Below are 52,191 nucleotides of genomic sequence, written 5' to 3'. Positions count from 1 at the left end.
ACCCCTTCTGACCAGGTATCTGCCGGCGCGTCCGACCGGACAAAGCCCTGGTCGACCTGGGCGACGCCGCGCAACGCCTGGAACACTCCCTCTGTGCACCAATGGCATCCCCCTCCAAAGCCGGCCTTCGCCATCATCACCTCCCACGCCGAGGCGTGAATCCTGACGTAGGTTTGCCCGGCAAAGCGCTAGCGGCTGATTTCGAAGAGGAACCACGCACGGCGCTCAGCCTCGTCCGTCCAGGCATCGATCAGGCCGGACGTCGCATTATCCTTCGCCTTGTCCGCGACGTCCTTTGCGCGGCGAAACGACTCGACCATGTGGAGATTGTCGGCGCGGAGCTCGCCCAGCATGTCCTGCGGTGTCACGAACTCAGCATCATTGTCCTTGATCGTCTGGTGGCGCGCGATATCGCCGATCGATCGAATGGTGGTGTTGCCCGTCTTTCGGGCGCGCTCGGCGATCGCATCGGTGACGGCGAGGATCTCTGCGGCCTGCTCATCAAGAAGCAGGTGATAGTCCCTGAAGTAGGGTCCGGAGACGTGCCAGTGGAAATTTTTTGTCTTCAGGTAAATCGCGTAGCTGTTCGCCAGAATGATCTTCAGAGCGTCGGCGACAGTCATCGCCGCGCATTCGTCAAGATCAGAAGGTGTCGGAAGGGCGGAGGCATTGTTGTTCGTCATCGCTTAGACTTTCTCAATCTGGCTACACGGGATCCAGCACCGATTCCCCCACGGATGGCGATGTATAGAAGATGAATTCATTGCCAGACGAAGTCCAATGGCCGGTGGCTATAGTTTCGATACCTTTGAGCGACATGCGCAGTCTTGGGGGGCCGGGCGTCGCAGGCGGACCGGTCGGCCGGGACCTCCACCTGCCCGTCAGGGGGCCGGTCGGAAATCCAGCACGAACGCGACGACCTTTTCGGCGGACATCTCGCACGGCTTCAGCAATGTTCTATCTGATGTAACGCGATAGAGGTTGAAGCTGACAATGTCGGTCCCGGCCAACTCCCTGGCGAACAGGCTGTTGCGACGTCCGTCACCGGATCGCCGGACAGTCACGCCGAAACGCCGGCCTTCGTAGGCGCCTTCGCTGTATCCCTCGGGAAGCTCCGCGAAGGCGGCATCGAACTCGGCATGCTCCATCTCAATCCAGTCGTCTTGATTCGACAGAAGCCCAAGGGTCCGAGGCCCTCGGCGCCAGTCCGCGGAGAAGGTCCGGGGCGGAGCCCTGTAGCCGACGCGGCCTGGGATGGGCGGAAAAGCCGTCCCGCGGGCGCTTGCACATGGCGCTGAGGCCGCCACCTGTCCGCCTGCTACGCAACCTCCACGCCTTTCCAGAAGGCGATATGATCCCGGATGCCCTCGGCGCCTGGCGTCGGATCTGGATAGGTCCAGGCTGCGTTCACGTTGAGCGCGTCTCCCACACGCACATGGAAGTAGCGCGCGGTGCCCTTGATCGGGCAGACGGACGTGTGCGGGCTCATCTCAAGCAGGCCAAAATCGACTGCCGACGGTGGGAAGTAGTGGTTTCCCTCGACGACGACCGTCTCGTTGCTTGTGGCGATGGTGGCGTCATTCCAGATAGCTGAGACCAACGGACTCTCCTTTCGTATTCATCAACCGGCACGGGGCTTGCGGGCTGTCTGCCCCAAGGCCGCACCCCCTCAGATGGCGGGCGGCGTGCGCCCCAGGAGTTTGTCGAGTTCGCCTCTGACATCGAGCTCGAAAAGCTCGTCGGAGCCACCGACATGCGTGCCGTTGATGAAGATCTGCGGCACGGTGTTTCGACCCGACGCTTCCGTCATGGCCTGCCGGTGAACCGGATCCGCCTCGATATCGAGTTCCTTCCATTGCACGCCCTTCTCCTCGAGGAGCATCTTCGCCCGGCGGCAGAACGGGCATCAGTTCGTGATGTACAGCAGCACATCAGTTGTCATATCGCGTCTCCGACAGTTGGAAGCGGATCGCTGTCATGGCGTTGATCTACCGTCAGCCGCGTTCGAGGAGGGCGACTGTGCCTTGACCGCCGTCGGCGCAGATGCTGACGATTGCGCGCGATCCGGGCGGCATGGCCCAAAGTTCCTTCACCGCCTGGCTGAGGTCGCGCGCGCCTGTAGCGCCGAACGGATGACCCAGGGCGACCGAGCCTCCATTGGGATTGACGCGGTCCCAGTCAAAATCGCCCATAGCCGCCTGGACACCGGCTGTCGCGCGCACCCACTCCCGATCGGTGATGGCCGCGACGTTCGCCAGGACCTGGGCTGCAAAGGCTTCGTGGATTTCCCAGAGTGCGATGTCGGAGAAGCTGAGTTGATGCCGCGCGAGCAGGCGCGGAATGCCATAGGAGGGCGCCATCAGCAGGCCCTCGGTGTGGAGATCGACGGCAGAGATCTCGTAGTCGACGAGCCGCGCGTAGGGGGTGCCCGCCGGGAGTCTCGCCACACCGGCTTCGGTAGCGACCCAACACCCGGCGGCTCCATCCGTAATCGGTGAGCTGTTGCCGGCGGTCAGGGTTCCCCTCCCGCTGTCGCGATCGAAGGCGGGCTTGAGTGCGGCCAGCCGTTCGGGCGACGTATCGGCGCGCGGGTTCGCATCGCGCGCCAGCTCAGGCAGCGAAATCACGAGATCGTCGAAGAAGCCACGTTCCCAACCAGCGACTGCCCGCTGGTGGCTCTTGAGCGCCCAATCATCCTGCGCGACGCGCGAGACCCGCCAAGCCTTGGCGGTCTCCTCCATATGATCACCCATCGTCCTTCCGGTGATCCGGTTTGCCCAGCCCTTTGTGGGGAGCACGTAGTCTCGTGGAGTCAGAGACTGGAGGGCGGCAAGCGCGGCGGTCGCATCCTGCGCAAAGAGGTCGGTGAGCCGCTTCGATGCATCGGCCGTCAGGGCGATTGACGGCCGGCTCATGACTTCGGACCCGCCGACCATGGTGAGGTCGGTTCCTCCGCCCAGCATCCCTGCCGCAGCGAAGGTCGCCGTCATGCTGGTCGAGCATGCCAGGACGACGGAGAACGCCGGAACAGTCGGATTGAGCTTGGCATCAAGCCAGGTTTCGCGAGCAATATTGCTCCAGCCCAAATTCGGGATCACGGTTCCCCAGACGAGGAGATCAGGCTCCGCCTGCGCCGCCATCGCCTGCACGACAGGCACGGACAGAGAGATGGCATCGTAGGCAGCCAACGCGCCTCCGCCGCGGCCGAAAGGCGTCCGAAGGCCAGCGGCAATGAAGACGGGTTCGGCAAAGCGGCTCATGATGATCTCCAAAATTAATCCGTGGGCTGCACGTCCACGATCGGCGGGACGCGAAGTAGCTTGCGCCGCTAGCCGCCGTAGCGCTCGGTTTTGACAATGGAGGGGTCCAGGCCGGCCAGCAGCGCGCCCTCGGTCGCGATGTTGACGAAACCGTTGGACCCGCAAACGAATACTTGTGTGGGCTTTCGGTGAAGCCGGGCCAGAACTTCTTGGACCATCACGCCGTCGATCCGTCGCGCAAAGTCCGATGCGCGGATCGGGTTCTCGCGCGTAATTGCCAGCGCCAAGGCGAATGCCGGATCGCTGCATTCGATGGAATGAAGCTCTTTTGAGAAGAGAACGTCTTCAGCGGTTCGTGCGGACAGGAGCAGCGCTGTCGGCACGACCTGGGCTAGTGCGCGGCGCTGCCGGATCATCGCCATCAACGGCACGAGGCCGGAGCCTGCCCCGATCAACAGCACTGGGTCTATGGCAGGTTCAGGCCATAGGAAATGGCCGCCGAGCGGACCACGAAGCTCGATTTCGTCGCCGATCGCCGCGACATCGTGGAAGAACGGCGAAACTTCGCCATCCGGCAGGCGCTCGATAGCGAGCTCGACCGTCGGGAACGAGATTGCCGAAGACGCAATCGAGTAACTCCGCATCGCACTGTAGCCACCGGGCGCGGTCAGCCGGACATCGACGTGCTGCCCTGCGATGTGCGCGAACGGTTTGCTCAACCGAAGGAAGAAGCTCTTGATACTCGGGGTTTGCTGGACGATTTCGTCGATCACGCATGACTGCCACGCGATTTGCGCGCCGTTTTCAGTCATTGGTGTATCGCTGCTCGCGCCACGGATCGCCATAGATGTGATAGCCGCGCAGCTCCCAGAAGCCCGCCTCGTCACGCGTTGTGAATTGCAGCGCGTTCACCCATTTGGCGGACTTCCAGAAGTAAAGGTGCGGAACCAGAAGACGCGCCGGCCCTCCATGATCGCGGGGAAGCGGCTTGCCCGCATAGTTGAGGGCGACCATCGCTTTCCCGGAGAGCAGATCCGCCAGCGGGACGTTTGTCGAGTAATTATCGTAGCAGTGCGCCAAGACGAAATCGGTGGGCCGATCGAGCCCTGCATCTGCAAGGATGTCTTCGATGAGTACGCCCTCCCAGGCGGTATCCAGCTTGGACCAGGACGTGACGCAGTGAATGTCTCGGGTCATCTTGGTCTTCGGTAGGGCGTTGAACTCGCTCCAGTTCCACACTTTGACGGGCTTCGGACCGATCTTGACGGTGAATTTCCAATCGGAGGGCTCCACGCTCGGCGTTGGCCCGGCCGTCAGAACAGGGAAATTCTCCACGAGATGCTGACCCGGCGGAATCCGATCGGACTGGTCGCCGCCTGGACCGCGGCCTGTGAAACCTCTGGTGACCATAGCGAAACCCCCTTGCTTGTCACGACAGACCAGAACCTGATTCAGTTCAGAATTCTGTAAAAGATCTTTGCGCGCACAACCGCCGAACGAGCCAATTCACTGAAAATCAGAATACCGGATTCTCTATTAGCGTAGAGAAAAGTGTTGGACCATTTTGAGTCGTGGTTGTGCGTGAAGACTATAGCGTCAGTCCAGTATGATTTCCCAATACCCTGTAGCTATAGTTTCGATAGCTTCGAATCGGCATTGCAGGCGTATCCCCGTCAGCGGATTTCGAGCGGACGCCGTCGCTTGCCAACGTTGGTGTGAGACCGGCGGGCGAGATCGCCCCTGCCAACGCGACCGCTGAGAGGTCGACTCCTCAACCGCTTGGGCGCTTATCGCCTCCATCCGGATGCTCACCCGCCGAACAGCAATAAACCGCTATTTTCGATAAACTTCTGAATCCGGCTCCGAGGTATGGAAACTATGTCGTACCGCTATTGGATATGTTGCGCGCATACCTTCATAGTCTGACACGCGAAATCTTTAAATCCTGAGTATATTTCGGAAGAAATTTCGATCTGATCGATAAGACTTCAGGATACAGCAAGCTGGAGACACCGATGAAAGCCGTTGGTTACAAGGTTCCGGGACCCATCGCCGAGGACGCCTCTCTGGTCGACATTGATCTGCCTCGGCCTGTCGCTGAAGGAGGCGATATCCTGGTTGAGGTGAAGGCTGTCTCGGTCAACCCGGTCGACTACAAAATCCGCAGCAGCACGCCGCCCGCTGATGGCGATTGGAAAGTGCTGGGATGGGATGCGGCCGGGATCGTGCAAGAGGTCGGCCCCGACGTGACGCAGTTCGCGGTAGGCGACGAGGTCTATTATGCCGGATCGCTCATAAGGCCTGGCACCAATGCGGAGTTCCATCTCGTCGACGCCCGGATCGTCGGTCGTAAACCCGCGTCGCTCGACTGGGCGGAAGCGGCGGCGCTGCCACTCACGACGTTGACGGCCTGGGAAGCCATGTTCGATCGCCTGGACGTGACGAAGCCCGTTCCCGGGGCGGCGGCGGCGATCCTCATCATCGGTGGTGCGGGTGGGGTCGGGTCGATCGCCATCCAGATCGCTCGACAGCGCACGGATCTCATCGTCATCTCCACCGCCTCTCGGCCGGAAACCCAGGAGTGGGTTAAAGGGCTTGGGGCTCATCATGTCATCGACCACTCTCGGCCGCTCGCGCCACAGATTGCCGAGCTCAACATCGGCGCTCCCGCTTTCGTGTTCTCGACCACGCATACCGAGCAGCATGCATCCGACATCGCCGAACTGATCGCCCCGCAAGGACGGTTCGGATTCATCGACGATCCCAAGGCGCTCGACGTCATGCTGTTCAAGCGCAAGGCAGTGTCGATCCACCACGAGCTGATGTTCACACGGTCGCTCTACGGCACGCCCGACATGGATGAGCAGGGCAAGATCCTCAATTCGCTGGCGGTGCTGGTGGACGACGGCAAAATTCGCACGACGCTAACCGAAAAATTGTCGCCAATTAATGCCGCCAATCTGAAGACGGTGCACGCACTGATCGAAAGTGGCGCGGCAAGAGGCAAGATTGTCCTCGAAGGCTTCTGATGACTGCCACCGCCGAACGTCTTTTCTAACCTCAAGAACGCCGGACGGATTACGCCACGGTGAAGGAAATTTCATGACGAAATCCATTGCCACCGCCTCGATCAACCGCGAAACCGCCGTCGCCCTCATCGACGCGGCGATCGCCGCGGCACGTACAATCGGCATCCCGGCTGCGGTCGCCGTCGTCGACGCCACCGGTAACCTGCGCGCGTTCGAGCGCACTGATGACGCGCCGTTTCTCACCGTCGATGTTGCCATCGACAAGGCTTGGAGTTCCGCCTCGTTTGGGTACCCGACCCATGTCTGGAACGACTATGTTTCGAACGATCCAAAAGTGGCGCCGCTGGCCTATCGCCCCCGGATGGTCGCTGTCGGCGGAGGCTATCCGATCCTGGAAGACGGGAAGTTGATCGGCGGGATCGGCATCTCCGGAGGCAACTATCAGCAGGATCAGGATGCGTGCGTCGAGGCACTCACGAAAATCGGGTTCGAGCTGCCAGCCTGACGACTTTAAGGCCATCGCCAGCGGCGGTGGCCTGCAGATGCGACCTTATGAAAGACTTTAAGATGGAAGCGTTCGTCGTCTTCACCCGCGAAGAAACCACCGATCCGGAAGAACTCGCAACCTATTCTGCAGGCGTCGGCCCATCGTTCGATGGCCACGACGTAACCTTTCTCGCCGCTTATGGCGCGATGGAGCATTTGGAGGGGCCGCCCGTCGAAGGGGCCGTAATTTTGCGGTTCCCGACGATGCAGGCCGCCCGTGATTGGTATCATAGCCCCGCCTACCAAACCATCGCTGCGCACCGTTTTGCCGGTTCCCGCTATCGCGCCTTTGTCATTGAGGGGCGGCGGTGACACACCGACGGAAGAACGGCGGGGCTGGCCACGAGGTATCGGTCGGCGAACTCGCATCCTACAACCTGTAGGGGATCAAGGCGGTGAGGTTCGCGTGCCATCGCCACACGCGACCACTCATCGGACTTCTGCATCGGAATTGGAGGATCAGATGAGCGTCGACGAACGACAAGCCCCCGAGCTGCGGGTGCAGAGATGGATTGGCGCGGATGGAGAAAGCATCGCGCCGCTCAAGCTGTCGGATCTCGGCACCGGCCCGAAAGTCCTCTTCGCCTTCCAGCACTGGTGCCGTGGCTGCCATTTGCATGGATTTCCGACGCTACAAAGGTTGCATGGTGCATTGAGCGCCAAGGGCGTGGGCTTCGCGGTGATCCAGACCGTCTTCGAAGGAGCGGATGAGAACACCTTCGAGAAGCTGCGCGTGAACCAGCTCAAGTATGCGCTTCCTGTCGCGTTCGGTCAGGACGAGCCACCTGCCGGCGCGACGCTTCCCACCTTCATGGAGGACTACCGCACGCGGGGAACGCCCTGGTTCTCCGTGATGGACGCTGGCGGCCGCATCGTATTCTCGGACTTCCATCTCGACGCCGATCAGCTCGTGAAGGGACTGGAGCTGGTGTAACCGATGCGGCGCTGGGTCATCCTGATTGCCACCCATCTCGCGATGCTCGCCATGGGCTTCGCGGGCGGTGTCTACACGCTGCCGATCCTGACCGCCCCCCAGGCCCCGGACGCGGCGGCCTTGCGGACCATCTCAGCCGAGACGCTCTACGCAGGGCGTCTGGCCCGCGATCTCAAAGGCAGCGACCTGCTTCACTGGGGGGAAGGCGAGATCCGGGTCTCGCGCGACCGTATCGCCCATATCGGGCGCCTCGCCCCTGGTCCCGACTACAAGCTCTACCTCGCACCACGTTTCGTCGACACGAAGGAGGCCTTTCTCCTAATCAAGGACAGATCAGTCCGCGTGGGCGATGTGAAGACGTTCAACGGCTTCATCGTCGAGGTGCCTGCCGGCATCGATGTCCGTGACTACAACACGGTCGTCATCTGGTGCGAAGCATTCGACCAGTTCATCAGTGCGGCAGAGTATCAACCCTCAAGTCAGGCCCGAGAACGAGCCCGGCGATGGATACCATGAGGTCGGCGGGCAAGCGCGGCCTCGTTCTCGCGCCGGTGGCGGCGCTGCTGCTGAGCGTCGCCGCTCTGCTGCTGGGCAATGGCCTGCTGAGCACGCTCCTGATCGTGAGAGCCGGCCATGAGGGGTTCTCGACCGGCGCGATCAGCGCGATGATGTCCTTCTATTTCGCGGGTTTCACGATCGGCGCGCTCGTGTTGCCACCGATCATCGTCTCCGTGGGACATGTCAGAACCTTCGCCGGCTTCGCGGCCATTGCCTCGATGACCGCCCTTCTCCATGTGGCGTTCGTGGAGCCGATCGCCTGGATGCCGCTTCGCCTGATTACCGGCTTCGCCTACGCGGGCATGATCCTCGCAACGGAGAGTTGGCTCAACGCCCACGCATTGCCATCCACACGCGGGCAGCTCCTGTCGATATTCGGAGTTGTCTCTATGGGCTCATGGGCAATCGGGCAGGCGTTACTCAACATCGCACCGCCCGCCGACGTGACATTGTTCCTCATCGTGTCGCTGCTGATATCAGCGGCGGTGGTTCCGATCACCTTGCTGCCCAGTCATCCGCCGGCCCAGGTGGAACAGGAATGGGTCGCGTTCAGGGACCTCGTCCTCGTATCACCTCTCGCTGCGGCTGGCGCTTTCCTGGCCGGCCTGGCTATCGGTGGTTTCTGGGGCATGGGCGCGAACTTTGCCCAGAGCATCGGCCTCGATGTGGGCGGTATCTCCGCCTTCATGGCTGCGGTTCTTGGTGGAACGCTCGCCTTCCATTGGCCACTCGGTTGGCTTTCGGATCGAGTGCCCCGGAATCTTGTCATCGCCGGTGCGGCGCTGGCGTCCGCAGCGTCTGCCATCGGCGTAGCGTTGGCGGTGGAAGCGCCTCTGCCGCTGCTCCTTGCGGCAGGTGCGCTGTTCGGCGGCTTTGGCATCCCGATTTATTCGTTGTGTCTCGCCGTCGCAAACGACGATCTTCCGGCCGGTCGGCTACTCGGCACCGCGCGCGGGCTTCTGTTGCTCAACGGGATCGGGACAGCCGCTGGCCCCCTAATAGGAGCAGCTGCAATGAATATCGTCGGCCCTGGCGGCCTGTTCCTTTATGCGGCGGCGTTGCTCACGCTCCTGGCAGTGCTGGCCATCGCCCGCAGGCAGCCGAGGCGCGCCAACCAGGCCAAGGCGGCCCCCCGTTCTCCGAGCACGCCGATGATAACCGGATCTCTCGATACGATGATATGCATGGAGAAGCGGGCGCAGGGCGTGCGGGATTAGCGCGGCACGGCGCCTGCACGAACCGCGGGGTCAGGCGATGATAGCTGTTACGCGAATTTCGATACGCATGGTTGGAAGCCCCAGCGCTTCGATTCCCAACTGCGTCCAGATTGGAGCGCGGTCGGGCATGTAGTGGCGATACAGCTTGGCCATTGTTTCGTTGATCACGGGAGGGAATCCACCGACGTGATAGGAATTGACGTGGACCACATGCGGCCAGCGTGCTCCGGCGGTCGCGAGCGTCCGTTCCACGTTCTTGAACGCCTGCTCGATCTCTTCCTCAATCGACTCCGGAATGACGAGATCGTCGTTCCATCCGCCCTGTCCGGAGATCTCCACGCGGTCACCAATGCGCATTGCCTGAGAATAATGAAGCGCGTCATGCAGGCGCGTCCCGTATCCGGGGGTGATGAAGAATGAAGGTGTTGTCATGAGTTTGCCTTTGATGAGCCAGGTCAATGCGGCTGCAAGTGACCGTATGCATGCAGAAAGAGATGCAGGGCGTTCGGCACTAGCGCGCCGGCTGCGGTGGAGGGCTTTATTCCACGTCTTCTACGGTGAGGTCCCGGCCGTTGAACTGCACGGTCTCCCCGGCTCGGGCACCCTCGATCGCTTCGAAGATCGGCGCCATCGTGGAAATGCCCATGAGCTCACGCCCCTGACAGGTAAACTTGCTCGTTGACACCGCGATCACAAAGTGGCGGCCGGACAGCTTGACGACAGCGCCTTCGTTGACGGCCAACTTGGGGCCGAAATCGATCGTCCTGAGCTTTTCGAGTTTATTGGCGTAGTCATGGAGCGTGTCATCGAGCGCTTCAGCGAAGTCGCTCGCGACCTCGGCCTGAGCTAGTTCGTCGTTTTCGATCGGTTCGCTCCGATCGAGCCGAGCGGTAGAGACATAGTCCAGGTAGTTTTCGCGAGCGCTGTGCAACGCTGCTGTCTCCAGCAAGAGCATAGTTTCTCGTATGTGGTCCTTGTTCCAGTCCATAATCACCTCCTAATTTTCGATGTTCTTAAAGTTCAGCCTGCAGATGTGTGGGCCAGGATGGCCAGCCTTTCCGGCTAAGCGACACCGCTATTCGTCGCTGATGACGTCTTCGCCCTGGTATGGAACCCTGATCAGCCGAGGATCTCGAATGATGCTCGTGACGAGCCAGACATATTCCTGCTCGGCGGTATCGAAGCCGAGGATGCTGAAGGATTGGCCGAAAGGGCATGGCGGGAAGTCTGGAAAGCCCTCGCGCAGAACGTAACGCTCGGGATCGCTGTGAAACTCGCTCTTGTAGACTTTCCGTAGTCCGTGCTTGCTCGGCGCGTCCTGGTCACCTGCCGGTGCTGTTTCCCGATGCTCCACAAGGCGCTCGGACAAGTCGCGGGGGCAGATTTCGTGGAACACGTCGAAGGCGTCGATCAACAGGCCTTTATGCTCTGTCGCCGGATCGGTGATCGCGTAGATGTTGGAGGCATCTTCGCCGTCGTCCCCGCTCTCGAGGCGCAACGCCGCATCGACGCGAATGCTGCATGCATCGAGGGTTGACCCTAGTTCGAGATCGACGAGATTGCCGTCCTTGACGCGGTATTCGCGGTCATAGCCGTTGGCGATGAATGACTGGACTGCTTCTAGAACGTCGGTCACCTGGGAGGTCATGGAAGCACCTTCATCTTGAACTGGATTGGACACGCTCGCGCACAAAGCGCGCTGTGACTCGGCGGACGGAGAAGCTCGCGAAGTGCGTTACTCATAGCCACTTGGCCTTCTTGAAGCGCATGAACAGGAGAAGGCAGAACACCGCTATCACTCCGAGCACGACGAAGTAGCCATATGGCGTGTCCAGTTCCGGCATGTGCTTGAAGTTCATGCCATATATTCCGGCGATCGCCGTCGGGACCGTCAAGATCGCCGCCCAGGCCGCGAGCTGGCGAGTGACCACACCGATCCTTTGCGCTTCCAGAAGGCTGCTGGCCTCGAAGACCGTGGACAGGACAAGCAGGAGGCCGTCGACCATGGACTGCACGCGGTGGACATGGTCCGCGACGTCGTGGAAATATGGTGTCATTTCGGCGCTGATGCAGGGAAAGTGGCCGCGAACGAGCTTTCGCACCAGCTCGGCCATAGCCCCGAGCGTGCGCTGGAACCGCGTGAGTTCGGACCTTAGTTCGAAGATTCGCGCCACCTCTTCTGGCCCGAGGAAATCGTGCAGCGACCGTCGCTCCATCGCCAGGACGTCGTCCTCGATCATTTCGAAGATGGGCAGATACTGGTCGACCACTCGGTGCAAGATCGCGTGCAGCACATAGTCGACACCCTTGCCGAACTGCGTCGGCGATGCCTCGAGTTGCTCCCGAAGTTTGCCCAGCGCTCCGGCATTGCCGTGCCGCACGGTGATAAGGTGATTGTGACCGGTGAAGATCGCCATCTTGCCGTAGCTGATCCGGTCGCCGACCAGCTCGGCGGTCTGGGCGACGACGTACAACTCATCGTTGTAGACCTCGAGCTTGGGCGGGCACAGCGGGTGCATGGCGTTGTCGATCGCCAAAGGATGGAGGTTATACGTCGTCTGGATCGCGCTGAGTTCGTCTGCGGTGGGCTCGCTAAGCGCGATCCAGCAGAAGCCCGAGCGATTCTCGTTTAGTTCGACGTGCTCATCGAGCCTGATTTCACGGACTCGCTTACCTTCGTTGTAATAATATGCGGCGATAATGGTCATGCAGGCCTCGCAGGAATTCGCAGGCCACGCTGTACAGCCGGTCGCGCCAGCCCGCGTTCGAGCCATGCCTGCACGTTCGAATAGCTGCTTAGGCCGAGGATGTCGCCCGCTGCGTAGAATTCGACCAGCGCATTCACCCAGCCAAACGTCGCAATGTCCGCGATCGAGTAATCATCGACAATCCATTCGCGGCCCTCCAGCCGGTGATCCAGGACCCCGAGAAGACGCCTGGATTCATCAACAAAGCGCTGCCGAGGTCGCTTGTCCTCATAGTCCTTGCCGGCAAATCGCAGGAAAAAGCCTAGCTGTCCGAAGGTCGGCCCAACGCCCGACACCTGAAAGAACACCCAGGCCAGAGTCTCGTACCGCTGGGCGGGTGTTGTTGAGATGAGCTGCCCCGTCTTGTCGGCCAGATAGATGAGGATCGCACCGGTTTCCCATATGCCAATGGGCTGGCCGTCAGGGCCAGCCGGATCGATGATCGCGGGTATGCGGCCGTTGGGATTCAACGACACGAACGCTGGATCCTTCGACTCGTTGTTCGAGATGTCGACGAAGTGGGGCTCATACGGCAGGCCAGTCTCCTCCAGCATCATCGAGACCTTGACGCCGTTGGGCGTGGGGGCCGCGTATAGTTGCAAGCGATCCGGATAAGATGCTGGCCAGCGCTGCGTGATGGGAAAGGAGGAGAGGTCTGTCATATCTGGATCCTGGCACTGCGACGGCGGCTGAATGGAATGATCTGCTTCAAGGCCGGGTTCGACGACCGCGTCGATTGACGCGGTCGTCGGAGGTTGCGAACCGGATCGGCGCGGCACTAACGGCAGCGAAGCCTATTCCGCTGCAGCCCCGGCCGCAGGGCTCACATCGCCGGCCTCATGCCGCTTTGGAAGAACCCAGTCGGGACGGACGAAGTGGCAGGTGTAGCCGCCCGGCCGCTTCTCCAGATAATCCTGGTGATCGGGCTCGGCCTCCCAGAACTCGCCGACCGGCTGGACCTCGGTCACCACTTTGCCATCCCACAGCCCCGAGGCATCCACATCGGCGATCGTATCCTCGGCGACGCGCTTCTGCTCCTCGTCGACATAATAGATGCCCGACCGGTAGGAGAGCCCACGATCATTGCCCTGGCGGTTCAGCGTCGTCGGATCGTGGATCTGGAAGAAGAATTCCAGGATGTGCCGGTAGCTCGTCACTGTCGGGTCGAAGACAATCTCGATCCCCTCGGCATGCGTGCCGTGATTACGATACGTGGCGTTCGGAATATCGCCGCCCGTGTAACCCACACGGGTCGAGATGATGCCGGGCCGCTTGCGGATCAGATCCTGCATGCCCCAGAAACATCCTCCTGCGAGAACAGCGCGCTGATGCATGTTAAGCCTCCTCTACTTGATCGAGATATTCACCGTATCCCTCGGACTCCATCTCGTCGCGCGGGATGAAGCGAAGGGACGCAGAGTTGATGCAGTAGCGCAGACCGCCGCGGTCGGAAGGACCGTCCGGGAAAACGTGGCCCAGATGGCTGTCGGCGTGTACCGACCTGACCTCCGTCCGGACCATGCCGTGTGCACTGTCCCGCACCTCGTTCACGTTTGCCGGAACGATCGGCTTGGTGAAGCTGGGCCAGCCAGTACCCGAATCGAACTTGTCCGTTGAAGCGAACAGCGGCTCTCCCGACACTATGTCGACGTAGATGCCAGGCTCCTTGTTGTCGTTGTGCTCACCCGTGAAGGGCCTTTCGGTCCCCGAATCCTGGGTAATCCGGCGTTGCTCGGGGGTCAGGCGGTCAACTGCTGCCTGTGACTTCTCAAACTTCATGATAGTCTCCAATAATTAATCTAGAGAGCTCGACACACTGTCATTTATCTTTGCAGTCATTGCGCCGACTATCGCAGTGCGCCCCAGATTTATCCAATACGCTGCGCGTATAGTTTCCATAGCGCCGAAGCTCTTCACGTCGTGATTCAGTTCCACTCATACCGGGCTGCCAGCTGCGCGATGTTCCGTATCTCGACCGTTGCCGTGGAGCCGGATACTGTCGCGATCACGACTTCGCGCTCCAAGACAAATCCGTCGATCGGCCGAGTGACGAGGCCTTGCACGGTCGGCGATCGTTCCGGAAGAATGCATATGGCGTGGCCGTCAGCGACGACCCGTTGCACCCAGTCCTCGCGATCTGATCGAAAGCGAGGTCGCATGAGCAAGTCCCGTCGCGCGAAGTGATCGAGGATCCGATCGCGAAACTCGCATTTCAGGCGATCGACGAAAGGAAACTCGAGCAGGTCTTCGCCGCGCACGATCTCGTTGGCAGCCAAGGGATGGTTTGCAGAACAGCCGAGCACGAAGCGCTCCCGAAATAGAGGATGCACATCCAGCTTGCGTTCCGGTCTTGTTTCACGCGGCATGATGCACGCGTGGTATTTTCCTGAAAGCACCTCCGATGTGTCCTCGTTCGACTGGAGCGAGTGCAGCTTGATTTCGATGGATGGCATCTCCGCCAATGCGCTCTCGAAGAATGCCGTAAATTCCTTTGGTCCGACGGTGGGCGCGACGGCGACATCCAGCACGCGGTGCCCCCCCATCGCCCAGTGCTCCGAGTGATTGCGAACGCTCTTCATCGCGACCACCATGCGCCGGAATTCTGCCTCGACGTCATGGCCAAGGCCAGTCAGGCGGCTGTTCTTCCCGTCGCGATAGATCAGCGGCCCGCCAAGCTCATCTTCCAAGCGGCGGATCGCGCGGGTCAGACTTGGCTGTGACACACCGCTCAAGCGAGCGGCCGCTGTGAAATTCAGCGTCTCGGCCAAGTTGATGAAATAGCTGACTTGATTGAGTTCCATAGTCCTTTGGCCCACGCGCCTGACTGATACCTCTTCCGTGAGACCGCCTTTGGAACGCAGGTCGCAGAAGTATGCTTGGCGCATATAATCATGATATAGGGGCTTGTCTATATGCGCCAGACATATAAATGATAGCCTGAGATGACGATTACCGGTTGGCGGTGCGCTCCGCTCAGCTCCGTCGAAGGTTCTGAGAGCGCAACCGCCAAGCCGCGTGCTGGAGGTTTGATGGACATGGCAGGAAGATCATTTACGTTTGTCAGTGGGGCTGGCTCTCCGCTGTCCGGGCACCTCGAACCGCCGGAAGGGACGCCGCGGGGCTGGGCGATCTTCGCCCACTGCTTCACGTGCGGGAAAGACAGTCGCGCCGCTGTTCACATCTCGCGCGCGCTGTCGCGTGCGGGCATCGGGGTCTTGAGGTTCGATTTCGCCGGGACCGGGATCGGCGGTGGGACGGGAGAACCTGTGAACTTCGCGTCGGACGTCGAGGACCTTCGGGCCGCCGCAAATGCGATGGCGGCGGCGGGCATGTCACCGTCCCTCCTCGTCGGGCACAGCCTGGGTGGCACCGCTGCGATCGTAGCCGCCGCCGACATGCCTGATATTGCGGCGGTAGCGACGATTGGTGCGCCGGCCGACCTTCAGCATATCTTGCGCCTCTTCGGACCGAATGATCTGGACACCATCGCGAGCGAGGGCGAGGCCTCGGTGGAGATTGCCGGTAGGCCCTTCCTCATTCGCCGAGGGTTCCTTGAGGCGGTTGAGGGGATCGACGTCGAGAAGGCCATTGCCTCCCTGCGACGGCCGGTGCTGGTCATGCACTCTCCGCTGGATCAGGTGGTCGGCATCGACCACGCGTCGCGCATCTTCGTCGCGTCCAGGCACCCTAAAAGCTTCATCTCGCTCGACAACGCGGATCACCTTCTCACCGACGTCGCGGACGCGAACTACGCCGCGGCCATGGTGGCGGTTTGGGCGAGCCGCTTTCTCCCACCACTCAGCGCGGATCTTCCGCAGATCGAGGTTGCGGAGGGCGTCGTCGCCACCGAAACTCTTGCAGGGACGTTCCAGCTCAAGGTCCGCAGCGGCGAGCACACTCTGTTCGCCGACGAGCCAGCATCGGTCGGTGGCCTCGGGACCGGACTATCTCCCTACGAACTCGTATCTGCCGGCCTCGCAGCCTGCACGGTGATGACGATGCGTCTCTATGCGAACCGCAAGGGCTTTCCGCTCGAACGGGCGAGCACGACCGTGCAGCACGAGAAGGTGCCGGACATGATGCCACCCGACCGGTTCACCCGCACCATTGTCCTCGATGGGCCGCTGAGTGATGATCAGCGCGCTCGGATCCTCGCGATCGCTGATCGGTGTCCCGTCGATCTGAGTCTCATCCGGGGTTCGGACGTGCAGACCGAGCTCTTGAGCGCCAGTCAGGCTGCGGATCCCGCGAGGCTGGCTTGACCGTGGCGCACACGGAGGAGGGCGAACGGACTGTGAGCCAATCGCCTACCGGCAATAGGGCGGCCGCGACAGAGCGAGCAATTCTCGCAGGCGGCTGCTTCTGGGGCATGGAGGATTTGCTGCGCCGAGCCAGGGGAGTCATTTCGACGCGTGTCGGTTACACAGGCGGAGAAATGCCTGATCCGACCTACGCGAGACATTACGGCCATGCGGAAGCAGTGGAAGTGACCTTCGACCCTTCCGTTCTCGCCTATCGCTCGCTCTTGGAACTCTTCTTCCAGATACATGACCCCACGACCTACGAGCAACAAGGCAGCGATGTCGGTCCGAGCTATCGATCGGCGATTTTCTACACCACCGAAGTGCAGAAGGAAGTCGCCCTCACAACCATCGCGGAAATCGAGGCATCAGGAAGCTGGCCTGGCCCGGTCGTGTCGGAGATCAACCCAGAAGAACCCTTTTGGGAGGCGGAGCCAGAGCACCAAGAATACCTGGTGCGCTATCCTGGGGGCTATAGCTGCCACTTCGTGCGCCCGACCTGGCGGTTGGACCGCTCAGACGAACGCCCAGCTGTAATACTTGACAGAAAGAGTTGATGATGACCGAAACCGTGACTAATCAGGCCGCCTGGCAGAAAGCGCCGGGGCAGCCACTGAGGATCGGTGTCACCGCTCTGCCGCATCTGGCGGCGAACGAGATATTGATCCGCAACGCGGCCATCGCGATCAACCCACTCGACTGGATTCTGCAGGACGTCGCGCTTTTGCCATGGCTCGACTATCCCGCGATTCTCGGCAGCGACGTCTCCGGTGAGGTCGCGGCGGTCGGTGGCGCGGTCGAGCGGTTCAAGGTCGGCGATCGAGTCATCGGACAGGCGGTCGGGACAACCGTAAATCAACCTGCGCAGGGTGCGTTCCAGCACCACACGATCGTGCTGGACCACATGGCGGCGCCGATCCCCAACAACATTGCCTTCGCTGATGCGGCAGTCCTCCCGCTTGGCCTTGGCACCGCCGCAAGCGGGCTCTACGGACGGACACAGTTGGCTCTCGCGCCACCGTTACACTCGCCGACCGCGCGTCCAGAGGTCGTTCTGGTCTGGGGTGGATCGTCGAGCGTTGGCTGCAACGCCATCCAGCTCGCGGTGGCGTCGGGCTACAGGTGCGTCGCCACCGCTTCGGCGCGCAACGTCGGCCTGTTGAAGGAGCTGGGTGCAAGCGAGGTTCTTGACCACTCGAGTCCAGCCATCGTGGAAGACGTGATTGAGGCAATGCGCGGGCGCAGTCTCGCTGGAACGCTTCACGCGACCGGTCACATGAAAGACTGTTTTGCCGTAGTTGCGAGATGCGAGGGCTCGCGCCGGGTGGCAGCGACGCTGGCCCCGCCCGACGAGCGTTCATTTGGAGTCGAGGCGACGCACATCTCCGGGACGAGCCTCAAGGATGACGAGGTTGGTCCAATGATCTACCGCGAATTCCTGCCGCAGGCTCTCGCGGCGCGCACGTTCGTCCCCGCCCCTCCGGCGAAGATCGTGGGCCAGGGCCTTGAAATGCTCCAGGCTGCCTTGGAAGCCCTGAAGGCGGGTGTATCCGCAGCGAAAATCGTCGTTACCCTGCCTTGAGTGACCAGCCAGGCGGTTTTTCGCGTTCGCAGTCTGAGGTGGCCCGCACTTTGCCGATTGGGAAGCTCTACCGGGAAAACGCGTGTGGGACGCGCGCTGCGCTCCTGCCGGAGCATGCGTTCCCGAAACCTGTTCCCGACTGCTTTTCCCCGAAACTACCTATCGGACATAGAGAAATGGGAATGCAGCGAGTGGTTTGAACGGCCGCTTCCGAAACCGCGTTCCGATCAATTGAGCGGCTAAAAGTGGGGCGATCACCGACATATTAGAATGAGACCGCCATGCCCGATCGGCCGGCTTGACGCGTAGCCAAAAGAATGCGGCTGATGGTAGGCTCGCTGACATTATGAAGCCCCGCCATCTGAGCAGCGTTGAGCTGCCGCAATTGCGAGTCTCCTACGCGTCGTCGTTCTTCTCGCGGTCCACACCTCGCTCATGCAATTCGGCATCGACGGGGCAGTTCGTGCAGCCCTCGTAGCAGCACAAGCGGCAGATGCGGTATGACTGCTCGAGGTTTTCCAAGCGATTTCGGAGAACGCGTTCAGCGATGTCCGATAAGGTTTTCAGTTCGTCTGGATTAAGGATCGATAGCCCTTCGGCAATCACTTGATCGCGCGAGGCCAGGACCTCGTCGCTCGCGACCTTGCCAGTTGGAGTAAGATAGAGGGATCGCGCGCGCCCGTCTGTCGAATGCTCCCTACGCTCGATCAATCCCTCGCTTACCAATCTATCCACCAGGCGAACAGTTCCAGCATGTGAAAGGCCCACCCCGATCGCAAGCATACGGATCGAGAGCCCGGGCTTGTGCGCGAGCAACGCCAGCGCTGAGGCGGCGGGTCCAGCTTCCGGCGCCCGCGATGAACTAGCGCGAACGATGTCGTCGCTGATCATGAGTGCGAACGCCCCGAAAATGTTTCGATCTCGAGGTCCATCCATTGCCACATCTATATGTGCGCGGAGCATAGACAGCAAGCCATACCGTGGTCCTCTTCCTCCGCGCGGCTTGTGGAAAATGTCCTGTTTTAAAAGGGTTTCGGAGGATTTCGACTGATCGAGCGCGCCGAAAAAAACGGGTCCGGCTCGTTAAGGCAGCGGAACCGTTGATACCTGGCGGCTATAGGGCAAGCCTTTTCGCTCGGAATCGCCGTAGGTCGCGCCCGAGAATCACTCCGCGTCAGCGCTGTCATCCAGGCCGCGCAGGTGCAGATCAGCGAGACCTAGCTTGCCCCCGGCGTCGCACTTCCATCGTGTCACCGCGCGCGATCACGATTGTATCAATCCCATTGAGGAACAGTCCGTGCTCCACGACGTCGGGGATTGCGGCGATCGCTGCTACGATTTCGGTGGGCATGGTTATCTCGTCCAGGGCCGCGTCCATCCGTACAGGCTGGACGTTTGCCAACGGGCTATAGGCCCACCCGGAGCGCCAGCCCCATCAAGTCAAAATCCCGCAAAGGTCGCGCGTTTGCTGGGTAAAGGCATCGCCGATGAGGATGGCTTCGTGAGGCAGCGAAGCGCGAACCAGCCGCTCGACATATCTCGCTTATTAGTATATGCGTCGCGCATATACTGCAACGCCTGCCCGAAGCACGTAGACGACGTTCGTGACGTTCCCACGGGACCACTGTTGAGGAATTTTAGATGAGCATTTTCGACCGTTATGAATTTCTTGTCCCCGAGCACGGTCGGAGGGATCTTGGCCTGCTTAGATGGGCTCTCGTGATCGTATTTCTGTGGTTCGGCGCGATGAAGTTCACAGCGTACGAGGCCTATGGTATCGCCCCGTTTATCGAACACAGCCCGATCATGAATTGGCTCGGCATGTTCGGGACGCAGGGGCAAAGCTATTTCATCGGCGTTATCGAGTTATCGACCGGTCTCGTTCTGATCCTTGGTGCATTTCGTCCACTCTTCTCTGCGCTAGGCGCACTAATGTCAGCAGCGACCTATCTGATCACGCTGACCTTTTTCATCACCACTCCAGGTGTCGCGGAGCAGACTGCCGGCGGCTTTCCTGCGATTTCGGCTGCACCAGGGCAGTTTCTACTGAAGGACGCAGTTCTGCTAGCGGCGTCCCTCGTGCTGCTGCGTGCTTCGGTCCGCCACAGAGGGGCGCTTGTGCCCTCGTGACTGTGGTCCTCTCGTGACGGCGGCGTGCAAATCCTGCAGAACCTCCGCGGGGCATGGATGCTCCGTCGCGATATCGAGCCCGGAGGCGCTCAGCTGCATGGCGACGCGGTCTTCGCCCGTTTCGGCGAAGGCGCGCTCGCTTATCGAGAGAGCGGCATTCTCACACTGGCAGATGGCAGAGTATTCTCCGCGTGCCGGCAGTATCGCTATCGCTTGAGCGAGGACAGTGTTGTCGTCGAGTTCGCAGACGGACCTCATATCGGGACGCAGTTCCTCAGCTTGAGTTTCTCGCGGACGGATACCGGGTTGGAAGCGAGTGGCGTCTATGCCTGCGGAGACGACACCTACCATGCAACCTACAGGATTCTGGGGCCGGCGGCCTTTGAAGTGGTCATCATGGTCCAAGGGCCTGCAAAGGCATACGAGCTAGTCAGCCGATATTCCCGGTCGGGATAAATGCTCATGTCAGGAGGGCAAGTCCTCTGTTGCCCTTATCATGGCCGTGAAAGGCAGCGCCGGAATAACTTACCACGCGCTGCAAATCCGAAGACGATTGTCGTCGTCATCAGAAGGTAGGCGACTATCCCACCAGGTGAAAGAGTCGGAACCGCTGCGAGGATCAACCCATCATTCCCGCCGGGTATGAGCGCGATGCCGATACCCATCAATGTGCCGCCGACGATAGATCGCAGAATGCCATTGGCTGTCGGCAGTTGGAGACGCAGATTGCCTTGGCGAAAGGAGGCGGTTAGGGCGCCTGCGATCGAAGAGATCACCGCAGTGAGCGCGACCTCGCCGGCCGGCGACATTCTGAGAGGAAGGGCGCGTTGAATCACGTCTGCGAAGGTCCAGGCCGGCGAGAGTGCATATAGAAGTCCGCCAGTGATACCGAGTCCAATCATCGAAGCGCCGAACGACCAACCCGGCTTTGTTCGCAGAACGCTCTTCGTGGAAACGAAAACGAGTGCCAGCACGAGCACAACTAGGAAGGCTAGGAGAGTAACGAGGCCTGTTGCGCTCGGTTTGGAGATTAAGCTTGGCCATGTTGAATCGTAGCCGAACCTGCCATGGTCGGCAACCAAGATACCAATCGTTAATCCCAAGGGTAGAGCTAGAAGTCGCATCTCCCCATCCCCAAGCCGCGCCAGCGATCCGAGCAGGCATGTGTCATTAATGAGTGCGCCGAGGCCGAAGGCGATGGCGCCGATGAGCAGGAGGAAATTGATGCTGGTCGAGGGTGCGAGTGTTGCGCCCAGTGTTCCCGTCCAGACTATCGGGACCGCAACCAGGCCTGCCGCTGCCGACGCTGCGAGAAATCCGACGAACATTTTCGGCGGCTGTCTTCTGTGTAACTCATGAGCGGCCACCACTAAACAGGTTCCGCCTTGGTTCGCCGCATATCCGAACCCGAAGGCAAGTACGCATAGAAGAAGTTCGAGCGCAAACGATCCCATTATTTCAAGCCTGCCTGATCATATCGTCAGCCTTCTGATGCGACGTTCCAGCGTGGCGAGCGCCCCGGCTTAGCTTTACCACGGGAAGGCGCGATCCTGCTGTAGCCGCACAGATGGCAAAGGCTGACCGAGCCATCTTTGTCGAAGCCGTTTGCCACAAGGAGCCGCTCCGACAGCATGCCTAGAATGTCGAGGTCATTGGGCGACAGGGGCGAAATACATTCGGAGATCACCTGCTCCCGTGCCTTGAGCAAGGCGTCCGTTATCTTCTTCCCCGAATTGGTGAGGTGAATGAAGCGCGCCCGCCTGTCGGTGATTTGTCTTCGTCGTTCCACCAACTGTTCGCGCTCGAGCCTATCGATCAATCGCACCGTCCCGGCATGAGAAAGCCCGATCGAGGTAGCCAAAACGCTGATCGGCAGTCCGGGCTCCATGCTGAGTAACACCATCACGGCGGTCCCCGGGCCGCTTGGTGAAAACGAGGCCGAGACACTGGCGATGCTGTCTGCAACCGCCAACGCGAGTGCACCTAAATGGTACTTGGCGACCTCAGGCTCCATACCGCAAGAATATATGCTTCGCGCATAGACTTCAAGCGTGTGAAAATGTATGACCGCCGCATGCATCTATGACAGATTCGGACATGGTCATGCTCATTGAGGGGCTCAGCTCGGATTCCACATCTGAGATCAACGGACGTGCTCGTTCCCCAGGCGCTAGCGGGGGTGGGCTCGATGAAAGTGGACGTGCATGGGTGCCGCTCACCGGGCGCAGGCGGTTCGCCGATGAGACCGCCGGTATGATCGGACGGGTCTCATGCCCGACCTGACTCTTGATCTCCGATACCTGAAGTACGCCGTTCAGGTCGCCGAGGCCGGCAGCTTCCGCCGAGCGGCGGAGCGCCTATCGATATCGCAATCCACCGTCAGCCGACGTTTGCAGCTGTTTGAGCGCCAACTTGGCTTTTCTCTCTTCAAGCGTACGCGAGCGGGGGCAGGGCTGACTCCAGAAGGTGAGCGCTTCCTTCAACAAGCGGTGGTGGGAGCGCGCTACCTTCGTAACGCCGCAACGGAGATCCGCTCCGCGCGGAAACTCAAGACCGGGCTCGTGAGGTTTGGAATGCTTGAAGCGTTCCCGGCGTGCCCGATCATCAACATTCTCTCGGCATTCAGAAATAGACATCCGACGATCGAGGTAAAGCTTGAGGAAGGCACTTCAGAAGAAAACACTTTGGGGGTGAAGCGCGGATTACTGGACGCAGCAATCAGCCTGAGTGCGAGCAAGAGCCCTCAGTTCCAAGTTCGACGTCTCTGCGAACCAGATCTGTTCGTGGCATTGTCCCCGCTTCACGAGTTGGCAGCACGGCCACAGCTGTCGTGGGAGGACATTTGTGACGAAGTCTTCCTCGTTCGCTCGGATGGCGCTGGGCGTGAGCTCGCTGGCATACTCCGGCGCATGGTGGGCGCCGGAGACGGAGCGGTTCAACTCTCGATCCAACAAGTCAGCCGAGAAACCCTGCTGACGATGGTCGAACAGGGCTTCGGCTTGACCATCACCAGCGTGATCTACCGGCCGGATATCGCGTTGATCCCGCTCCCATCGGCGCGGGCGCCGACGGCCGCTATAATTTCTTCCAGTGACAACGACAACCCGACTCTGCCGCTGCTGCTGAAGTGTTTCGACACCCCCTCTAGAGCGGGGACCACGGATTAATCGGCGCTCCCCGGCGTCAACGTTCGCCTGGCTTTGGCGAAGCCACGGTCTGTCGCGATGAACCGTTGTAACATCGGGACGATTAACCGAGCTGGGTCAACAGCGGACTGACCTTGCTCTCGGCCCAATAGGTGGGCGTAGTCAACAAGGTCCTGGTGGAGAGCTGCAGGTAGCTCGACCTGTACCTTAAGCGGCTTGTCGTCCGCGATGGGGCCTAGCTTAAGCTTCGACATCATCAACCTCCATATGGCTCCAGTACCAAGTCTCGCGTCACGATAACGCGCACGGGAAATCCGGGCCGAATAGTGATCGTGGGCGCGACGTTGAGCTGACGCCTCACAATCTGCTGCCCTGCGTCGTTGATGGTGTCCTGCCCACCGTTCCGGATCGCCTGAACGAGCTGATCGTCGTTGTCGACCGCGAGTTCGGCGCCGACGCTCAGCAGTGTCGACAATCCCGCAGCCTTGGCCAGATCCCACCAATGGTAATCGACGCCATCCTGCAGCCCGGCGAACCCTTCAGCGTCAGCACCAGGCTGGCGCTCGAGAACGATCGAGCGCCCGTTCGGGAAGACGAGCCGAGTCCAGACGAGCAGGACTCGGCTCTGGCCGAACTGCACGTTGTTGTCGTACTGCCCGACCACACGAGTGCCTTGCGGCACAAGCAAGATACGGCCGGTTGGGCTGTCGTAGATGTTTTCGGTGACCTGCGCGGTGATCTGGCCGGGTAGATCGGATCGGATGCCGGTGATCAGCGCCGCGGATATCACTGCTCCCGCCTGAAGGACGTTCGGCGATACTGGCGCAGCGACGCGATCGGGCGCAACCGTCCTGCGATCGGCCGCGGCGTTCAGAAACGCGTTCTGCCGGTCCTGCGCCGAGGGCGTGGCGGGCGGCGGAGCGAGGCCAATGCTCGCCAAATCCGGCACCGGCGCGAGCGCTGGGGCAGCTCCCGCAGCAGCGGGTGTGCCCCGGCTTTCCGATCCGGAGAAGAGACGGCTGGTGCGCGCGGTCTCGATTTCCTGAAGGCGGCGCTGCTCTTCCGGGCTGATGCCGGGATTGGGCGTGGCCGTCCCGGGTGTGGGCACCGGCTGTCCGCGATCCTGGGTACTAAGGATCGGCCGGCCGAGGTCACCGGGAAGAGGGGGACCGAGCTGTGGCACGCCACTGTAATCTCGCGGCAGGCCGGCCAGTCCGTCAGCGGTCGAGCGGTTCTCGGTCGAATAGAGTTCGTCGTTCGGCCGACCGGCGTCGCGGGTCTGAAGCGCGTAGATCAGCGCACCTCCGAGCCCGACGCTGGCGACAAGACCGAGGCCGGCGAGAACCTTCCGCGACAACCGGGTGACGCGGGGCGGTTCGGCCCGCAGCCGCATCGGCGCAGGCCCGACCGGCTCGCCGGTCAGGGGCTGCGCATCGTCGTCCGGCACTTCCTCAATCCGGGGCGGGTTCTCGCTCACGAGGTCGGCCTCCCGTCTGTGCGGACGATCCTGACGCGCTTCTGCTCGCGGCCGGAGCCGAAGCGAAGTTCGGCAGCCGCGAACAGACGATCAACGATCATGTGGTGGCCGCGAACGCGATAGTTCACGAGCTCAGAGGTGTTGCCCTCGGGGCCGACGACGAAGAGTGGCGGCATCTCGCCCTGACCGATGCCGCGCGGAAACTCGATAAAGACCTGGCGTCCGTCGTCGAAGGCGCGCAGCGGCCGCCACGGCGCACGGTCGCCCTCGATCGCATAGCGGAAGTTGACGTTCGCGAGATCGACGCCGCTCGCCACCGGCTGGGCCGCCTGCGCCTCGGCGTTCTGACGGCGCAGCGCAATGAGCTGGTCTTGCGGATACTGCCATGAGACCGACGCCATATAGGTGCGCTCTGTCGAGCGCAGCTCCATGTGATAGGTGCGCATGTTGGTGTTGATGACGAGGTTTGTCATCAGGTCGGCGCGGGTGGGCTTTACTAGGATGTGGATCTGGCGCGTTGCCCCCGATCCGCTCTCGGTGTCGCCGATGATCCAGCGCACTGTGTCGCCGGCGGCCACCGGGCCTGCGCCGACAAGCTGCTCCCCGGGTTGGAGCGCGATGTCGGTGATCTGCCCGACGGCGGTATAGACTTGATAAAGCGCCCCTTGAGTCCACGGGTAGACCTGCATCGAGTTAATGAAGCCGTCGCGCACCGGCTGGACTCGTGCCGCCTCGTTTGCCTGGTTGACGCGAGCGGTCGGATTAGAAGGCTCCGGGGCACGCCGCGTCTCCTCCACACGCTGCAATTGGCCAGGCAGCGGCAGCGGCCGGGGCAGCTCGACCACGGTGACCGGCGCGGGTGGATCGACGGTCTGCACCGCCGGAGCCGCATTGTCGTAGGAAATCTCCGGCGGCGGATTGGTGGTCGCGCAGCCCGCGAGCGCGGTCGCCGCTAGCAGAACGACCGGGAATGCGGCTCTACGGAGAGCCGGGAGTACGTGTGTGTGTGAAGCCGGGTTTCCGGCTTTACGGAAATACGGCTTCATTGCCCAAGCTCCCGTGACCAGTTGATGGCGTTGACGTAGATGCCGAGCGGGTTCGCCCTGAGCCGGTCGGCGTTTCGGGGGATCTGCACGACGATCGTCAGGATCGCGGTCCAGCGCGTGGTCTCGGCGAGCTGGCCATTTTCGTATCGGCGCTCGACCCAGGCGACGCGGAAGCTGTCCGGGGACGCGCGGATGACGCTGGAGACGTCGACAGCGACCTGCTGCCGGCCGACCCGTGTAAAGGGGTCGTTGGAGCGGGCGTAGTCATTGAGCGCCATGGCGCCGCGGTCAGTCGTGAAGTCGTAGGCGCGCAGCCAGTTCTGCCGGACGATGATCGCATCGGCCGGAATGCTCCGGACCTGCTCGATGAAGCGCGCTAGGTGGAAGGCAATCTGCGGATCGGTCGGACGATAGTCGGCCTCGGCGGGCGCGACGGCCTGCGCCTGACCGATGCGATCGACTTGGACCACCCAGGGTACGATCGTCCCGCGTGCTGACTGCACGACGAGCGCGATGGCGAACCCGGCCGATAGGATCAGCGAGCCGAACGCCATGAGCCGCCAGTTCTTGGCCTGCACGCGCGAGGCGCCGATGCGCTCATCCCAGACCTGGGTGGCGCGTTGATAGGGCGTCGCCGGCTCGGGGGCCTTGCCATAATGGGTAGAGGGTCGTTTGAACATCAGCGATCGCCTTCGGAAAGATTGATGGAAGAGCCGCCGCCGTGGGCGTCGCCGGAGCGGACGGCATGGGCCGTGGCCTGGACGGCATGGGTCACGTGCTGGGATCGGCGCATCCGCTGCGCCCAGGCCGGCGGACCGCCGGCGTTCGCGGAACCGGCGGCAGCGGCGCCATCACCGGCCGCGTCACCGCCGATCGAGCCCATGGTGGAAGTGCCGCCTGTCGCCTCAAAGGCGGCCTTGCCGCCAGCGTTGAAGCTTGAGCGCATGCTTTCGGCGGCACGCGATGCGGCGCGACGCAGAGGTGAGACGGCGGCGCTGCCGCCGGCACGCACGACCCCGCCGAGACCGGAAGCGACACCGACCGCGCCGGCCTGCCCGGCTGAGCCAAGGCTGTAAGCGGTGGACGCGCCGCCGGCGATCGCAGCACCGCCACGAGCGGCGGCGGCGGCACCACCGGCCAGCGCAGCACCACCCGACGCAGCGGCGCCGACGGCGCCAGCGCCGAGCGCGACCATGCCGCCTGCGGCCAGGCCAGTGCCGACTGCTGCTCCGGCGCTGAGCTGGGGACCACCGGAGACGATGCCGCTTGCAATACCGGGACCGAAGATACCGAGGCCGAGCAGCGACAGCGCGGCGAGCACGATCGCCATCGCTTCGTCGATTGTCGGGTTCTGGCCGCCGAAACCGGATGTGAATTCTGAGAAGAGCGTCGAGCCGATGCCGATGATGACGGCCAGCACCAGCACCTTGATGCCGGAGGAGATGACGTTGCCGAGCACGCGTTCGGCCATGAAGGCCGACTTGCCGAACAGGCCGAACGGGATCAGCACGAAGCCGGCGAGCGTCGTCAGCTTGAACTCGATGAGCGTGACGAAGAGCTGGATGGCGAGGATGAAAAAAGCGAGCAGCACCAGCGCCCAGGCCAGGAACATGCAGGCGATCTGGATGAAGTTCTCGAAGAACGACCAGTAGCCCATGAGGCTGGAGATGGAATCGAGCAGCGGCCGTCCGGCGTCGAGCCCGGTCTGAGCGACCTTGCCAGGGCGCAAGAGGTCGGCCGTGGTGAACCCGGTGCCGCTAGCCTTCAGGCCGAGGCCGGCGAAGCTCTCGAAAATGATCCGGGCGAGGTTGTTCCAATTACCGATGATGTAGGCGAACACGCCGACGAACAGCGTCTTCTTCACCAGGCGGGCCATGATGTCGTCGTCGGCGCCCCAGCTCCAGAACAGCGCCGCCAGCGTCACGTCGATGACGATCAGGGTGGTGGCGATGAAGGCGACTTCGCCGCTGAGTAGCCCGAATCCGCTGTCGATGTAGCGGGTGAAGACCTCAAGAAAATGGTCAATGACGCCGGTGCCGCCCATGATCTTATCTCGCCTCGTCGAGCTGCGGCGGCGCGATCGGTGCGGCGGGCTCGAAGGCCGGCTGATCGGTGCGGTCCGATTGGGGTATGAGAGTGTTTCGCGGCGCTGGCGGGATGTCCGGCAAGCGCTCGGTAGGTCGCGCGCCGGGCGCGAGGAAGCGGTTGCGGTTTTCGGCCCAGGCCCGCAGGCACGCCGGATCGCGCGGCCCCGCTTCGCCGAGCACCTGGCAGCGGATCATTTCGTCGCGCAACGGATCGCCCTGCGCTTGGGTGGTCCGGTCGGACGGCCACGCCTCCCGCACTTCCTCTTTCCGGTTCATCTCGATCGCGGTCGCAGTGATCGCGACGGCCACGAACACCACAGCGCCGAGCCGTGCGAGCATCTTGCCGTCCATGGCCGCGCCCTCAGTTGCCGTTCGGGAACATGCGGGCGTTGCCGGGCTGATAGCCGGTGCCCGGCGTCAGGAACCGTCGGCGCTGTTCGCGACCCTGTTCGGCCGCGGCAGATCGCTCGGCCTCGGACAGGCTTTGCGCCCGGCCGTTGGCGGCAACGACGGCGGTGAGATCGGCAAGCTGCTGCGCTTGCAGCGCGAGAAGCTGGTTGCCGGCCTGCGTCGCCTGCAGCGCTCCCGTCGCGCCCTGGCTCTGGCCGACCAGTGACGACATCTCGGCGCGGTTGGTGTCGATGTTGCCGACCACGCCGGCCTGGACGCGCATGGCGTCCTGCAGGCCGCCGACCGTGTTCTGCCAGCGCTCCCGCGCCTGCGCCACGAGCGCCTGGTCGGAGGCGGACATGGAGGCGTTGCCGTAGGTCGACGTGAACGCCTGGTCGATGCGCTGGACGTCGTAGGCGATTCCCTGCGCCTGTTGCAGGAGCTGCTGGGTGCGCTGAACCGACTGCTGAAGCTGCTGGAGCGAGGAGTATGGCAGGCTGGCGAGGTTGCGGGCCTGGTTGATCAGCATCGTCGCTTCGTTCTGAAGCTGGGTGATCTGCTGATTGACCTGCTGGAGGGTGCGCGCCGCCGTCAGGACGTTCTGCGCATAGTTGGTCGGATCGTAGACGATCCATTGCGCAGCGGCGGGAGTGCTGAGGATCGGCGAAAGCGCGATCGGCGCGGCAAGCAGCGCTGCGGTGATACGCAGTGCAAGCGAGCGGGATTGAGTAGAACGGGTCATGGGCGTGTCTCCGGATCGGTTTGGGGGATGACATTGGTGAGGTCGGCGATGAGGTCCGCGGCCCAGGCAAGCCGGTTCTCGGCGAGCCACTCAGCGAGGAAGCCATCCGTGCCGCTGCGGGCGTGAACGTCCGCGATCAGCGCCTGGTGCTGCTTGGACGACGCGGCGCAGAGCGCGAGCGCCACGTCCGACAGCCCCAGCTCGAACAGCCGGTTGCCGCGCCGCGACTGGCAGTAATAGTCGCGCTTAGGCATCGCCCGCGCGAGGATCTCGATCTGGCGATCGTTGAGCCCAAAGCGGCGATAGATGGCGGTGATCTGCGGCTCGATCGCGCGTTCGTTCGGCAGCAGGATGCGAGTCTGACAGCTCTCGATGATGGCTGGCGCGATCGCTGAGCCGTCGATGTCGGAGAGCGACTGCGTCGCGAAGATGACGCTGGCGTTCTTCTTGCGCAGCGTCTTCAGCCACTCGCGGAGCTGACCGGCGAAACCCTCGTCGTCTAGCGCCAGCCAGCCTTCATCGACGATCAGCAGCGTGGGGCGACCGTCGAGGCGGTCCTCGATGCGGTGGAAGAGATAGGCGAGCACGGCGGCGGCGGCGCCCGTGCCGATCAACCCTTCTGTTTCGAAGACCTGGACATTCGCTTCGCCCAGATGCTCGGCCTCGGCGTCGAGCAACCGGCCATAGGGACCGCCGACGCAATAGGGCCGAAGCGCCTGCTTCAGGTCGTTGGACTGCAGCAGGACGGACAGGCCGGTGAGCGTCCGCTCGTTGATCGGCGCGGACGCCAGCGAGGAGAGCGCCGACCAGAGATGCTCCTTCACCTCGGGCGTGACCGGCATGCTCTCTCGCCCCAGGATCGCGACCAGCCAGTCGGCGGCCCAGGCACGTTCGGCGACATCGTCGATCCGGGCCAGCGGCTGAAGCGACACGCTGTCGTCGGCGCCTTCGGTCAGGCCGCCGCCGAGATCGTGCCAGTCGCCCCGCATGGCGAGCGCGGCTGCTCGGATCGATCCCCCGAAGTCGAAGGCGAAGACCTGGGATTGTGGATAGCGCCGGAACTGAAGCGCCATCAGCGCGAGCAAAACGGATTTTCCGGCGCCGGTCGGACCGACGATCAGCGTATGGCCGACATCGCCGACATGGATGGAAAGCCGGAACGGGGTCGAGCCTTCGGTTCTGCCGTAAAGCAGTGGGGGTGCATCGAAGTGCTCGTCCCGTTCCGGTCCCGCCCACACCGCCGACAGCGGGATCATGTGGGCGAGATTCAATGTGGAGATCGGAGGTTGCCTGACATTGGCGTAGACATGGCCGGGCAGCGAGCCGAGCCAGGCGTCCACGGCGTTGATCGTCTCGGGCATGGCGGTGAAGTCGCGGCCCTGGATGACCTTCTCGACCATCCGCAGCTTCTCGGCTGCAATGCGCGGATCATCGTCCCAGACGGTGATCGTCGCGGTGACATAGGCCTGGCCGGCGTAGTCGGCGCCCAGCTCCTGCAACGCCATATCGGCGTCGGCGGCCTTGTTGGCCGCATCGGTATCGACCAGCGCAGAGGCCTCGTTGGTCATCACCTCCTTGAGGATGGCGGCGATCGACTTGCGCTTGGCGAACCACTGACGCCTGATCTTCGTCAGCAGCTTGGTGGCGTCGGTCTTGTCGAGCAGGACGGCGCGTGTTGACCAGCGATAGGGAAAGGCCAGCCGGTTCAGCTCATCGAGGATGCCGGGCGTGGTCGCGGTCGGGAAGCCGACAATGGTGAGGATGCGGACATGTGCGTCGCCGAGCCGGGGTTCGAGCCCACCGGTCAGGGGCTGATCGGCCAGCAGCGCATCGAGATATATCGGCGTCTCGGGCACGCGGACGCGGTGCCGCTTGGTCGAGACGGTCGAATGCAGATAGGTCAGCGTCTCGCCGTCATCGAGCCAGGCGCATTCCGGCATGAAGGCGTCGATGAGCTGAAGGATGCGATCGGTGCGGTCTGCGAAGCCGCGCAGGATCTCGTGCGCATCGACGCCAGCGTGATCGCGACCCTCATAGAGCCAGGTCTCTGCGCGCGCCGCGTCTTCGGCCGGGGGAAGGTAGAGGAAGGTGAGGAAGTAGCTCGATTCGAAGTGCGCGCCGGCTTCCTCGAAGTCGGCTTTCCGTTCGGCGTCGACCAAGGCCGACGCGCTGTCGGCGAACACGCTGGCCGGATAGGTCGCGGCACCATGGCGCTGCGCCTCGACGAAGATGGCCCAGCCGGAGCCCAGGCGACGGAAGGCGTTGTTGAGGCGCCCGGCGACCGCGACCAGCTCGGCCGGAACGGCACTGTCGAGGTCGGGTCCGCGAAACCGTGCAGTTCGCTGCAAGCTGCCGTCCTTGTTCAGGACGATGCCTTCGCCGACCAGAGCGACCCAGGGCAGGAAGTCGGCGAGACGGGTATTGCGGTTGCGATATTCGGCGAGGTTCATCATCGGCGTCGCTCCTCAAACCGACAGGTGGCCGGGGATGCGCAGATGTTTGCGCACGACATCGACGAACTGCGGATCGCGCTTGGCCGCCCAGACGGCCGCGAAATGACCGAGAGCCCAAAGGCCCAGGCCGACCAGCCAGAGGCGGAGGCCAAGGCCGAGCGCGGCTGCCAGCGTGCCGTTGAGAATGGCGATCGAGCGCGGAGCGCCGCCGAGCAGGATGTGCTCGGTCAGCGACCGATGGACCGGGACCGAGAAGCCCGCCAGCTCGCCATGATGATCTGCGCCGTTGGCCATCAGACGAGCGCCCCGCCGCCGAACGAGAAGAAGGACAGGAAGAAGCTGGACGCAGCGAAGGCGATCGACAGGCCGAAGACGATTTGGATGAGCTTGCGCGCGCCGCCCGACGTGTCGCCGAAGGCCAGCGTCAGGCCGGTGATGATGATGATCATCACCGCGATAATTTTGGCGACCGGGCCCTCGATGGATTCGAGGATGGACTGTAGCGGGGCCTCCCAGGGCATTTGGGAGCCGGAAGCGTGAGCGGCAGGCGCGAGCGCCAGCGAGACGAAGGTGACGGATACCGCAGTCGCGATATGGCGGCGGAAACGCAGGGCATGCTGGATCATGACGGACCTCCTGTGAGGGGCTGGCTTGCGGGCGTGACGCGGTAGTCGCCGTCGGGGCCAAGGCCCTCGATGCGGGCGAGTTCGGCGAGGCGGCGCGACGTGCCCCGGCCGGAAAGCACGGCGACGAGATCGATCGTCTCGGCGATCAGGGCGCGCGGGACGGTGACGACGGCTTCCTGGATGAGCTGCTCCATCCGACGCAGCGCGCCGATGCCCGTACCCGCGTGGATGGTTCCGACACCGCCGGGGTGTCCTGTGCCCCAGGCCTTCAGCAGATCGAGGGCCTCGGCTCCCCGGACCTCGCCGATCGGAATCCGATCAGGGCGCAGGCGAAGAGAGGAGCGGACAAGATCGGAGAGCGAGGCGACGCCGTCTTTGGTCCGCATGGCGACGAGGTTCGGCGCGGCGCATTGCAGTTCGCGCGTGTCTTCGATCAGGACGACGCGGTCGGAGGTCTTCGAGACCTCAGCCAGCAAAGCGTTGGTGAGGGTCGTCTTGCCGGTCGAGGTGCCGCCGGCGACGAGGATGTTGCGCCGATCGGCGACGGCCTGGCGCAGCGTCTCGGCCTGATGCGCCGCCATGATCCCGGCGGCGACATAGTCGTCGAGCGTGAACACGGCGACGGCCGGCTTGCGGATCGCGAAGGCCGGGGCGGACACGACGGGCGGCAACAGCCCCTCGAACCGCTCCCCCGTTTCGGGCAACTCGGCTGAGACACGTGGGGCGCCGGGATGAACCTCGGCCCCGACATGATGGGCGACGAGGCGGATGATCCGCTCGCCGTCTGACGGCGACAACAGTTCACCCGTGTCGGAAAGTCCTTCGGAAAGCCGGTCGACCCAGAGCCGCCCATCGGGGTTGAGCATCACCTCGACGATCGCGGGGTCTTCCAGAAACCGGGCGATCGCCGGCCCGAGGGCCGTGCGCAGCATGCGCGCGCCGCGAAGGATCGCCTCCGATTTCTGGTGAGTGGCCGCCACGTCGTCCCCGTTCTCTTGCGGGACCGCGACATGCGGCCCTGGATCGGGGATGAGTAGAAGAGGCAGAAATCATGGCCTGACAACAACCATAATGTGGTCGTCGTACTGTAGCGTACAAATACAGGGAAACGGCGGAACGCCGGAATACTTGAAGTGGACGTGGCCGTGATTAATCCGCGTCGTGCGCGGGCGTGATGTCCTCGGAAATTTCCTGCCTAAGCTTCGGCCCGTGAGCGAGTCGCCGGCCGAGCGCGGTGACGAACGCTTCGTAGCGTTCGCCGGCTTTGGCGCGCGCCGCTGCCTGGGCGGGCTCGGGGAGCGGCGGGTTCGTCGTCAGCCAGAATCGGATGAAGACGGCCAGCGTTTCGACGGCGATTCCAAGGTCACGCTCCATACGCGCCATTCGCCGGTCGAGCTGGTCGAGCCGTTTCGTCGTAGCCGCCTCCTGCCGTTCGGCAGCGTCGGGCGACAGGAAGGAGGCGATGCCAGCTTCCGCGATCAGCGAGAGGGATTGATCGCGCCGGGCGGCGTGCGCGGCGAGCGCCTTCATGACGTCGGGTTCGAGATACACCGATAGCCGCTGCTTTTTGGGAGGCTTTGCCATGGTGCCTCCTAAAGCTCGATACCGTCGCCGGGATCGAGCGATGCTTGGCGTGCGACCTGGCGCATGGTCTGATTCATGCGCGAGAGGCGAGCGGCGTCCTCATCGGCATCGTCGCGGGGATCGATCTCGAATTCGTTTTCGATGGGCTGCATTGGCTCGACGGGCTTTGCGCGGCTCAGTTCCGGCTGATGCCGGCGCTCGGAGTCGGTCGTATCCTCATCCTCCGATCCGCGCTCGCCGTCGGTCGCGATCGACACGGTCGGCGCCGCTGGAAGCGGCAGCGCGCTCCAGTCATCGGGCCGTGCCGTTGTCCGTTTCACCAGGTTCGGCGGCGTTACGATGCGCTCCTGAAACCGGCGATCCTCATAGTACCGCGCTTTCTTCGCGCGGATCGGTGGCGTACCGGCGACCATGACGATCTCGTCGGCGGGCGGGAGCTGCATGATCTCGCCGGGCGTCATCAGTTGCCGCGCCGTTTCCGAGCGCGACACCATCATGTGGCCGAGCCAGGGCGACAGGCGATGGCCGGCGTAGTTCTTCATCGCCCGCATCTCGGTTGCGGTGCCGAGTGCGTCCGAGACCCGCTTGGCGGTCCGCTCATCGTTGGTGGCGAAGCTAACCCGGACATGGCAGTTATCGAGGATCGAGTTGTTCGGGCCGTAGGCCTTCTCGATCTGGTTCAACGACTGGGCGATGAGAAAGGCCTTGAGGCCGTAGCCCGCCATGAAGGCGAGAGCGCTCTCGAAGAAGTCGAGACGACCGAGGGCGGGAAACTCGTCGAGCATGAGGAGCAGCCGGTGGCGGTTTCCGTTCGCCTGCAGGTCCTCGGTCAGCCGGCGGCCGACCTGATTGAGGATCAGGCGGATCAGCGGCTTGGTCCGGTTGATGTCCGACGGCGGCACCACGAGGTAGAGCGTCGTCGGATGCTTGCCGCCGACGATATCCACGATGCGCCAGTCGCAGCGGCGTGTGACCTCGGCGACGACGGGATCACGATAGAGGCCGAGGAACGACATCGCTGTCGACAGCACGCCTGATCGCTCGTTGTCGGATTTGTTCAGCAGCTCGCGCGCGGCGCTGGCGATCACCGGATGCGGTCCGGCCTCGCCGAGATGGGCTGTCTTCATCATGGCGGCGAGCGTCGACTCGATCGGCCGCTTCGGATCGGAGAGGAACGCCGCGACGCCGGCAAGCGTCTTATCAGCCTCGGCGTAGAGGACATGCAGGATTGCGCCTACCAGCAATGCGTGGCTGGTTTTCTCCCAGTGGTTCCGTTTCTCCAGCGAGCCCTCCGGATCGACGAGGATGTCGGCGATGTTCTGGACGTCGCGGACCTCCCATTCGCCGCGGCGCACCTCGAGAAGCGGATTGTAGGCGGCAGATTTCGTGTTGGTTGGATCGAACAGCAGCACGCGACCATGACGCGCGCGATAGCCGGCGGTGAGCGTCCAATTTTCCCCCTTGATGTCATGGACGATCGCGGAGCCCGGCCAGGTCAGCAGCGACGGCACGACCAGGCCGACGCCCTTGCCGGATCGCGTGGGCGCGAAGCACAGCACATGCTCGGGGCCGTCATGGCGGAGATAGTCGCGGTCGAACTTCCCGAGCACGACGCCGTCCGCGCCCAGCAAGCCGGCGGCGCGGACTTCCGCGGCGACCGCCCAGCGGGCGGAGCCGAACGTCTCGGCATTCCTAGCTTCACGCGCCCGCCAGACCGACATGCCGATCGCGACGGCGATGGAAATGAAGCCACCGGACGCCGCGATATAGGCTCCCTCGATGAAAATCGGAGGTGCATAGGCGTCGTAGAAGTACCACCACCAGAAGAAGGCGGGCGGATAGTAGATCGGCCAGCCGGCCAGTTCGAACCACGGAAGTCCGAGCTGCGGCTGGAAGCCGAGCCGATAGGCCGTCCACTGCGTCGCCGCCCAGGTCGTCATCAGCACGATCAGGAAGACAGTGAGGATTTGGCCCCAGAGGATTTTGGTCGCCGACATGGCGGGCACTCCTTTCTTGATTGGGCTACATGCCGAGGCCGCGATTGCGGCCGAAGCTCCAGTCGACGCCACCGGCGCCGCGCGACACGCCGGAGACGTGCTGACCGATCTGACGCTCGATCGACGGCGACCAGGGCACGAGCTGGAAGCCGAGGCCGTCGTCGATCATGGCGAAGCGGCCCGACGCGAGCGCAAAGCGCTGGCGATAGGTGCCGGCCACATATTCGCCCGCCGCGGCCTTCGAGAATTGCCGACCGGTCTCGGCCGCAAGCTTCTCGCCAAGGGCGTCGACCTCGCGCTGGCGCAGCGTGTCGATCAGCCCGGGGGAGAAACTGACACCGCGCGTCTGCCGCTCGGCAAGGCCCTGACCAACGAGGTGCTCGGCCCGCCTGTCCATCGCGTGACGAACCTCCGCGCCGAATCCGCCGCCGCCGAGCGCGACGGGATCGCGGGCGATCGCCTGCCGGTCGAGCCAGGTGGCGCCGGTCGCATGGACCTGCCGCTCGATTTCGAGATCGGAGCGGACGGCGAGCGCGACGCGCCTGCGCCCCTGCGCGTCGTCAAATTTGCGCAGCTCCACGATCGAGCCCGGCGCGCTGTCGCCAGCGGCGTCGAGGTCGGGCAGCTTGATGTGATGGGTGCGTCCGTCGGTGCCGTCGACCACGGCATAGGCGGTGCCCTTCAACTCGTCGTCGAGACCACGGTCGACCAGCCGGCCGATGACCGGATCGTCGAGGCTCTCACCGGCAAGCACGTAGCTGGCCGCGCCGCGCTGGATGCCGCGCTCGGTCAGGCCACGGTGAATGCGCTTGATGATGTCGCCACGCTCGCCCAGCTCCCGCAGCGTCGCCTCGGCATTCTCGGACACGACCCATTGTCCGGGGCCGACCTGATCGGCGAGGCCGAGGGTCTCCAGCTTGCGGAGGCGGCCGACCTTCATCGCATGGAATTCGTCGGGCTGGCGGTCAGGGAGCGGGGCGAGATCGACGACGCCGGTGCGATAGCTGTCGCGGGCAAGCTGGCGGTCAAGATTGGTCCAGCGCTCCGCGTCGATCTGCCGTTCGAGATTGCGGCGGATCTCGTGATCGGTGCGCGGCCCCAGCTCCTGGGTGACGAGGTCCTGCGCGCGGGCGCGCATGCCTTCCTTGATATAGTCGCGCGAGATGACGAGGTCCTGACCGTCATCGGTGCGCCCGCGCAGGATGATATGGACATGTGGATTATCCGTGTTCCAGTGATCGACGCCGACCCAGTCGAGCTTGGTGCCGAGGTCTGTCTCCATCTGCCCCATCAGCTCGCGGGCGAAAGTCTTGAGGTCGGACATCTCGGTCGCGTCCTCAGGTGAGACGATGAAGCGGAAGTGATGTCGGTCGTCCTGAGTGCGCTCGGCGAAAGCCTTGGCGTCGGCCGCCTCCGTCTCCGGCCCGAACAACTTCGCCTTCTCCCCATCCCGGGTGACGCCTTCGCGCTGCAGATAGCTGAGGTGGGCGTTGAGCGGCGCCGAGCGAGCGGTGTGCCGGACGACGCGCGTCTTGATCACGGTGTTGCGCGATCGGTTGGTGAGCAGTCGATTGGCCTGGACGGTCGCTCGCTGGCCGCGCCCGAAACGCGAGCGGTTGCCCGAGCTGATCTTGCCGGAGCGCGAGACCCTGCCGCCGGCACGCTGGGCGGCGGCGAGGGCCTGGGCGATGAAGGGCCGCGTTTGCTGTGCGCGGGTGGAGCGGATACGGCCTGGCCGGATGCGGAAGTCGTCCTCGCCGCTCATGGCCGAGGCTCCGCACATCGCGCAAACGCGCGGAAATCCCTCGCGAAATGGCGAATGCGCAGGCTGCGTCGATCAGGCGCACCTCGCGCCAATTCGCCATAAGTCTCTGAAAACACACGACCGCACCAAGCCGCACATCGCGCGCTTTTATCTCGCCATCGTGCGGTTGTGTTGCCTGCTCTCCGTCCTCGGACCGCCATCCCTGCGCCAGAGCACGCCATTCCACGAAATGCCGCGAACACCGTCATCGCGGCCCCCGATCGGCGTTTCGGGCGACAAACAGGCCTGCGGATTGCGGAGCGATGGCTGTGACATCGCGCACCGGAATGGCGGCCGGAGTGTCCTCGGAAGCGCCATTGTTGGACGTCGGAACGGCGGTCGTCGCGTGTTCGGACTGCGCGATGAAGAGCGGAGACCGCGTCCAGGCGTTGGGATCGGCTGCCGCGACCGTAACGGGAGCAAGCGCGTCTGCGCCGCCGATGACGGGTGCGAGCGCGGCGACATAGGCGCGAGTTTCGGCCGGCAAAGGACGGCCGGCGAGATACTCTTCATAGCGGCCGGGACCAGCATTATAGGCCGCGAGAAACCCCGGCGAACCGTAGCGGTCGTGCATCTCGCGCAGATACGCAGTGCCCGCCAGAATGTTGTCGCGTGGATCGTAAGGATTCGCGCCGAGCCGGTGACGGACGCGCAGATCGGCCCATGTGGCGGGCATGACCTGCATCAGTCCCATCGCGCCGGCCGACGAGATCGCCCGCACGTCGCCAGCGCTTTCGATGCGCATGACGGCACGAATCCAGTGCTCTGGAACGCCGAACCGTTGCGCTGCCTCGGTGATGAATGTGGCGTAGGAATCGGCGCGAGAGGGCCCCTCGACCGACACCGTCTGCGCAGTCGCGGTGGCGCAAAGCGGCGCGGAAAGCAGGAGGCCGGAAAGGAGAAGGAGGGCTGTGCGCCGGGCGGCGTTGGACCGCCCGACGACAGCTTTGAGGTGCGGAGCCGACATCGCTCAGTCCCGCTCGGCCCGCTTGGGCGGGCGGTTCCAGTGCAGGCCCCAGGCGGACTTGTCGTCGGCCGACTGGAAGAGGTTGGCGCGGATCGGATGCCCGAAGGTCGGATCATCGATCTGAAGCGAAACGTAGTCGCCGGCCTTCTCGCCGGTGCGCTTCCAGCCGGCGCCGATCTCCGCGCCGGTTTCGTTGTTCATGCTGTCGAGCACATGGACGCGGAAGTCGGGCGCGTTCTCGGCATCGGACGGTTCGGCCGGAACGATGATGATGTCCTGGTGCAGTGACAGCGTCGTCAGGTGGCCGACGAAGCCATCATTTTCGCGCGTGAATTGACCGATCACGGACATGGGTCGTCTCCTTCAGATTGCGGTGGACAAGGTCATGGGCGTGCCGTCACCGCGTCGGCGCGCGCCAGACGAAGCGGCCATCGCCGTCCTCGTCGGTGTAGAGGGGTGTGGCCCGGCCGATGACCGAGTTGGCGGGGAGAGGCCCGAAATAGCGGCCGTCGAGGCTGTCGCGGACCTGCCAGTTCATCAGGAACAGTTCGCCGTCCGCGACCATGCGGCAGCCCTGCCAGATCGGCAGCGAGCGACCGCGACGATCGCGGTCCAGCGCATCGCCCATCGGCACGGCATCGACCGTGATGGCGAGCCCGGTTCTGCACACACGTTGCCCGGGAAGCGCAGCAACGTGCTTCATCAGCGGAACGCCGCGCGGCAGATATCCGCCATCCGAAAGGAAGGTGGCGAGCGGCTCTGGCGCGCGCACGGCGACCAGATCCGTCACGTCGACCCGGCCGGGTTCGCCGATCGCATACAGACCGATCGGCGTGCTGGCCGAGGCATTCCAGACCAGCTTTGGTGCGAATGACGCGATCGACGTGATGCCGAGCAGCGATACGGCGGCAGTCGTCGCGAAGGCATAGCCGAGGCGGGTCATGCGCCAATCTCCCGGCGCAGGAGGAAGGCGCGATGCTGCTGCATGTCATAGGCGCGGGGCGCTTCACCGACCGTCAGACGGTTGTGGACGTGTCGCCAGTGATCGGGCGAAACATCCGTCGCATCGATGTCCCGCGCCTCGATCGCGTCGATGAGCTGAAGTACGCGTTCGACCTTAGGCCATCCATCGGCGCGCAACAGGATGTCGCCACCGGGGCGCACGAATGGCAGGGTCTGGCAGCGCTCGCCGGTACGAACGGCGCGTACAATGTCGAGCCGCGAAAGCGCAGTGCCGTAGTCGTTGGAGGTCCAGCGAACAAAGGCGAAGACGCTGTCCGGCGCGAACGAGACGACGCGGCGGCGGCGGTCGAGAATCTGTTCGGCGGCCTCGCGACCGAACCTGATCCAGAATTCGATCTTATTCTCGATCCACGTCAGCTCGACATGGGTCGGGGCATCGGTAGTAATCGCAGGCAGCAAGCTGCTGCGCACCGACGTGTCGGCGACGCCGATCATCGTGGTCCTCCTTCGCTGGTTGGGAACTCGCGCTCGAACAGGGCGCGCAGCATGTCGGCGACGGTCTGCCCGCGCTGGAAAGCGGCGATCTTGATCCGGCCGCGCATGTCGGCGGTGACGTCGATCGTCAGCCTGGCGGTGAAATCGGCGGCGGCCTCCGCGCGCGGCGACGGACGGTCCGGCGCCTTGATCCAGCTTTCCGGATCGGCAGGGCGGGACGCGAAGCGGCGTTTCGAGGACTGCTCGCTCATGCCCCGATCCTCGTGACTTCGGCAGCGAGCGCGGCGATCTCGCGCGCGGCGGGCGATGTATCGTCCTGTTCGGCTGCGAGCCGTCCGGTCTGCACGACATCGGCGAAAGCGATGCGCTGACCGATCGTGGTGAGGAGCGGCGGGGGATCGTGTTCCGCGAGCGTCTCGGCGGTTTCGCGGGCGAGGATCGTGCGGGCCGCGCAGCGGTTCAGCACGAACCGCGCCTTGAGGTCCGGTCGATAGATCCGCGCTTCGCTGAGCAGCGTCAGCATCTCGGCCGACGCCCAGCCGTCGAGCGGTGACGGCTGCACCGGGATCAGTACAAGATCGGCGGCGAGCAGTGCCGAACGCATCAGACCGGCGACACGCGGCGGTCCGTCGATGACGACATGATCGACGTCGCGCGCCAGCTCCGGCGCTTCGCGGTGGAGCGTGTCGCGGGCCAGGCCAACAACACCGAACAGCCGCTCCAATCCCTCCCGGCCGCGCTGCTGTGACCAGTCGAGCGCGGAGCCTTGCGGATCGGCGTCGATCAGCGTGACGCGCTGCCCATGCCGAGCCCATTCACCGGCGAGATGGAGGGCGAGCGTCGTCTTTCCGACGCCGCCCTTCTGGTTGAGGAACGCGACGATCATGACGGTCTCCCGGCGATCGGGGACTCGTCCACAGCGGTCGAAAAACGCGTTTGCGTTAGAAAGATTCCGTAGGAATCTAGGTTAGATAAGTTACGGGGCTCGCAAGCTGCTGATTCAGCGCGAGGAATCGACGATTCCGGTCCCCGATAGCACGAGAGTCCGGTCCCCGATGGCACGATAGCGCCGGTCCCTGATAGCACGAGATGATTCACAGCTTATCCCCAGGTCGAGTTGTCGAGCGGCGACGGCCGCGCGGGATGCCGAGCGCGTCGGGATCGGTTGGTACGAAGGACAGGATTTCGGGCCCGCCGACGCATTGCTCGATGGTCAGGCGGTAGCCGGGTAGCGGCTGACGGCGAACGATGTCTCGCAGGTCGTAGGCGAAGTGTTTGAGCGGCGAGAGGCTGCCAGACTTTGCGTGGAGATGCGGGAAATCGAAGCTCCAGCCGAATTCCTGCTTGCCGCCATGCTTGCGCACGAGGCGGTACAGCCAGCGCTCCAGGCCGCCAGTCAGCCCGAAATAGTCACGGTCAATGGTGAGGACCAAAGCATCGTCGAGGACGGCGCCGTAGAACCAGTCGGGTACGATCAGTTCGAGCCCGAGCGGCCGGCCGCGGTGATCGGCGCGCTCCTTCCATTCGTTGATCCAGGAAAAGCGGTGCATCCGCCGCTCGGTGGGCTGGCGGATCGAGGTCGCGATGGTGGTGGATTGAAGTCGGTCGAGCGCGGCCTTCAGGCGGTCGTAATCGCGCAGCGAGACGCCGCGTCCGATGAAGTTCAGAATTTCATAGGGCGTGGTCGCCATGAGGCGAGACGGGCGCAGGCCGACGTCACGGGCTTCGACAATCTGCGAGGCCGCCCAGATCAGGACGTCTGCGTCCCAGATCGTCGCCATGCCGTGTTCGGGCACGGCTTCGACGCGGATCTTCACCGAACCGGCCTTGAAGTCGATCGGTGTCAGGCGCTTCGATTTGGCGAGCGAGAAGAACGGATAGGCCATGAGGTCCTGCGCATCGCGCGGCGCAAGATCGCCGGGCAGCGCCCGGAACAGATCGAGCTGCGCGCGCTCGTCGCGGTGGTGCGGGCGGGACGACATGGCCGGTCGTCTCAGCGCGGCTGGCGGCCGGCGAGGCGGCGGTCCAATGACTCCTGCCTCTTGGCGGGAAGCACTGAGCCGCGCGGGTCGGAGGTCGAGTTGACGAGGCCGCGGTCGGCCCAGGTCTGGAGATCCTCGATGGCGTAGACGACTCGGCCGCCGAGCTTCCGATAAGCCGGGCCGGTCCCGTAGGTGCGATGCTTCTCAAGCGTGCGCTCCGACAGTCCAAGGAAGCGGGCGGCTTCTTGCGTGCGCAGGTAGCGTGGCGGGATGCCGGCGGTAGTTTCGGCCATTGTCGAGCCTCCGTGGTCTCATCGGGGGCCGCTGCCGTCAGGCGGCGGTTCGAGAGCACGGTGGCGTGAAGGCGGTGGGTCGGACGATGTCGAAGATAGGTATCTAATTTCGACACGCCTCGGGCGGTCGACGACGGGCTATGATCGGCGGGGTCGACGGAGAAGCGAACGGTAACCGCCTTCGACGAGTTTTAGGCCGTCGCGTGCCAGCCGGATGGTGGTTTCCCGCAGAGCGTCCCCGGCCCAGGAGGCGGCATCGATCTTATGCGTAGGGAACATGGATTCTGCGATCGACCGATACGTCGCCCCGGCAAGACGTGCGTCGACGACCCGCAGCATTTGCGGGGCGCGCTGACGCCGCTGCTCGGTCATGCGGTTGTCGGCAGGGAGAGGGCGGCCGCGGATCGCAGCCCACAGGCGGCTGATAGCGTAGAGCCGGTCGGGGGTATCTTCGTCCAGGATGACCACGGCAACGAGTCCCCTGCCGTCAGTTGGCGGCAGAAAGGTCACGTTGATGTTTTCATCGCGAACGGCGAGCCGTGCGTGACGGCCGTCAGCTTCAAAGATTGCGTGGGACCGCAGAACGTCGTCAGCGGCAGCCGGGGCGCCCAAAAGCGCAGGCTGCGGTTCGAGCAGAACGGCGCCGGGGTCGGTGATCGGGGTCCAAAAGACCGGTTGGCGGAGGGCAGTAAGCGCCGGGTCCAAAGCGAAAGGATAACCCCCATTGCTCTGCGAAGCGGCGGGCTTGCTCGCCGCTTACCTGCCCGCCGCGAGCAAGCTCATAGTAAGACTCGCGATATTGGCGGTTTCGCCGGAGGAACTCCCAAGCGAGATCTGAAGTATGGAGTTGATCAATATAATCGTAGGCGTCGCTAGACCGCCAATCGCTCTCCTGGGGCATCCTCTGTTCTCCCATGCCCGCGTTGAACGCGAGTTGTGCATGAGAGACGATTCCAAGTTGAGTTTAGCTTGGGAAGTTCGAAGGCAGACGAACGTGATGCAGGTCCTGCATCACGTCGCCGCTCAATGGTAACCCGCACGGAGGAGATGGCGGTATCCGTTTTCGGTCATCCATTTGGCGCGGGCGAGATGAGTGGCATGAATCTGGGCTGCTCGACGGGGCTCGGCTGCGGGGTCAAGTCCGAACAGAAGTTCGACCACTTCTTCCCAAGCCGCACCTTCCGCCTCGGCGTCGAGCAGCCTGAGGTACAGTTTGAGATGCGCCTGATCGTAGGCGGTGAGCGCCGCCCCGAGCGGCGGTTCGTCCAGATATTCTGCGTTGGTCACGATGAGCCCCACGAGTCATTCGTATCCAATTTGGAGCGGTTTGTTAACCGTAATGATATCCCGTGCCACACCGCCGCGGTTTGACGCAAAATCAGGATGGTCGGGCGGGTTCGCCCGAAAAAGTCGTCAAGGGTTGTCCTTGTCACCAACCAGCATCACTCCCACGCTTTGGCCGGAGTTGAGCAGGACGACGCCGCTGGCCTCAAAGGCGCGCCGGACCTGATCGCGAGTCGATTCATACACCCCAAGTCCGCTGTCGGATTCGAGGCGCTTCAACGCGGTCAGTGATACCCGGGCCTTGTCAGCGAGCGTCTCCTGTGTCCAACCCAGCAACGCGCGTGCGGCCCGCGATTGTCGGGCGGTGATCATGCATGATCACCTCCCACTTGGACCTACTCGCACGCTAGAACTACGGCTATAATAGTCGTTCTTGCGGACTGGGGCCAGCGGTTCTGGCTTTTTGGCGCCTCGTTTTAATCGCATTGCCGCGAACTGATTCGGTTCGCGCAGGCGTTTGGCCCCGCCCGGTTTGTCCGGGCGGGGCGTCGCGCTACCCTTACTCGCCGTTGCGGCGGCCGTTAGGGCGGGACCAGATGAGGCTGAAGCCTTCGCCTTCCTCGTCGTCGAAGAGGTTGGCGTAGATCGGGGCGTTGAAGCTGGGATCGTCGAGCTTCAGGCCCAGGTAGGCGCGGCCCTCGTTGGAGGTTTTGGACCAGGCGGCGCCGATCTCGGCGCGGCCGACGAAGACGCGGTGGCTGGGGGCGTTCTCGCCGGTGGCGCGGGCCTCGGGGACGATGCGGACGTTCTTCGTCTGGACGCTGAGAGTGACGATTTCGCCGTTGAACTCGTTGTTGCCGGTCTTCTTGAAGGTGCCGATGGTCGCCATGGTAGTTCTCCTTGAACTCTGTTCCGAGCCCGCACCATTGCGGCCTCGATGGCGATCGACAGGCCGGAGGCGATTGACGGCGCACCCCGACCTCGGGGTCCCCAGCGCGCTTGCGCGCTGGGGTGGGGATGGGGCCTGACAGCAAAGGAGGGGCTTTCTTGGCGCGCGAGGAATGACGGCGCAGCCGGCAGGGGAAGAAAGTTTCGACGCCGCTGTTGCGGCATAGGCGATCGAGGCGCAGCCGACCTTCGGCCAGATCAGCCCATTGAAGAGGCCGTTTTGGAGCGGTCGACCTGACAGAGACGCATCACAGGAGAACGTGGCGACCATCCCGCACCGATGGACCGGGACGAAGCCTGACACCGCGGTTCAGACCAGCTCCGCCAGACGGTACGTCCCGCCGACTCCTGCCCGTTGCCCGCGAGATCGCCTTCTCCCGACACTTCTACCGTCATCGGGCACGCCGTCACGGCATTGCCCCCAGCACCATCACCGGGGAATGGCGCGCCGGCTGGGTCAGCCGTCGATCCGATCAACGCCATTGACAACGACACTGACGACGGGGAGCGCGAAAGGTCATACATTAACCGGTCGTCCGTCCGCCCCCGGTAAGGATGTTCAAGCGCGCGCGACGTTCTGCACGGTTGGCCCGGGTGCGGCCATTCCTGTCACCCGGATCAGCGACGTTACGCCAACGGCAATCGCGCCGATGACGGAGAAGATGATCTGCCAGGTGTCGGAGGGCACGGTGTGTTTCACGATGCCATGCGTCGCGTGGTAGCCGGCGAGCGCCGCAGGCGCGACGAACGCGACAGCGATCGCGAGGCGTATCCAGAGCGGACGGATAAAGGCGAGCAGGAACTGCCCGAGGCCGAGTGTGAGTGCGGCAGCGACAAGGCCGACGATGATCGCGCCGAGCCAGCCGGCGCCGGTCTGATAGGCCCATGTCCCGGCGCTGACGCCGGCGAAGAACGGCAGCGCGACGACGGCCAGTGTGAACAGCAGCCAGCAGAGAACGCCGATCGCCGCGATGCTGGAGATGATGCCGATGAAGATCATGGTGGTGTTCTCCGTGAGATAAAGGTCTGACGGTTGCGCCTCCACCACCACGGCGCATTGATAGTGTAGCCGAAGAGAAGGCAGGACGGGAGCGGAAATCCCGTAGGACTTCCGCTTGCCGCCGTGACGCCTTGCCCGTGGTCAGCGGGCGAAGGGATCGACCTCGTGAATGATGGCGGCGAAATCGCCGTCATATTCGCCGGCGGGCATGACGCCCATGGTGCCGTCGCCGGCCTGGAAGATGACGATGGAGACCATGAGGGTGGTGGCGAGGCTGAAGGCGTATGCGTGAGCTTGATTGAGGGACATGTGACCGGCTCCTGTCTTGGAGGCGGGAGACCATCTCCCGCGCGACAGGCGCCCGATGTGTCCGACCGATGGCCGCAATCACCGCGCAGGCAAAGCCGGAGCGGCGGCACGCTTTGCGTAGTCCGACCCTTTACGGGTTGATGGCGTCAGGCCAGCGGCTGGACCAAGGATCAGCGCAATGGAAGCGAGAGATGGTTTTCCGCCATGACCGGGGCCACGATGGGATCGCCCGTTCAATGCTTTCGCGCCGAAGCATCGTCGCCATGCTGCCGGTCGTGATGCTGCCGACATGGGCGGGTATGGTCGTGCAAAGCCCAACAGCCGAAGAGGACGCCCGTGCCGAAGTTGCCTAAGAACATCGACTTCCCCGTCAGCCAGGTGCGGCGCTATCTGGAACCCGGCCCGATCGTGCTGGTGTCGTCGAAGTGGCAGGGCGCGACGAACATCATGACGCTCGGCTGGCACACGATCCTGGAATTCTCGCCGTCTCTGGTCGGCCTGATGATCTCCGGCGGCAATCACAGTCACCGCATGATCCGCGAGAGCCGGGAGTGTGTGATCAATCTGCCGACGACGGCGCTGACCGATACCGTGGTCGGGATCGGCAATACGTCGGGAGCCGAAATCGACAAGTTCGCCAAGTTCGACCTCACGGCGGAAGACGCGAGCGAGATCAATGCGCCGCTCATCGGCGAATGCCATGCCAGCTTCGAATGCCGCCTTCATGACGATGCACTGGTCGACAAGTACAACTTCTTCATCTTCGAGGTGGTGAAGGCGCATGTCGCCACGTCGCCAAAACATCCCGAGACGTTGCACTATACCGGCGACGGCGTGTTCGTGGTGTCCGGCAAGGTCATCAGCCGCAGATCGCTGTTTCGACCCGAAATGCTGTGAGAGGCGGCGCTTACGCGCCACCTCCCTTCGGGCGGAAATCGAACAGTGGGATGCCGAGCTTCTTCGCCTTGTCGGCCAGGTTGTCCTGGATGCCGGTGCCGGGGAAGACGATGACCCCGATCGGCAGGACGTCGAGCATCTGATCGTTGCGCTTGAACGGTGCGGCCTTGGCGTGTTTCGTCCAGTCGGGCGCGAAGCCGACCTGCGGCACTTTGCGGGTGTCGGCCCATTTGGCCGCGATCTTTTCGGCGCCCTTCGGCGACTTGCCGTGCAGCAGCACCATGTCGGGATGTTTGGCGTGAACCTGATCGAGCTTGGTCCAGATCAGGTGGTGATCGTTGAAGTCGAGCCCGCCGGTGAAGGCGATTTTCGGGCCGGCGGGTAGCAGCACCTGATTGTCGGTGCGCTTCTTGGCGGCAAGGAAGTCCCGGCTGTCGATCATCGCCGAGGTGAGATTGCGGTGGTTGACCATCGACCCGCTGCGGGGACGCCAGTTCGACCCGGTGTGGCGCTCATAGTGTTCGGCGGCCTGGTCGCGCATTAACTCGAAGGTGTTGCGGCGTTCAATCATGGTTTGGCCCTCCGCCGTCAGGCGTTCCAGCTCGACGGCCTTTACTTCGCTGCCATCCTGTTCGCGCTGACCGCGACGCTGCGCCTGCTCGTTGTCGTCCAACTCGCGCTCGATCCGTTCGTTGGCGCGGTGGAAGACGTTGACCGTCGACCAGAGGAGATCGTCGAGGTCGGGCTCGAGGCGGGTGTCCTCCAGAGTGACGATCAGGGCGTCGAAGATATCGGCGATGGCGCCAGCGATATGGTCCCCCTCCGGAAGCGGTCGTGGATCGGGCTCATCCGTGAAGGGACGGTAGCCGTAAAGCTGGAGTTCGCTCAGGACATGGTCGGTGGGTGAAGAGGCGTGATGCGGCTCAAAGTCGTCGTGCTCGCTCATCGGGATGCTCCGTCGGTTCGACCGCGACCCTCGCGGCCTTCATGGCGACGAAAGCCGGCGGGCGGTTCGGACTTGCACCCGCAGCGAAGCGGAGGGCCGGAGCACAGCGGAGGATGACGAAGGCGGGCTATTTTGTTTCGCGATGGAAAGCGGCCTCTGGCCGCGCCGGAAAATAGTCCGCCGCAGGCGTTGCGGGTCCGGGCCGTTTGCTGGCCGATCGCCCTCTCGAAGGCCGGGGCGCGGTTCTCTCCGACCTCAAGATTATCCGAGCGATGCCTGCGACGGCGCTGCCGCCGCCTGCATTCTCCTTGCGGCCTATGCCGCCAGCGACATGAAGCGTGCGACGTCCTGTGGCGCGATCTGCACCCGGGTCGCTGCCCGGAGGCTGTCCAGCCCCGCCAGGCGGAGATCCTCGTTGAAATCGCCCAGGCGCGGAGACACCACGACCGCCTCGATCCCGGCCGCGTTCGCCCGTTCGATCAACGTCGTCATCGCACTGTCGCCGGCCGGATCATTGTCGCGGGCGATGTAAAGCCGTCGCAGCGTGTCGGGGAACAGGATTGCCGAGAGATGTGCCGCCGAGAGGGCCGCCGTCATCGGCATGGTGGGCAGCGCCATCCTGAGCGACAGCATCGTTTCGATGCCTTCGCCCGCCGCCATCACTTCACCCGCCACACCGAAGCGAACGGCATGCCCGAGGAGGTCGCCCATCGCCCGTCTCGGCGTGTCGATCGGGGCCTTGTCCGAGCCGTCAGGTGCGAGCCAGGTGCGATGCGCGCCGGTCTTATGCCCGGCGAGATCGGTGACCGATGCGATCATCGCCGGCCAGGTCTCGGTCGGGGAGTGCTCGTCAGGCCGGTAGTAGCAGCGGGGATGGAAGCGCAGGCTTCCGGTTCCGTGCAAATCCGTAATGCCGCGTGTACGGAGATACGTCTTTGCGAGCGTGCCCGAGATCGGCTGCGCCATGGCAAAGAGCCGGCGTGCCGCTTCCGGTGATCCGGATGGCGCCGGTGATTTGCGCTCGCCACCATGCGGACGGTCCTGTTCAGGATGGGGCATCGACAGGAAGGTACGCGCCTCATCGGCGATGTCCTTGAAGTCCACAAGGCCGCAGCTCTCACGGATGACGTCAAGTAGATCGCCATGCTCGCCGGTGGCGGCGTCGGTCCATTTGCCAGCCGCGCCCCTGCCGATTTCGCCGCCCTTTAGCCGCACGAACATCGAGCGGCCGGGCGTGTTGCGCACATCGCCGACCAGCCAATAGCGGCCCTCCCGATGACCGGCAGAGAGGTAGTGGCGGCACACCGCCTCGGCCTGCCGACCGAGACGGAATGCCAGTTCGGAGGCGTCCTGCCTAGCCATCACGCCGCCTCCCGCTCGCCGATGCGCTCGACGGGATAGCGCTCCAAGACCTTGGCCAGGATCGCAGCCCCGGTCGTATCGGTCGGGACGAACATCCGTAGCTTCCACGAGATGATTTCGTGGAACAGGCCATAGGTGCGCAGGCGATCTCGCATGGCGTCGGTGAAGCCTGACAGCTCGATGCGGTTGGCGCCCATGACCCGGACGCGACGAAGCTGAAGGCCCTCGGTGAGATCGAGGATGGTTTTGCCGTCCATCAGCGCTATGAACGCGTCGTCGGGCGTCAGGGTTGACGTGCCGGTCGCGAGCGCGCCCGCCACCCATGCGGGGGAGACGCGGCGGCCGACGATGCGCTCGCCGTCATCGGTCTGGAGTCGATAAACCCGCGTCGATTCGTTCGGCAGCCGCTTCCAGATCGGCAGCAATAGCCCGCTGACAACATGGATGGTGCTATCGGCATACTCCGGCACCTCGGCAGCCTCGGCATCCCATGCCGCGGTGAAGGCGATCCGCTCCGCCTGCACCCAATGGGTCTCGTCCATCATCTTGATGGGAATGTTGTGCGCCTCCATCGGCCGGATCAGCCGCACGCGCCGTTCGATCTCGCCATCGTCCAGCATGATGCTGGTGGTTGGTATCTGCACGGCGGCGCGGCCCGAGCGCTCGTTGATCAGTAGCCTCGCGCCCGCGTCGCCAAGATGATCGAGTGCCTCGGCCAGCGTCACCGGCCGGTTGCGGTGGCGCTGGGTGATGGTCAGGAGCCGGGCCTCGGCGCCGGTGCCGGAATGAACGTGGATGGTCCGGCGATCAGTGACGATGAAGCTCTCGGCCTGCAGCGTCTCCAGCCCGACGTCGTAGCTGCCGGAAGCGATAGCGCCTTCGATCTTGGCGTTCAGCAGTTGCTCGAACGCCGTGAACAGGACGCCCTGAAGCTCGATGGTCAGCGCCAGCAACCTGTTCAGGAAGGTGGTGATCGGCGGCAGTTCGTCCTTGATGCCGGTGGAATCCATCAGCGAGAGGCCCGTGGCGTCCTCGAACATCTGAAGCGAGCACCCCTCTACCTTGCCGCGCACCAACAGCAGGTAGAGTTGCCGCAGGGCGTCGCGGGCGTAGTGGCTCTCCAGATTGTCCTCGGGACGGAAAAGGCCTTGGCCGCCCGTTTGGCGCTGGCCGCGCGTGATCGCGCCCAGCGTGTCGAGGCGGCGGGCGATGGTCGAAAGAAAGCGCTTCTCCGCCTTCACGTCGGTCGAGATCGGCCGGAACAGCGGTGGCTGCGCCTGGTTGGTCCGGTTGGTGCGGCCCAGGCCCTGAATGGCGGCATCGGCCTTCCAGCCCGGCTCAAGCAGATAGTGGACGCGCAGCCGCTGGTTCCGCGACGACAGGTCGGCGTGATAGCTGCGTCCGGTGCCCCCGGCATCGGAGAAGATCAGGATGCGCTTCTGGTCGTCCATGAAGGCTTGCGTCTCGGCCAGATTGGCCGAGGCGGCGCGGTTCTCCACGGCGAGGCGGTTGATGCCGCCGGGGTTGGTCATGGAGTCGGCACCCGACTTGCGGACGATGCGGCGAGAACGTCCCGTCACCTCCGCCACGATATCGGTGCCGAAGCGCTGGACGATCTGATCGAGCGCGCCGGGGACCGGCGGCAGCGAAGCGAGCCTCTCGATCAGGCGGTCACGACGGGCAACGGCGTCGCGGCTCTCGACGGGCTGGCCGTCGCGAAACACCGGCCGCGACGACAAGTTGCCCTCGCTGTCAGTGAAGGGTTCATAGAGCTGCACCGGGAAGGAATGGGCGAGGTAATCCAGAACGTACTCGCGCGGGGTGATGTCCACCCGGACGTCGTTCCATTCCTCTGTCGGGATCTCCGCGAGACGGCGCTCCATCAGGGCTTCGCCGGTCGACACGATCTGGATCACGGCGGCATGGCCGTCGACCAGGTCCTGCTCGATCGAGCGGATCAGGGTCGGTGTCTTCATCGAGGTCAGCAGATGGCCGAAAAAGCGCTGCTTGGCGGATTCGAAGGCTGAGCGAGCCGCGGACTTGGCCTGGCGGTTCAACGTGCCGCTGTCGCCGGTGATGTTGGCGGCCTGCATGGCGGCGTCGAGATTGTTATGGATGATGGCGAAGGCGCCGGCATAGGCGTCGTAGATGCCGGTCTGCTCGGGAGTGAGGTGGTGCTCGACCAGTTCGTATTCGACGCCGTCGTAGGAGAGTGAGCGGGCCGTGTAGAGGCCGAGCGAGCGCAGGTCGCGGGCCAGCACCTCCATCGCCGCGACGCCGCCGTCCTCGATCGCCTCGACGAATTCGGCGCGGGTCGAAAACGGGAAGTCCTCGCCGCCCCAGAGGCCGAGGCGCTGGGCGTAGGCGAGATTGTGGACGGTGGTCGCGCCGGTCGCCGAGACATAGACGACGCGCGCATTCGGCAGGGCGTGCTGGAGCCGGAGGCCCGCACGGCCCTGCTGCGAGGCGGCGACGTCGCCGCGTTCGCCCTTGCCGCCTGCGGCATTCTGCATGGCGTGGCTCTCGTCGAAAATGATCACTCCATCGAAATCGGAGCCCAACCATTCGACGATCTGCTTGACGCGGGAAAGCTTCTCGCCCCGGTCGTCGGACCGTAGCGTGGCATAGGTGGTGAATAGGACGGCTTCCGAGAGCGTGATGTCCTTGCCCTGCGGGAAGCGCGACAGCGGCGTGACCAGCAGGCGCTCCATGCCGAGGGCCGACCAGTCGCGTTGCGCGTCCTCCAGCAGCTTGTCGGATTTCGAGATCCACACCGCCTTGCGACGGCCCTGCATCCAGTTGTCGAGGATGATGCCGGCCGACTGACGACCCTTGCCCGCGCCGGTGCCGTCGCCAAGCATGAAGCCGCGGCGGAAGCGCACGGCGTTCGGCGCATCGTCGGGGGCGGCCGAGACGACGTCGAAGGTTTCATCGAGCGTCCACGACCCGGCAAGGAAGTCGGCATGCGCCTCGCCGGCGTAGATGACGGTTTCGAGTTGGGCGTCGGAGAGAAGACCATCTGGGACGATGTTGGTGGGCAGCCGGGGCCGGTAGCTCGGCCTGGGCGGCGCGACCGAGGCCATCGCCAC

66 protein-coding genes and 1 pseudogene are annotated in these 52,191 nt (G+C 63.6%); 15 read left to right on the top strand and 52 right to left on the bottom strand.

Annotated elements, in window-relative coordinates:
* The 8 genes and pseudogenes from U2P60_RS18890 to U2P60_RS18855 all read right to left on the bottom strand — a co-directional run.
* A partial coding sequence (locus U2P60_RS18890; protein WP_413573884.1) for a peptide-methionine (S)-S-oxide reductase occupies positions 1-134 on the bottom strand: 134 nt, incomplete at its 3' end.
* Positions 135-188: 54 nt separating this feature from the next.
* Positions 189-683, bottom strand: coding sequence for a Dps family protein (locus tag U2P60_RS18885; protein WP_018429639.1), 495 nt, complete (start codon positions 681-683; stop codon positions 189-191).
* 198 nt (positions 684-881) lie between these two features.
* Positions 882-1,148 carry a hypothetical protein gene (locus U2P60_RS18880; protein ID WP_103243974.1) on the bottom strand — a complete coding sequence of 89 codons (267 nt, stop codon included), beginning with the start codon at positions 1,146-1,148 and terminating at the stop codon, positions 882-884.
* Between the two features lie 170 nt (positions 1,149-1,318).
* Entirely contained in the window at positions 1,319-1,600 is a 282-nt protein-coding gene (locus tag U2P60_RS18875; protein ID WP_046092728.1) for a DUF427 domain-containing protein, read from the bottom strand.
* Positions 1,601-1,669: 69 nt separating this feature from the next.
* A pseudogene (locus U2P60_RS18870) lies at positions 1,670-1,894 on the bottom strand (glutaredoxin domain-containing protein); the annotation flags it as partial.
* Between the two features lie 100 nt (positions 1,895-1,994).
* The gene (locus U2P60_RS18865) at positions 1,995-3,260 is read right to left on the bottom strand and encodes a thiolase family protein (RefSeq protein WP_033982398.1); all 1,266 of its coding nucleotides are present in this window, start codon (positions 3,258-3,260) and stop codon (positions 1,995-1,997) included.
* Positions 3,261-3,328: 68 nt separating this feature from the next.
* Positions 3,329-4,072, bottom strand: a complete 744-nt coding sequence (locus U2P60_RS18860) for a ferredoxin reductase (RefSeq protein WP_044059343.1) — start codon at positions 4,070-4,072, stop codon at positions 3,329-3,331.
* Positions 4,065-4,670, bottom strand: coding sequence for a sulfite oxidase-like oxidoreductase (locus U2P60_RS18855; RefSeq protein ID WP_033982388.1), 606 nt, complete (start codon positions 4,668-4,670; stop codon positions 4,065-4,067). The genes U2P60_RS18860 and U2P60_RS18855 overlap by 8 nt, the downstream gene beginning before the upstream one ends.
* 605 nt (positions 4,671-5,275) lie before the next feature.
* Here U2P60_RS18855 and U2P60_RS18850 point away from each other — a divergent pair.
* The 6 genes from U2P60_RS18850 to U2P60_RS18825 all read left to right on the top strand — a co-directional run bounded on the left by U2P60_RS18850 (position 5,276) and on the right by U2P60_RS18825 (position 9,544).
* The gene (locus U2P60_RS18850) at positions 5,276-6,289 is read left to right on the top strand and encodes a zinc-binding alcohol dehydrogenase family protein (RefSeq protein ID WP_066117801.1); all 1,014 of its coding nucleotides are present in this window, start codon (positions 5,276-5,278) and stop codon (positions 6,287-6,289) included.
* Between the two features lie 73 nt (positions 6,290-6,362).
* Positions 6,363-6,794 (top strand): GlcG/HbpS family heme-binding protein, encoded by a 432-nt coding sequence (locus U2P60_RS18845; RefSeq protein ID WP_004357630.1) that lies wholly within the window; start codon positions 6,363-6,365, stop codon positions 6,792-6,794.
* 62 nt (positions 6,795-6,856) lie between these two features.
* Complete coding sequence (locus tag U2P60_RS18840; protein WP_011191344.1) at positions 6,857-7,147, top strand: DUF1330 domain-containing protein; 291 nt, start codon at positions 6,857-6,859, stop codon at positions 7,145-7,147.
* 151 nt (positions 7,148-7,298) lie between these two features.
* Positions 7,299-7,769 carry a TlpA family protein disulfide reductase gene (locus U2P60_RS18835; protein WP_011191345.1) on the top strand — a complete coding sequence of 157 codons (471 nt, stop codon included), beginning with the start codon at positions 7,299-7,301 and terminating at the stop codon, positions 7,767-7,769.
* A 3-nt stretch (positions 7,770-7,772) separates the two neighbouring features.
* On the top strand, positions 7,773-8,285 hold the full coding sequence (locus U2P60_RS18830) for a DM13 domain-containing protein (RefSeq protein WP_004357637.1): 513 nt from the start codon (positions 7,773-7,775) through the stop codon (positions 8,283-8,285).
* A complete protein-coding gene (locus tag U2P60_RS18825; protein WP_103827477.1) occupies positions 8,273-9,544 on the top strand; it encodes an MFS transporter in 1,272 nt (423 codons plus the stop codon). Before U2P60_RS18830 ends, U2P60_RS18825 begins: the two co-directional genes overlap by 13 nt.
* Positions 9,545-9,574: 30 nt before the next feature.
* Here the strand turns inward: U2P60_RS18825 and U2P60_RS18820 are convergent, their stop codons facing one another.
* From U2P60_RS18820 to U2P60_RS18785, 8 genes are all read right to left on the bottom strand, one after another.
* Positions 9,575-9,976, bottom strand: coding sequence for a RidA family protein (locus tag U2P60_RS18820; protein WP_004099044.1), 402 nt, complete (start codon positions 9,974-9,976; stop codon positions 9,575-9,577).
* Between the two features lie 106 nt (positions 9,977-10,082).
* Positions 10,083-10,532 (bottom strand): hypothetical protein, encoded by a 450-nt coding sequence (locus U2P60_RS18815; protein WP_004099042.1) that lies wholly within the window; start codon positions 10,530-10,532, stop codon positions 10,083-10,085.
* A gap of 87 nt (positions 10,533-10,619) precedes the next feature.
* On the bottom strand, positions 10,620-11,192 hold the full coding sequence (locus tag U2P60_RS18810; protein WP_047722653.1) for a hypothetical protein: 573 nt from the start codon (positions 11,190-11,192) through the stop codon (positions 10,620-10,622).
* A gap of 91 nt (positions 11,193-11,283) precedes the next feature.
* Positions 11,284-12,252, bottom strand: a complete 969-nt coding sequence (locus tag U2P60_RS18805; protein WP_002118270.1) for a magnesium and cobalt transport protein CorA — start codon at positions 12,250-12,252, stop codon at positions 11,284-11,286.
* Positions 12,249-12,953 carry a glutathione S-transferase N-terminal domain-containing protein gene (locus U2P60_RS18800; RefSeq protein WP_004099038.1) on the bottom strand — a complete coding sequence of 235 codons (705 nt, stop codon included), beginning with the start codon at positions 12,951-12,953 and terminating at the stop codon, positions 12,249-12,251. The genes U2P60_RS18805 and U2P60_RS18800 overlap by 4 nt, the downstream gene beginning before the upstream one ends.
* Before the next feature lie 132 nt (positions 12,954-13,085).
* Positions 13,086-13,625: a peptide-methionine (S)-S-oxide reductase MsrA gene (msrA, locus tag U2P60_RS18795; RefSeq protein ID WP_004099036.1), complete on the bottom strand. Its 540-nt coding sequence runs from the start codon at positions 13,623-13,625 to the stop codon at positions 13,086-13,088.
* Between the two features lies 1 nt (position 13,626).
* Positions 13,627-14,070, bottom strand: coding sequence for a peptide-methionine (R)-S-oxide reductase MsrB (gene msrB / locus U2P60_RS18790; protein ID WP_004099035.1), 444 nt, complete (start codon positions 14,068-14,070; stop codon positions 13,627-13,629).
* Positions 14,071-14,216: 146 nt separating this feature from the next.
* A complete protein-coding gene (locus tag U2P60_RS18785) occupies positions 14,217-15,092 on the bottom strand; it encodes a LysR family transcriptional regulator (protein ID WP_011191349.1) in 876 nt (291 codons plus the stop codon).
* 228 nt (positions 15,093-15,320) lie between these two features.
* Between U2P60_RS18785 and U2P60_RS18780 the strand changes: the two genes are divergently transcribed.
* The 3 genes from U2P60_RS18780 to U2P60_RS18770 all read left to right on the top strand — a co-directional run bounded on the left by U2P60_RS18780 (position 15,321) and on the right by U2P60_RS18770 (position 18,174).
* Positions 15,321-16,553 carry a bifunctional alpha/beta hydrolase/OsmC family protein gene (locus U2P60_RS18780; protein WP_045269764.1) on the top strand — a complete coding sequence of 411 codons (1,233 nt, stop codon included), beginning with the start codon at positions 15,321-15,323 and terminating at the stop codon, positions 16,551-16,553.
* A gap of 107 nt (positions 16,554-16,660) precedes the next feature.
* Positions 16,661-17,149 carry a peptide-methionine (S)-S-oxide reductase MsrA gene (gene msrA, locus U2P60_RS18775; RefSeq protein WP_045269765.1) on the top strand — a complete coding sequence of 163 codons (489 nt, stop codon included), beginning with the start codon at positions 16,661-16,663 and terminating at the stop codon, positions 17,147-17,149.
* Positions 17,149-18,174 (top strand): zinc-binding alcohol dehydrogenase family protein, encoded by a 1,026-nt coding sequence (locus U2P60_RS18770; protein ID WP_004357654.1) that lies wholly within the window; start codon positions 17,149-17,151, stop codon positions 18,172-18,174. The genes msrA (U2P60_RS18775) and U2P60_RS18770 overlap by 1 nt, the downstream gene beginning before the upstream one ends.
* Positions 18,175-18,570: 396 nt before the next feature.
* On the opposite strand, the gene U2P60_RS18765 is transcribed toward U2P60_RS18770, so the two are convergent.
* Positions 18,571-19,065: a MarR family winged helix-turn-helix transcriptional regulator gene (locus tag U2P60_RS18765; RefSeq protein ID WP_004099028.1), complete on the bottom strand. Its 495-nt coding sequence runs from the start codon at positions 19,063-19,065 to the stop codon at positions 18,571-18,573.
* A gap of 750 nt (positions 19,066-19,815) precedes the next feature.
* On the opposite strand from U2P60_RS18765, the gene U2P60_RS18760 reads away from it, so the two are divergent.
* Positions 19,816-20,304 (top strand): YkgB family protein, encoded by a 489-nt coding sequence (locus tag U2P60_RS18760; protein ID WP_018429614.1) that lies wholly within the window; start codon positions 19,816-19,818, stop codon positions 20,302-20,304.
* A 24-nt stretch (positions 20,305-20,328) separates the two neighbouring features.
* Positions 20,329-20,760, top strand: coding sequence for a DUF6314 family protein (locus U2P60_RS18755; RefSeq protein ID WP_232092758.1), 432 nt, complete (start codon positions 20,329-20,331; stop codon positions 20,758-20,760).
* A 38-nt stretch (positions 20,761-20,798) separates the two neighbouring features.
* Here U2P60_RS18755 and U2P60_RS18750 read toward each other — a convergent pair whose 3' ends face one another.
* Positions 20,799-21,758, bottom strand: a complete 960-nt coding sequence (locus tag U2P60_RS18750; protein WP_103243971.1) for a YeeE/YedE thiosulfate transporter family protein — start codon at positions 21,756-21,758, stop codon at positions 20,799-20,801.
* A gap of 26 nt (positions 21,759-21,784) precedes the next feature.
* The gene (locus U2P60_RS18745) at positions 21,785-22,207 is read right to left on the bottom strand and encodes a MarR family winged helix-turn-helix transcriptional regulator (RefSeq protein WP_223296479.1); all 423 of its coding nucleotides are present in this window, start codon (positions 22,205-22,207) and stop codon (positions 21,785-21,787) included.
* A gap of 179 nt (positions 22,208-22,386) precedes the next feature.
* Between U2P60_RS18745 and U2P60_RS18740 the strand changes: the two genes are divergently transcribed.
* Complete coding sequence (locus tag U2P60_RS18740; RefSeq protein WP_052819666.1) at positions 22,387-22,587, top strand: hypothetical protein; 201 nt, start codon at positions 22,387-22,389, stop codon at positions 22,585-22,587.
* Positions 22,575-23,471 carry a LysR substrate-binding domain-containing protein gene (locus tag U2P60_RS18735; RefSeq protein WP_413570747.1) on the top strand — a complete coding sequence of 299 codons (897 nt, stop codon included), beginning with the start codon at positions 22,575-22,577 and terminating at the stop codon, positions 23,469-23,471. The genes U2P60_RS18740 and U2P60_RS18735 overlap by 13 nt, the downstream gene beginning before the upstream one ends.
* Here the strand turns inward: U2P60_RS18735 and U2P60_RS18730 are convergent.
* The 30 genes from U2P60_RS18730 to U2P60_RS18585 form a co-directional block, all read right to left on the bottom strand.
* On the bottom strand, positions 23,468-23,704 hold the full coding sequence (locus tag U2P60_RS18730; RefSeq protein WP_026227538.1) for a DUF2274 domain-containing protein: 237 nt from the start codon (positions 23,702-23,704) through the stop codon (positions 23,468-23,470). The two genes, U2P60_RS18735 and U2P60_RS18730, sit on opposite strands and share 4 nt — an antisense overlap.
* Before the next feature lie 2 nt (positions 23,705-23,706).
* Positions 23,707-24,927: a TrbI/VirB10 family protein gene (locus tag U2P60_RS18725; protein ID WP_103243969.1), complete on the bottom strand. Its 1,221-nt coding sequence runs from the start codon at positions 24,925-24,927 to the stop codon at positions 23,707-23,709.
* Positions 24,924-25,973, bottom strand: coding sequence for a P-type conjugative transfer protein TrbG (gene trbG, locus U2P60_RS18720; protein WP_011191356.1), 1,050 nt, complete (start codon positions 25,971-25,973; stop codon positions 24,924-24,926). Before trbG ends, U2P60_RS18725 begins: the two co-directional genes overlap by 4 nt.
* Complete coding sequence (gene trbF, locus U2P60_RS18715; protein ID WP_103243968.1) at positions 25,970-26,653, bottom strand: conjugal transfer protein TrbF; 684 nt, start codon at positions 26,651-26,653, stop codon at positions 25,970-25,972. Before trbF ends, trbG begins: the two co-directional genes overlap by 4 nt.
* Positions 26,653-28,017 carry a P-type conjugative transfer protein TrbL gene (trbL, locus tag U2P60_RS18710; RefSeq protein WP_103243967.1) on the bottom strand — a complete coding sequence of 455 codons (1,365 nt, stop codon included), beginning with the start codon at positions 28,015-28,017 and terminating at the stop codon, positions 26,653-26,655. The genes trbF and trbL overlap by 1 nt, the downstream gene beginning before the upstream one ends.
* A gap of 4 nt (positions 28,018-28,021) precedes the next feature.
* Positions 28,022-28,411 carry a putative entry exclusion protein TrbK-alt gene (trbK-alt, locus tag U2P60_RS18705; RefSeq protein ID WP_103243966.1) on the bottom strand — a complete coding sequence of 130 codons (390 nt, stop codon included), beginning with the start codon at positions 28,409-28,411 and terminating at the stop codon, positions 28,022-28,024.
* Positions 28,412-28,421: 10 nt separating this feature from the next.
* A complete protein-coding gene (trbJ, locus tag U2P60_RS18700) occupies positions 28,422-29,192 on the bottom strand; it encodes a P-type conjugative transfer protein TrbJ (protein WP_066115942.1) in 771 nt (256 codons plus the stop codon).
* Complete coding sequence (gene trbE / locus U2P60_RS18695) at positions 29,189-31,645, bottom strand: conjugal transfer protein TrbE (protein ID WP_103243965.1); 2,457 nt, start codon at positions 31,643-31,645, stop codon at positions 29,189-29,191. Before trbE ends, trbJ begins: the two co-directional genes overlap by 4 nt.
* 12 nt (positions 31,646-31,657) lie before the next feature.
* Positions 31,658-31,939: a VirB3 family type IV secretion system protein gene (locus tag U2P60_RS18690; protein WP_103243964.1), complete on the bottom strand. Its 282-nt coding sequence runs from the start codon at positions 31,937-31,939 to the stop codon at positions 31,658-31,660.
* Positions 31,939-32,271, bottom strand: coding sequence for a TrbC/VirB2 family protein (locus U2P60_RS18685; RefSeq protein WP_103243963.1), 333 nt, complete (start codon positions 32,269-32,271; stop codon positions 31,939-31,941). The genes U2P60_RS18690 and U2P60_RS18685 overlap by 1 nt, the downstream gene beginning before the upstream one ends.
* Positions 32,268-33,251: a P-type conjugative transfer ATPase TrbB gene (trbB, locus tag U2P60_RS18680; protein ID WP_103827476.1), complete on the bottom strand. Its 984-nt coding sequence runs from the start codon at positions 33,249-33,251 to the stop codon at positions 32,268-32,270. Before trbB ends, U2P60_RS18685 begins: the two co-directional genes overlap by 4 nt.
* Before the next feature lie 169 nt (positions 33,252-33,420).
* The gene (locus U2P60_RS18675) at positions 33,421-33,855 is read right to left on the bottom strand and encodes a hypothetical protein (protein ID WP_044416634.1); all 435 of its coding nucleotides are present in this window, start codon (positions 33,853-33,855) and stop codon (positions 33,421-33,423) included.
* 8 nt (positions 33,856-33,863) lie between these two features.
* The gene (locus U2P60_RS18670) at positions 33,864-35,852 is read right to left on the bottom strand and encodes a conjugal transfer protein TraG (protein WP_103243961.1); all 1,989 of its coding nucleotides are present in this window, start codon (positions 35,850-35,852) and stop codon (positions 33,864-33,866) included.
* A gap of 25 nt (positions 35,853-35,877) precedes the next feature.
* Positions 35,878-37,617 (bottom strand): relaxase/mobilization nuclease domain-containing protein, encoded by a 1,740-nt coding sequence (locus U2P60_RS18665; RefSeq protein WP_103827475.1) that lies wholly within the window; start codon positions 37,615-37,617, stop codon positions 35,878-35,880.
* Between the two features lie 244 nt (positions 37,618-37,861).
* Positions 37,862-38,623, bottom strand: coding sequence for a lytic transglycosylase domain-containing protein (locus tag U2P60_RS18660; RefSeq protein WP_151690345.1), 762 nt, complete (start codon positions 38,621-38,623; stop codon positions 37,862-37,864).
* A gap of 3 nt (positions 38,624-38,626) precedes the next feature.
* Positions 38,627-38,974, bottom strand: coding sequence for a DUF736 domain-containing protein (locus U2P60_RS18655; RefSeq protein WP_103243959.1), 348 nt, complete (start codon positions 38,972-38,974; stop codon positions 38,627-38,629).
* A 46-nt stretch (positions 38,975-39,020) separates the two neighbouring features.
* Positions 39,021-39,566 (bottom strand): S26 family signal peptidase, encoded by a 546-nt coding sequence (locus U2P60_RS18650; protein ID WP_103243958.1) that lies wholly within the window; start codon positions 39,564-39,566, stop codon positions 39,021-39,023.
* On the bottom strand, positions 39,563-40,081 hold the full coding sequence (locus U2P60_RS18645; protein ID WP_151690344.1) for a DUF2840 domain-containing protein: 519 nt from the start codon (positions 40,079-40,081) through the stop codon (positions 39,563-39,565). The genes U2P60_RS18650 and U2P60_RS18645 overlap by 4 nt, the downstream gene beginning before the upstream one ends.
* The gene (locus tag U2P60_RS18640; protein WP_151690343.1) at positions 40,078-40,332 is read right to left on the bottom strand and encodes a hypothetical protein; all 255 of its coding nucleotides are present in this window, start codon (positions 40,330-40,332) and stop codon (positions 40,078-40,080) included. Before U2P60_RS18640 ends, U2P60_RS18645 begins: the two co-directional genes overlap by 4 nt.
* Positions 40,329-40,967, bottom strand: coding sequence for a ParA family partition ATPase (parA, locus tag U2P60_RS18635; RefSeq protein WP_092160966.1), 639 nt, complete (start codon positions 40,965-40,967; stop codon positions 40,329-40,331). Before parA ends, U2P60_RS18640 begins: the two co-directional genes overlap by 4 nt.
* A gap of 208 nt (positions 40,968-41,175) precedes the next feature.
* The gene (locus tag U2P60_RS18630; protein WP_151690342.1) at positions 41,176-42,063 is read right to left on the bottom strand and encodes a replication initiator protein A; all 888 of its coding nucleotides are present in this window, start codon (positions 42,061-42,063) and stop codon (positions 41,176-41,178) included.
* 11 nt (positions 42,064-42,074) lie between these two features.
* Positions 42,075-42,356 (bottom strand): helix-turn-helix transcriptional regulator, encoded by a 282-nt coding sequence (locus U2P60_RS18625; RefSeq protein ID WP_151690341.1) that lies wholly within the window; start codon positions 42,354-42,356, stop codon positions 42,075-42,077.
* A 138-nt stretch (positions 42,357-42,494) separates the two neighbouring features.
* Positions 42,495-43,061, bottom strand: a complete 567-nt coding sequence (locus U2P60_RS18620; RefSeq protein WP_235918394.1) for a DUF2285 domain-containing protein — start codon at positions 43,059-43,061, stop codon at positions 42,495-42,497.
* Positions 42,946-43,257: a transcriptional regulator domain-containing protein gene (locus tag U2P60_RS18615; protein WP_366849330.1), complete on the bottom strand. Its 312-nt coding sequence runs from the start codon at positions 43,255-43,257 to the stop codon at positions 42,946-42,948. The genes U2P60_RS18620 and U2P60_RS18615 overlap by 116 nt, the downstream gene beginning before the upstream one ends.
* A gap of 122 nt (positions 43,258-43,379) precedes the next feature.
* The gene (locus tag U2P60_RS18610) at positions 43,380-43,643 is read right to left on the bottom strand and encodes a DNA -binding domain-containing protein (protein WP_210251400.1); all 264 of its coding nucleotides are present in this window, start codon (positions 43,641-43,643) and stop codon (positions 43,380-43,382) included.
* Between the two features lie 126 nt (positions 43,644-43,769).
* The gene (locus U2P60_RS18605) at positions 43,770-44,012 is read right to left on the bottom strand and encodes a helix-turn-helix domain-containing protein (protein WP_151690339.1); all 243 of its coding nucleotides are present in this window, start codon (positions 44,010-44,012) and stop codon (positions 43,770-43,772) included.
* A gap of 187 nt (positions 44,013-44,199) precedes the next feature.
* A complete protein-coding gene (locus U2P60_RS18600; RefSeq protein WP_151690338.1) occupies positions 44,200-44,529 on the bottom strand; it encodes a DUF736 domain-containing protein in 330 nt (109 codons plus the stop codon).
* 257 nt (positions 44,530-44,786) lie between these two features.
* Positions 44,787-45,113 carry a hypothetical protein gene (locus U2P60_RS18595; protein WP_413571931.1) on the bottom strand — a complete coding sequence of 109 codons (327 nt, stop codon included), beginning with the start codon at positions 45,111-45,113 and terminating at the stop codon, positions 44,787-44,789.
* Positions 45,114-45,147: 34 nt separating this feature from the next.
* On the bottom strand, positions 45,148-45,588 hold the full coding sequence (locus U2P60_RS18590; RefSeq protein ID WP_323873643.1) for a hypothetical protein: 441 nt from the start codon (positions 45,586-45,588) through the stop codon (positions 45,148-45,150).
* Between the two features lie 141 nt (positions 45,589-45,729).
* Positions 45,730-45,897: a hypothetical protein gene (locus U2P60_RS18585; RefSeq protein WP_192799400.1), complete on the bottom strand. Its 168-nt coding sequence runs from the start codon at positions 45,895-45,897 to the stop codon at positions 45,730-45,732.
* A 68-nt stretch (positions 45,898-45,965) separates the two neighbouring features.
* On the opposite strand from U2P60_RS18585, the gene U2P60_RS18580 reads away from it, so the two are divergent.
* Together U2P60_RS18580 and U2P60_RS18575 are read left to right on the top strand one after the other, a co-directional pair.
* Positions 45,966-46,250 carry a hypothetical protein gene (locus U2P60_RS18580; RefSeq protein ID WP_151690336.1) on the top strand — a complete coding sequence of 95 codons (285 nt, stop codon included), beginning with the start codon at positions 45,966-45,968 and terminating at the stop codon, positions 46,248-46,250.
* A complete protein-coding gene (locus U2P60_RS18575) occupies positions 46,234-46,794 on the top strand; it encodes a flavin reductase family protein (protein WP_151690335.1) in 561 nt (186 codons plus the stop codon). Before U2P60_RS18580 ends, U2P60_RS18575 begins: the two co-directional genes overlap by 17 nt.
* A 10-nt stretch (positions 46,795-46,804) precedes the next feature.
* Here the strand turns inward: U2P60_RS18575 and U2P60_RS18570 are convergent, their stop codons facing one another.
* The 3 genes from U2P60_RS18570 to U2P60_RS18560 all read right to left on the bottom strand — a co-directional run.
* Entirely contained in the window at positions 46,805-47,740 is a 936-nt protein-coding gene (locus U2P60_RS18570) for a DUF2493 domain-containing protein (protein WP_151690334.1), read from the bottom strand.
* A 315-nt stretch (positions 47,741-48,055) separates the two neighbouring features.
* Entirely contained in the window at positions 48,056-49,102 is a 1,047-nt protein-coding gene (locus U2P60_RS18565) for a toprim domain-containing protein (protein WP_413571929.1), read from the bottom strand.
* Positions 49,102-52,191, bottom strand: a 3,090-nt coding sequence (locus U2P60_RS18560) for a strawberry notch family protein (protein WP_413573882.1), incomplete at its 5' end; no start/stop codon positions are given. The genes U2P60_RS18560 and U2P60_RS18565, both read right to left, overlap by 1 nt.

Source organism: Brucella sp. H1_1004 (genome assembly GCF_047308065.1).
Classification (GTDB): Bacteria; Pseudomonadota; Alphaproteobacteria; order Rhizobiales; family Rhizobiaceae; genus Brucella; species Brucella pseudogrignonensis_B.
Note: the sequence above shows the minus strand (reverse complement) of the source record. Positions and strands in the feature narration are given on the sequence as shown.

Bases quoted from the DNA above. Each gene is read 5' to 3' on its own strand.
- U2P60_RS18740 (WP_052819666.1), top strand. From the start codon at position 22,387: ATGACAGATTCGGACATGGTCATGCTCATTGAGGGGCTCAGCTCGGAT.
- U2P60_RS18580 (WP_151690336.1), top strand. From the start codon at position 45,966: ATGGCCGCAATCACCGCGCAGGCAAAGCCGGAGCGGCGGCACGCTTTG.
- U2P60_RS18640 (WP_151690343.1), bottom strand. From the start codon at position 40,332: ATGAGCGAGCAGTCCTCGAAACGCCGCTTCGCGTCCCGCCCTGCCGAT.
- U2P60_RS18815 (WP_004099042.1), bottom strand. From the start codon at position 10,532: ATGGACTGGAACAAGGACCACATACGAGAAACTATGCTCTTGCTGGAG.
- U2P60_RS18690 (WP_103243964.1), bottom strand. From the start codon at position 31,939: ATGGCCAACGGCGCAGATCATCATGGCGAGCTGGCGGGCTTCTCGGTC.
- trbK-alt (WP_103243966.1), bottom strand. From the start codon at position 28,411: ATGGACGGCAAGATGCTCGCACGGCTCGGCGCTGTGGTGTTCGTGGCC.
- U2P60_RS18825 (WP_103827477.1), top strand. From the start codon at position 8,273: ATGGATACCATGAGGTCGGCGGGCAAGCGCGGCCTCGTTCTCGCGCCG.
- U2P60_RS18855 (WP_033982388.1), bottom strand. From the start codon at position 4,670: ATGGTCACCAGAGGTTTCACAGGCCGCGGTCCAGGCGGCGACCAGTCC.
- U2P60_RS18600 (WP_151690338.1), bottom strand. From the start codon at position 44,529: ATGGCGACCATCGGCACCTTCAAGAAGACCGGCAACAACGAGTTCAAC.
- U2P60_RS18650 (WP_103243958.1), bottom strand. From the start codon at position 39,566: ATGACCCGCCTCGGCTATGCCTTCGCGACGACTGCCGCCGTATCGCTG.
- trbL (WP_103243967.1), bottom strand. From the start codon at position 28,017: ATGGGCGGCACCGGCGTCATTGACCATTTTCTTGAGGTCTTCACCCGC.
- U2P60_RS18625 (WP_151690341.1), bottom strand. From the start codon at position 42,356: ATGGCCGAAACTACCGCCGGCATCCCGCCACGCTACCTGCGCACGCAA.
- U2P60_RS18860 (WP_044059343.1), bottom strand. From the start codon at position 4,072: ATGACTGAAAACGGCGCGCAAATCGCGTGGCAGTCATGCGTGATCGAC.
- U2P60_RS18730 (WP_026227538.1), bottom strand. From the start codon at position 23,704: ATGTCGAAGCTTAAGCTAGGCCCCATCGCGGACGACAAGCCGCTTAAG.
- U2P60_RS18845 (WP_004357630.1), top strand. From the start codon at position 6,363: ATGACGAAATCCATTGCCACCGCCTCGATCAACCGCGAAACCGCCGTC.
- U2P60_RS18805 (WP_002118270.1), bottom strand. From the start codon at position 12,252: ATGACCATTATCGCCGCATATTATTACAACGAAGGTAAGCGAGTCCGT.
- U2P60_RS18880 (WP_103243974.1), bottom strand. From the start codon at position 1,148: ATGGAGCATGCCGAGTTCGATGCCGCCTTCGCGGAGCTTCCCGAGGGA.
- U2P60_RS18590 (WP_323873643.1), bottom strand. From the start codon at position 45,588: ATGATCTTCATCGGCATCATCTCCAGCATCGCGGCGATCGGCGTTCTC.
- U2P60_RS18675 (WP_044416634.1), bottom strand. From the start codon at position 33,855: ATGGCAAAGCCTCCCAAAAAGCAGCGGCTATCGGTGTATCTCGAACCC.
- trbG (WP_011191356.1), bottom strand. From the start codon at position 25,973: ATGAAGCCGTATTTCCGTAAAGCCGGAAACCCGGCTTCACACACACAC.
- msrA (WP_004099036.1), bottom strand. From the start codon at position 13,625: ATGCATCAGCGCGCTGTTCTCGCAGGAGGATGTTTCTGGGGCATGCAG.
- U2P60_RS18665 (WP_103827475.1), bottom strand. From the start codon at position 37,617: ATGAGCGGCGAGGACGACTTCCGCATCCGGCCAGGCCGTATCCGCTCC.
- U2P60_RS18745 (WP_223296479.1), bottom strand. From the start codon at position 22,207: ATGGTGTTACTCAGCATGGAGCCCGGACTGCCGATCAGCGTTTTGGCT.
- trbJ (WP_066115942.1), bottom strand. From the start codon at position 29,192: ATGACCCGTTCTACTCAATCCCGCTCGCTTGCACTGCGTATCACCGCA.
- U2P60_RS18735 (WP_413570747.1), top strand. From the start codon at position 22,575: ATGCCCGACCTGACTCTTGATCTCCGATACCTGAAGTACGCCGTTCAG.
- U2P60_RS18810 (WP_047722653.1), bottom strand. From the start codon at position 11,192: ATGACCTCCCAGGTGACCGACGTTCTAGAAGCAGTCCAGTCATTCATC.
- U2P60_RS18585 (WP_192799400.1), bottom strand. From the start codon at position 45,897: ATGTCCCTCAATCAAGCTCACGCATACGCCTTCAGCCTCGCCACCACC.
- U2P60_RS18820 (WP_004099044.1), bottom strand. From the start codon at position 9,976: ATGACAACACCTTCATTCTTCATCACCCCCGGATACGGGACGCGCCTG.
- U2P60_RS18645 (WP_151690344.1), bottom strand. From the start codon at position 40,081: ATGATCGGCGTCGCCGACACGTCGGTGCGCAGCAGCTTGCTGCCTGCG.
- U2P60_RS18800 (WP_004099038.1), bottom strand. From the start codon at position 12,953: ATGACAGACCTCTCCTCCTTTCCCATCACGCAGCGCTGGCCAGCATCT.
- U2P60_RS18595 (WP_413571931.1), bottom strand. From the start codon at position 45,113: ATGTATGACCTTTCGCGCTCCCCGTCGTCAGTGTCGTTGTCAATGGCG.
- U2P60_RS18780 (WP_045269764.1), top strand. From the start codon at position 15,321: ATGGACATGGCAGGAAGATCATTTACGTTTGTCAGTGGGGCTGGCTCT.
- U2P60_RS18865 (WP_033982398.1), bottom strand. From the start codon at position 3,260: ATGAGCCGCTTTGCCGAACCCGTCTTCATTGCCGCTGGCCTTCGGACG.
- U2P60_RS18605 (WP_151690339.1), bottom strand. From the start codon at position 44,012: ATGATCACCGCCCGACAATCGCGGGCCGCACGCGCGTTGCTGGGTTGG.
- trbE (WP_103243965.1), bottom strand. From the start codon at position 31,645: ATGATGAACCTCGCCGAATATCGCAACCGCAATACCCGTCTCGCCGAC.
- U2P60_RS18670 (WP_103243961.1), bottom strand. From the start codon at position 35,852: ATGTCGGCGACCAAAATCCTCTGGGGCCAAATCCTCACTGTCTTCCTG.
- U2P60_RS18760 (WP_018429614.1), top strand. From the start codon at position 19,816: ATGAGCATTTTCGACCGTTATGAATTTCTTGTCCCCGAGCACGGTCGG.
- U2P60_RS18570 (WP_151690334.1), bottom strand. From the start codon at position 47,740: ATGAGCGAGCACGACGACTTTGAGCCGCATCACGCCTCTTCACCCACC.
- U2P60_RS18835 (WP_011191345.1), top strand. From the start codon at position 7,299: ATGAGCGTCGACGAACGACAAGCCCCCGAGCTGCGGGTGCAGAGATGG.
- U2P60_RS18785 (WP_011191349.1), bottom strand. From the start codon at position 15,092: ATGGAACTCAATCAAGTCAGCTATTTCATCAACTTGGCCGAGACGCTG.
- U2P60_RS18840 (WP_011191344.1), top strand. From the start codon at position 6,857: ATGGAAGCGTTCGTCGTCTTCACCCGCGAAGAAACCACCGATCCGGAA.
- trbF (WP_103243968.1), bottom strand. From the start codon at position 26,653: ATGTTCAAACGACCCTCTACCCATTATGGCAAGGCCCCCGAGCCGGCG.
- U2P60_RS18765 (WP_004099028.1), bottom strand. From the start codon at position 19,065: ATGATCAGCGACGACATCGTTCGCGCTAGTTCATCGCGGGCGCCGGAA.
- U2P60_RS18830 (WP_004357637.1), top strand. From the start codon at position 7,773: ATGCGGCGCTGGGTCATCCTGATTGCCACCCATCTCGCGATGCTCGCC.
- U2P60_RS18750 (WP_103243971.1), bottom strand. From the start codon at position 21,758: ATGGGATCGTTTGCGCTCGAACTTCTTCTATGCGTACTTGCCTTCGGG.
- parA (WP_092160966.1), bottom strand. From the start codon at position 40,967: ATGATCGTCGCGTTCCTCAACCAGAAGGGCGGCGTCGGAAAGACGACG.
- msrA (WP_045269765.1), top strand. From the start codon at position 16,661: ATGGAGGATTTGCTGCGCCGAGCCAGGGGAGTCATTTCGACGCGTGTC.
- U2P60_RS18565 (WP_413571929.1), bottom strand. From the start codon at position 49,102: ATGGCTAGGCAGGACGCCTCCGAACTGGCATTCCGTCTCGGTCGGCAG.
- U2P60_RS18770 (WP_004357654.1), top strand. From the start codon at position 17,149: ATGATGACCGAAACCGTGACTAATCAGGCCGCCTGGCAGAAAGCGCCG.
- U2P60_RS18660 (WP_151690345.1), bottom strand. From the start codon at position 38,623: ATGTCGGCTCCGCACCTCAAAGCTGTCGTCGGGCGGTCCAACGCCGCC.
- U2P60_RS18630 (WP_151690342.1), bottom strand. From the start codon at position 42,063: ATGTCGTCCCGCCCGCACCACCGCGACGAGCGCGCGCAGCTCGATCTG.
- msrB (WP_004099035.1), bottom strand. From the start codon at position 14,070: ATGAAGTTTGAGAAGTCACAGGCAGCAGTTGACCGCCTGACCCCCGAG.
- U2P60_RS18885 (WP_018429639.1), bottom strand. From the start codon at position 683: ATGACGAACAACAATGCCTCCGCCCTTCCGACACCTTCTGATCTTGAC.
- U2P60_RS18655 (WP_103243959.1), bottom strand. From the start codon at position 38,974: ATGTCCGTGATCGGTCAATTCACGCGCGAAAATGATGGCTTCGTCGGC.
- U2P60_RS18615 (WP_366849330.1), bottom strand. From the start codon at position 43,257: ATGCCCCAGGAGAGCGATTGGCGGTCTAGCGACGCCTACGATTATATT.
- U2P60_RS18850 (WP_066117801.1), top strand. From the start codon at position 5,276: ATGAAAGCCGTTGGTTACAAGGTTCCGGGACCCATCGCCGAGGACGCC.
- U2P60_RS18685 (WP_103243963.1), bottom strand. From the start codon at position 32,271: ATGATCCAGCATGCCCTGCGTTTCCGCCGCCATATCGCGACTGCGGTA.